Source organism: Aromatoleum aromaticum EbN1 (assembly GCF_000025965.1).
Lineage (GTDB): Bacteria > Pseudomonadota > Gammaproteobacteria > Burkholderiales > Rhodocyclaceae > Aromatoleum > Aromatoleum aromaticum.
On the sequence record NC_006513.1, the window covers coordinates 1,305,624 to 1,362,111 of the forward strand.

52 protein-coding genes (2 of these 52 only partly in view) are annotated in these 56,488 nt (G+C 66.3%); 16 read left to right on the forward strand and 36 right to left on the reverse strand.

Annotated features, from left to right (window positions below):
* The 5 genes from qhpC to EBN1_RS06220 form a co-directional block, all read right to left on the reverse strand.
* Positions 1-220, reverse strand: the 5' portion of a protein-coding gene (qhpC, locus tag EBN1_RS06200) for a quinohemoprotein amine dehydrogenase subunit gamma (RefSeq protein ID WP_011237074.1). 101 nt of this gene lie to the left of the window's left edge; the window shows 220 of its 321 coding nt (coding positions 1-220); it begins with the start codon at positions 218-220; the stop codon falls past the left edge of the window.
* Entirely contained in the window at positions 217-1,659 is a 1,443-nt protein-coding gene (peaB, locus tag EBN1_RS06205) for a quinohemoprotein amine dehydrogenase maturation protein (RefSeq protein WP_011237075.1), read from the reverse strand. The genes qhpC and peaB overlap by 4 nt, the downstream gene beginning before the upstream one ends.
* Before the next feature lie 25 nt (positions 1,660-1,684).
* Positions 1,685-3,301: a quinohemoprotein amine dehydrogenase subunit alpha gene (gene peaA / locus EBN1_RS06210; protein ID WP_011237076.1), complete on the reverse strand. Its 1,617-nt coding sequence runs from the start codon at positions 3,299-3,301 to the stop codon at positions 1,685-1,687.
* Positions 3,302-3,641: 340 nt separating this feature from the next.
* On the reverse strand, positions 3,642-3,836 hold the full coding sequence (locus EBN1_RS06215) for a DUF779 domain-containing protein (protein ID WP_157866588.1): 195 nt from the start codon (positions 3,834-3,836) through the stop codon (positions 3,642-3,644).
* 73 nt (positions 3,837-3,909) lie between these two features.
* Positions 3,910-4,938 carry a helix-turn-helix domain-containing protein gene (locus EBN1_RS06220; protein ID WP_011237078.1) on the reverse strand — a complete coding sequence of 343 codons (1,029 nt, stop codon included), beginning with the start codon at positions 4,936-4,938 and terminating at the stop codon, positions 3,910-3,912.
* A gap of 364 nt (positions 4,939-5,302) precedes the next feature.
* On the opposite strand from EBN1_RS06220, the gene EBN1_RS06225 reads away from it, so the two are divergent.
* The 3 genes from EBN1_RS06225 to adh all read left to right on the forward strand — a co-directional run bounded on the left by EBN1_RS06225 (position 5,303) and on the right by adh (position 8,825).
* The gene (locus EBN1_RS06225) at positions 5,303-6,199 is read left to right on the forward strand and encodes a hypothetical protein (RefSeq protein WP_011237079.1); all 897 of its coding nucleotides are present in this window, start codon (positions 5,303-5,305) and stop codon (positions 6,197-6,199) included.
* On the forward strand, positions 6,196-7,209 hold the full coding sequence (locus tag EBN1_RS06230; RefSeq protein ID WP_011237080.1) for a U32 family peptidase: 1,014 nt from the start codon (positions 6,196-6,198) through the stop codon (positions 7,207-7,209). Before EBN1_RS06225 ends, EBN1_RS06230 begins: the two co-directional genes overlap by 4 nt.
* A 95-nt stretch (positions 7,210-7,304) precedes the next feature.
* Positions 7,305-8,825 carry an aldehyde dehydrogenase gene (gene adh, locus EBN1_RS06235; protein ID WP_011237081.1) on the forward strand — a complete coding sequence of 507 codons (1,521 nt, stop codon included), beginning with the start codon at positions 7,305-7,307 and terminating at the stop codon, positions 8,823-8,825.
* A 217-nt stretch (positions 8,826-9,042) separates the two neighbouring features.
* On the opposite strand, the gene glmS is transcribed toward adh, so the two are convergent.
* Entirely contained in the window at positions 9,043-10,869 is a 1,827-nt protein-coding gene (glmS, locus tag EBN1_RS06240) for a glutamine--fructose-6-phosphate transaminase (isomerizing) (RefSeq protein ID WP_011237082.1), read from the reverse strand.
* A gap of 2 nt (positions 10,870-10,871) precedes the next feature.
* Positions 10,872-12,239: a bifunctional UDP-N-acetylglucosamine diphosphorylase/glucosamine-1-phosphate N-acetyltransferase GlmU gene (gene glmU, locus EBN1_RS06245; RefSeq protein WP_011237083.1), complete on the reverse strand. Its 1,368-nt coding sequence runs from the start codon at positions 12,237-12,239 to the stop codon at positions 10,872-10,874.
* A gap of 195 nt (positions 12,240-12,434) precedes the next feature.
* Here glmU and EBN1_RS06250 point away from each other — a divergent pair, with 195 nt between their 5' ends.
* A complete protein-coding gene (locus EBN1_RS06250; RefSeq protein WP_011237084.1) occupies positions 12,435-13,847 on the forward strand; it encodes a bifunctional enoyl-CoA hydratase/phosphate acetyltransferase in 1,413 nt (470 codons plus the stop codon).
* Positions 13,844-15,028: an acetate/propionate family kinase gene (locus EBN1_RS06255; RefSeq protein ID WP_011237085.1), complete on the forward strand. Its 1,185-nt coding sequence runs from the start codon at positions 13,844-13,846 to the stop codon at positions 15,026-15,028. The genes EBN1_RS06250 and EBN1_RS06255 overlap by 4 nt, the downstream gene beginning before the upstream one ends.
* A 223-nt stretch (positions 15,029-15,251) precedes the next feature.
* Here the strand turns inward: EBN1_RS06255 and EBN1_RS06260 are convergent, their stop codons facing one another.
* From EBN1_RS06260 to EBN1_RS06305, 10 genes are all read right to left on the reverse strand, one after another.
* Positions 15,252-16,715 (reverse strand): glutamate synthase subunit beta, encoded by a 1,464-nt coding sequence (locus EBN1_RS06260; RefSeq protein WP_011237086.1) that lies wholly within the window; start codon positions 16,713-16,715, stop codon positions 15,252-15,254.
* 3 nt (positions 16,716-16,718) lie between these two features.
* Complete coding sequence (gene gltB, locus EBN1_RS06265) at positions 16,719-21,404, reverse strand: glutamate synthase large subunit (protein WP_011237087.1); 4,686 nt, start codon at positions 21,402-21,404, stop codon at positions 16,719-16,721.
* Positions 21,405-21,654: 250 nt separating this feature from the next.
* A complete protein-coding gene (locus tag EBN1_RS06270) occupies positions 21,655-22,779 on the reverse strand; it encodes a deoxyguanosinetriphosphate triphosphohydrolase (protein ID WP_011237088.1) in 1,125 nt (374 codons plus the stop codon).
* Complete coding sequence (aroB, locus tag EBN1_RS06275; RefSeq protein ID WP_011237089.1) at positions 22,776-23,858, reverse strand: 3-dehydroquinate synthase; 1,083 nt, start codon at positions 23,856-23,858, stop codon at positions 22,776-22,778. The genes EBN1_RS06270 and aroB overlap by 4 nt, the downstream gene beginning before the upstream one ends.
* Positions 23,846-24,352, reverse strand: a complete 507-nt coding sequence (locus EBN1_RS06280) for a shikimate kinase (protein WP_041645908.1) — start codon at positions 24,350-24,352, stop codon at positions 23,846-23,848. The genes aroB and EBN1_RS06280 overlap by 13 nt, the downstream gene beginning before the upstream one ends.
* Before the next feature lie 80 nt (positions 24,353-24,432).
* Positions 24,433-26,598, reverse strand: a complete 2,166-nt coding sequence (locus EBN1_RS06285; RefSeq protein WP_011237091.1) for a type IV pilus secretin PilQ — start codon at positions 26,596-26,598, stop codon at positions 24,433-24,435.
* On the reverse strand, positions 26,595-27,110 hold the full coding sequence (locus EBN1_RS06290; protein ID WP_011237092.1) for a pilus assembly protein PilP: 516 nt from the start codon (positions 27,108-27,110) through the stop codon (positions 26,595-26,597). Before EBN1_RS06290 ends, EBN1_RS06285 begins: the two co-directional genes overlap by 4 nt.
* Positions 27,111-27,117: 7 nt before the next feature.
* The gene (locus EBN1_RS06295) at positions 27,118-27,789 is read right to left on the reverse strand and encodes a type IV pilus inner membrane component PilO (protein WP_011237093.1); all 672 of its coding nucleotides are present in this window, start codon (positions 27,787-27,789) and stop codon (positions 27,118-27,120) included.
* A complete protein-coding gene (locus EBN1_RS06300; protein ID WP_011237094.1) occupies positions 27,786-28,358 on the reverse strand; it encodes a PilN domain-containing protein in 573 nt (190 codons plus the stop codon). Before EBN1_RS06300 ends, EBN1_RS06295 begins: the two co-directional genes overlap by 4 nt.
* Complete coding sequence (locus tag EBN1_RS06305) at positions 28,355-29,431, reverse strand: pilus assembly protein PilM (protein WP_011237095.1); 1,077 nt, start codon at positions 29,429-29,431, stop codon at positions 28,355-28,357. The genes EBN1_RS06300 and EBN1_RS06305 overlap by 4 nt, the downstream gene beginning before the upstream one ends.
* Positions 29,432-29,611: 180 nt before the next feature.
* On the opposite strand from EBN1_RS06305, the gene EBN1_RS06310 reads away from it, so the two are divergent.
* Positions 29,612-31,984 (forward strand): penicillin-binding protein 1A, encoded by a 2,373-nt coding sequence (locus EBN1_RS06310; RefSeq protein WP_011237096.1) that lies wholly within the window; start codon positions 29,612-29,614, stop codon positions 31,982-31,984.
* Between the two features lie 22 nt (positions 31,985-32,006).
* Here EBN1_RS06310 and cyaY read toward each other — a convergent pair whose 3' ends face one another.
* The gene (gene cyaY / locus EBN1_RS06315; protein ID WP_041645912.1) at positions 32,007-32,330 is read right to left on the reverse strand and encodes an iron donor protein CyaY; all 324 of its coding nucleotides are present in this window, start codon (positions 32,328-32,330) and stop codon (positions 32,007-32,009) included.
* Between the two features lie 46 nt (positions 32,331-32,376).
* Between cyaY and lptM the strand changes: the two genes are divergently transcribed.
* Positions 32,377-32,553, forward strand: coding sequence for an LPS translocon maturation chaperone LptM (gene lptM / locus EBN1_RS06320; protein WP_157866589.1), 177 nt, complete (start codon positions 32,377-32,379; stop codon positions 32,551-32,553).
* Positions 32,550-33,812, forward strand: a complete 1,263-nt coding sequence (lysA, locus tag EBN1_RS06325; protein ID WP_011237098.1) for a diaminopimelate decarboxylase — start codon at positions 32,550-32,552, stop codon at positions 33,810-33,812. The genes lptM and lysA overlap by 4 nt, the downstream gene beginning before the upstream one ends.
* Here the strand turns inward: lysA and EBN1_RS06330 are convergent.
* From EBN1_RS06330 to rfbB, 5 genes are read right to left on the reverse strand one after another with little or no spacing between them, the layout of a single operon-like run.
* Entirely contained in the window at positions 33,804-34,142 is a 339-nt protein-coding gene (locus tag EBN1_RS06330) for a hypothetical protein (protein ID WP_011237099.1), read from the reverse strand. The two genes, lysA and EBN1_RS06330, sit on opposite strands and share 9 nt — an antisense overlap.
* Before the next feature lie 51 nt (positions 34,143-34,193).
* On the reverse strand, positions 34,194-35,090 hold the full coding sequence (gene rfbD, locus EBN1_RS06335; protein ID WP_011237100.1) for a dTDP-4-dehydrorhamnose reductase: 897 nt from the start codon (positions 35,088-35,090) through the stop codon (positions 34,194-34,196).
* Positions 35,087-35,632, reverse strand: a complete 546-nt coding sequence (rfbC, locus tag EBN1_RS06340; protein ID WP_011237101.1) for a dTDP-4-dehydrorhamnose 3,5-epimerase — start codon at positions 35,630-35,632, stop codon at positions 35,087-35,089. Before rfbC ends, rfbD begins: the two co-directional genes overlap by 4 nt.
* A complete protein-coding gene (gene rfbA / locus EBN1_RS06345) occupies positions 35,632-36,516 on the reverse strand; it encodes a glucose-1-phosphate thymidylyltransferase RfbA (RefSeq protein ID WP_011237102.1) in 885 nt (294 codons plus the stop codon). The genes rfbC and rfbA overlap by 1 nt, the downstream gene beginning before the upstream one ends.
* 15 nt (positions 36,517-36,531) lie before the next feature.
* Complete coding sequence (gene rfbB, locus EBN1_RS06350) at positions 36,532-37,590, reverse strand: dTDP-glucose 4,6-dehydratase (protein ID WP_011237103.1); 1,059 nt, start codon at positions 37,588-37,590, stop codon at positions 36,532-36,534.
* A 143-nt stretch (positions 37,591-37,733) separates the two neighbouring features.
* On the opposite strand from rfbB, the gene dacB reads away from it, so the two are divergent.
* Complete coding sequence (dacB, locus tag EBN1_RS06355; RefSeq protein ID WP_011237104.1) at positions 37,734-39,182, forward strand: D-alanyl-D-alanine carboxypeptidase/D-alanyl-D-alanine endopeptidase; 1,449 nt, start codon at positions 37,734-37,736, stop codon at positions 39,180-39,182.
* Between the two features lie 31 nt (positions 39,183-39,213).
* Here the strand turns inward: dacB and EBN1_RS06360 are convergent, their stop codons facing one another.
* The 10 genes from EBN1_RS06360 to EBN1_RS06405 form a co-directional block, all read right to left on the reverse strand.
* Positions 39,214-39,636 (reverse strand): DUF4870 family protein, encoded by a 423-nt coding sequence (locus EBN1_RS06360; protein WP_011237105.1) that lies wholly within the window; start codon positions 39,634-39,636, stop codon positions 39,214-39,216.
* An 83-nt stretch (positions 39,637-39,719) separates the two neighbouring features.
* A complete protein-coding gene (ubiD, locus tag EBN1_RS06365; RefSeq protein WP_011237106.1) occupies positions 39,720-41,210 on the reverse strand; it encodes a 4-hydroxy-3-polyprenylbenzoate decarboxylase in 1,491 nt (496 codons plus the stop codon).
* 61 nt (positions 41,211-41,271) lie between these two features.
* Positions 41,272-41,502 (reverse strand): ribbon-helix-helix protein, CopG family, encoded by a 231-nt coding sequence (locus EBN1_RS06370; RefSeq protein WP_011237107.1) that lies wholly within the window; start codon positions 41,500-41,502, stop codon positions 41,272-41,274.
* Positions 41,503-41,786: 284 nt separating this feature from the next.
* The gene (locus tag EBN1_RS06375; protein WP_011237109.1) at positions 41,787-44,042 is read right to left on the reverse strand and encodes an Ig-like domain-containing protein; all 2,256 of its coding nucleotides are present in this window, start codon (positions 44,040-44,042) and stop codon (positions 41,787-41,789) included.
* Positions 44,043-44,195: 153 nt separating this feature from the next.
* Positions 44,196-45,011 (reverse strand): orotidine-5'-phosphate decarboxylase, encoded by an 816-nt coding sequence (gene pyrF, locus EBN1_RS06380; RefSeq protein ID WP_011237110.1) that lies wholly within the window; start codon positions 45,009-45,011, stop codon positions 44,196-44,198.
* 139 nt (positions 45,012-45,150) lie between these two features.
* The gene (locus tag EBN1_RS06385) at positions 45,151-45,402 is read right to left on the reverse strand and encodes a hypothetical protein (RefSeq protein WP_011237111.1); all 252 of its coding nucleotides are present in this window, start codon (positions 45,400-45,402) and stop codon (positions 45,151-45,153) included.
* A 72-nt stretch (positions 45,403-45,474) separates the two neighbouring features.
* Positions 45,475-46,359 (reverse strand): 4-hydroxybenzoate octaprenyltransferase, encoded by an 885-nt coding sequence (gene ubiA, locus EBN1_RS06390; RefSeq protein WP_041647002.1) that lies wholly within the window; start codon positions 46,357-46,359, stop codon positions 45,475-45,477.
* Positions 46,359-46,916, reverse strand: coding sequence for a chorismate--pyruvate lyase family protein (locus EBN1_RS06395; protein WP_011237113.1), 558 nt, complete (start codon positions 46,914-46,916; stop codon positions 46,359-46,361). Before EBN1_RS06395 ends, ubiA begins: the two co-directional genes overlap by 1 nt.
* Before the next feature lie 115 nt (positions 46,917-47,031).
* Positions 47,032-49,068, reverse strand: a complete 2,037-nt coding sequence (gene recG, locus EBN1_RS06400) for an ATP-dependent DNA helicase RecG (RefSeq protein ID WP_241762854.1) — start codon at positions 49,066-49,068, stop codon at positions 47,032-47,034.
* A gap of 44 nt (positions 49,069-49,112) precedes the next feature.
* Entirely contained in the window at positions 49,113-49,493 is a 381-nt protein-coding gene (locus EBN1_RS06405) for a RidA family protein (protein ID WP_011237115.1), read from the reverse strand.
* 312 nt (positions 49,494-49,805) lie between these two features.
* Between EBN1_RS06405 and EBN1_RS06410 the strand changes: the two genes are divergently transcribed.
* Positions 49,806-50,582: a YdcF family protein gene (locus EBN1_RS06410; protein WP_011237116.1), complete on the forward strand. Its 777-nt coding sequence runs from the start codon at positions 49,806-49,808 to the stop codon at positions 50,580-50,582.
* Positions 50,583-50,716: 134 nt separating this feature from the next.
* On the opposite strand, the gene wrbA is transcribed toward EBN1_RS06410, so the two are convergent.
* Positions 50,717-51,340, reverse strand: a complete 624-nt coding sequence (gene wrbA, locus EBN1_RS06415; RefSeq protein WP_011237117.1) for an NAD(P)H:quinone oxidoreductase — start codon at positions 51,338-51,340, stop codon at positions 50,717-50,719.
* Between the two features lie 273 nt (positions 51,341-51,613).
* Here wrbA and EBN1_RS06420 point away from each other — a divergent pair, with 273 nt between their 5' ends.
* The 6 genes from EBN1_RS06420 to EBN1_RS06445 all read left to right on the forward strand — a co-directional run bounded on the left by EBN1_RS06420 (position 51,614) and on the right by EBN1_RS06445 (position 54,962).
* Positions 51,614-52,543: a pirin family protein gene (locus EBN1_RS06420; RefSeq protein ID WP_011237118.1), complete on the forward strand. Its 930-nt coding sequence runs from the start codon at positions 51,614-51,616 to the stop codon at positions 52,541-52,543.
* A 41-nt stretch (positions 52,544-52,584) separates the two neighbouring features.
* Positions 52,585-53,028: a cupin domain-containing protein gene (locus tag EBN1_RS06425; protein WP_011237119.1), complete on the forward strand. Its 444-nt coding sequence runs from the start codon at positions 52,585-52,587 to the stop codon at positions 53,026-53,028.
* Between the two features lie 32 nt (positions 53,029-53,060).
* Positions 53,061-53,873: a DUF1835 domain-containing protein gene (locus tag EBN1_RS06430; protein ID WP_041645916.1), complete on the forward strand. Its 813-nt coding sequence runs from the start codon at positions 53,061-53,063 to the stop codon at positions 53,871-53,873.
* A gap of 205 nt (positions 53,874-54,078) precedes the next feature.
* Entirely contained in the window at positions 54,079-54,207 is a 129-nt protein-coding gene (locus tag EBN1_RS06435) for a hypothetical protein (protein WP_277813122.1), read from the forward strand.
* A gap of 138 nt (positions 54,208-54,345) precedes the next feature.
* Positions 54,346-54,621, forward strand: coding sequence for a type II toxin-antitoxin system Phd/YefM family antitoxin (locus tag EBN1_RS06440; protein WP_011237122.1), 276 nt, complete (start codon positions 54,346-54,348; stop codon positions 54,619-54,621).
* On the forward strand, positions 54,621-54,962 hold the full coding sequence (locus EBN1_RS06445) for a type II toxin-antitoxin system RelE/ParE family toxin (RefSeq protein ID WP_041645918.1): 342 nt from the start codon (positions 54,621-54,623) through the stop codon (positions 54,960-54,962). Before EBN1_RS06440 ends, EBN1_RS06445 begins: the two co-directional genes overlap by 1 nt.
* A 41-nt stretch (positions 54,963-55,003) precedes the next feature.
* Here the strand turns inward: EBN1_RS06445 and EBN1_RS06450 are convergent, their stop codons facing one another.
* Both EBN1_RS06450 and EBN1_RS06455 read right to left on the reverse strand, forming a co-directional pair.
* Positions 55,004-55,804 carry an enoyl-CoA hydratase/isomerase family protein gene (locus tag EBN1_RS06450; RefSeq protein ID WP_011237124.1) on the reverse strand — a complete coding sequence of 267 codons (801 nt, stop codon included), beginning with the start codon at positions 55,802-55,804 and terminating at the stop codon, positions 55,004-55,006.
* 85 nt (positions 55,805-55,889) lie between these two features.
* Positions 55,890-56,488, reverse strand: the final stretch of a protein-coding gene (locus EBN1_RS06455) for an acetyl-CoA C-acyltransferase (RefSeq protein WP_011237125.1). Its footprint extends 601 nt past the window's final position; the window shows 599 of its 1,200 coding nt (coding positions 602-1,200); its start codon lies beyond the right edge, outside the window; the stop codon is at positions 55,890-55,892.

Here is a 56,488-nt window from a genome sequence, read left to right on the forward strand (position 1 = left end):
CGGGCCACCAACACGGATCTGAACATCCATACAGATCGGCCTCCATCGGCTGACAAAGGCCGGCAACACCGAGGAAGGGATCCAGTTCCCAGCCGGGGTCGAACGTCGTTGCACATCCGGCGACGGCGGCGGACATTGCAACGACTTTTTCGACGGCCTCTTCACTCGGGGCGGTTTCGATCTGGTGGGCCTTGCGGTTGAGCGGCTTGATGCGGTTCATAGTTCAGAGCTCCGGTTGGCGACGTGGCGATGAAGGAATGCAGGGTTCTTTTCCAGGATTTCGAGATACGCTTCGATCCCGAAATCGACCCATTCCCTCAGCAGTTCGCAGTAGTGATAGACGGGCGAATGCGGGTCACTGAAATTGGCGTAGGACTCGTGGTAGCAGCCGCCCGAACAGAGGTTGCGGATGCGGCAGGTCGAACATCCGCGCTCGGAACGATCCAGCGCATGCTCGAGGAATGCGCCGAGCTCCGCCTTTGCGATGCCGGAGGCGACGTTGCCGAAAGTCGGCAATTCGGAGCCGGTGAAGCGGTGGCACAGGTTCAGTTCCCCTTTGTGATCGACAGCGAGCAGTCCCACGCCCGCCCCGCACGGCAACGCCTTGCGGCGTCCCTCGTAGAGGTCGCTGAGCAGCTGGTGCATGTTCGAAAAACCGATGTTCTCGCCGGCGATGGCGGCCTCGACGTACGTCCGTCCCAGCGCCTTCATCGACTCGAACACCCCGCGCAGTTCGTCCCCCACGAGGTTGAACGTGGTGACCGGATTGCTCGTGACCGGCGCAAAACCGACTTCAGCGAATCCGATTTCGTCCTTCAGGTGGTGATGAATCAGCGCGACATCGGAGTAGCCTGCTGTCAGCGTGACCCGCGCACCCACCGGACGCGACGTGTAACGCGACAGCAGCATCCGGGTCTTGGCCGCGACGACCTCGTAGGTGCCCTTTCCGCCGATCGTCTTGCGTCGCTTGTCATGGATTGCCTGCGGACCGTCCATGCTGATCGAGATGCCGAAGCGGTGCTCGTTGAAGTAGTCGACGATCTCCTCGGTGAGCAGCGTGGCGTTCGTCGTCAGGGAGAGATCGAGCCCTTTGCCCTCCTCCCGGCAACGCTGCTCGGCGTATGCGGTGACGGCACGGATGACCGGCATGTTCGTCAGCGGCTCCCCGCCGAAGAACACGACATTCACGCGGTCACGCTTCGCTCCCTCGCGCAACAGCAGCTCGACGCCCTGCTTCGCGGTTTCCAGGCTCAGCTTGTCGCCCTTCGACGGCGTGGTCAGGTCCTCCTTGTAGCAATACGTGCAGCTCAGATTGCAGCCGGTATTCACGTTCAGCACGATCGTGCTGAGCGGGAACTCGGTGACACTGATGCCCGGTCCGTGGTCAGGCACCGCGGGATCACTCCGCAACACACCAAGCGACTTGAGATCCTCGACGGCGTCGGCGACCAGCTCGGGCGACTCCCGCTCGAGGAAGCGCTGCTGCAGCTCCTCGAAACTCACCGTCGAGCGCGGCCGTACGAAGTCCAGGACTTCACGCGTCACCTCGTCGAGATCGAAAATTCCCGTGCTCGGCACGTGCAGCAGGACGCGACGCCCCTTCACCGCAAGGTCGTGGAACGAATGCGTATCCACGTAAAGCAAGTTGGCTTCAGACATGGCTTTCTCCTTCGATGCCTCGGTTTCAACGGATCGGAGGATCGTTGAAGCGCTGCACGGTCACGATCAACGGGGCCGATGCCTTCACCGTGCGGTTGCCGTCCTTGACGGCGGCAATGACCTTGAGCTCGCCGGCGTTGTTGGTCTTGTACTTGCGCTCGGGATTGGGGCCGGCGGCGTTGGGAACGAAAAGCCCGTTCTCCTCGATCCGTCCCGCGTACTTCGTGTCCTGCATCTGCGCGGCAACCTCGTGAAGGTTGTCGACCGACCAGGTCGCCGGAACCACACCCAGTTGAACATCGTCGGCGTTGCCCGACTTGCCATCAGGACCTGCGGCAAAAGCAATCGCCTCCAGTTGTACCGGCACCTTTGGAATCGGTCCGCCGCCACCGCCAACACGCGCCATCGGGTGTTCGGGCGTGATCTTCACGTAGTCGATCTGCTGGTAGATCTTCAGCGCATCGCCCGTCCCGGCCGAGCCGACCTTGACTGCACGCGATCCGCTCGCAGCGTCCTTCGCCACCTCCACTTCGACGACGACCCGGTCGGCTGACCGTTCGAGCACTTTCGCGACCTTCACGCCGTTGCCGAGATCGACCTCGCCATCGAGCCCGACACCATTGATTGCGATGCGGGCACGGCTACCGGCGCGCAGCATCTGCGGTTGCACCGACAGCACCGAAGGCTTCGCCCCCTTGTCGGCCCGCACCGCCCGCATCGTTCCACCGATCGAATCGTTGTTCGCCTCGAACCACCGGCCACTGAGCTCGTTTCCGCCCGCCCCCAAGCTCATGACGTGATTGACTTCGCGATCGCCCTGCTTGACGGAGGCGCGCCATTCGTGGCCCGTATAGACGATCGCCGTACCCTTGGCCGTGTCGGAAGTGCCGTTCTCGTAGCGCATTACCATGTCCACGGAGTAGCGGTCGTCACCGGTTCGGGCGATCGTCGCTGTCCCCTCGTAGGCACCCATGCCTGGGCGGTGGCCGACCAGGCGCCACGTCCCGCTCGCGTCGGCAGGCTTCTGCGCTTTCCATTGCGTCCAACTGGCCGAGTCAAAGCCGTATTGCTCCGCCAGCGCCTTCACCGTGTCCCCGGTGGCGATGTCGAACCAGTTGCGGTCGCGTCCGCCAGCCTGGATCTCGATCGCGGGGAACTGACCGACGTGGAAGTGCACGAGCTTGCGCCAATCGTCTTCCGTGCGTCGCTGTACTGCGATGCGGCCGTAGGAATGGCAACGGGCACAGGTGTCGCCGACCAGCTTGTTTTCGGGATGTTCGACGACGCTCGGCGTGCGGTCGACGATGTATCGGTGCGCGGCCGTCTCGTCCGGCGCGAGGCCGTACGTATTCGCGAGATACTTGACGATCGCGCCGCGCTCGTCGTCGGTGAGTTTCACGCCGTGCGCATAGGACATCCGCGCTACCGTCATGTCCCACCCCTCCGGGGTGCGCCGGCTGTCGCTGATCCGATCCCACTTGCCTTCGCCGCTCGCGGTGTGACACGCGGCGCACTTGCTATTGACGAGCGCCTCGCCCGATGCCGTCGCTAGTGCGGCGCCTGAAACGAGCGGCGCCACAACCCCGACGAGCGCGAGCAATGCGCGACGGGGCGACTTCTTGATGGCTGCATTTCTTCCCATTGGGTACCTCCTCCGAGAGTTGCTGTGGGTGCGGCCCCCTGCAGCAAGACGCATTCGGCTCGCACGACGGGACGTTTCTGGTGGATCCGTCGTCAGGCAACTTTAGGAGCGCGAGCGGTACTGGAGTTATCGCGAATCGGCCACAATCGGCCCTGGAACTATCAAGAATCGGCCACTCGTGAGACGGACCGGGCATATCCGCTTTCCCAGGACAATGGGGAGCGGCGCAGCGGTCGCCTCACGTATGCAGACGCCGATTCATGCGAATGGAAAATGGATCACGAGGCGAGCAGCGCCAGTTCTTCGTCGATGAACAGGCGGCGCGAATGCGTCAGGAAGGTCAGCCTCTCGGCCCCTCGAGCGACAACCTGCCATCGTGGCGTTCGACGACGTCGATGACGAGAGGCGTGCGCTGCCGGGACTCGTATTGCGCCCGGCCCATGCAGAAACGGCTTCCGGCGATGTCCCGGGTGAGGATGCCCGAGGAGCCGGCGGGGACTTCGGCGCGGGTAGCAGCCGGGCTCGCTGCGGTCACACCCAGCCGCGGCCGAACTGGTGGAACATCATCGGCCGTGCTTTGCAACAGGCACCGCGCCCGTCGTCAATCGTCAGTGATGTGAGTGGGACTCTGCACGCGTTGCCGAAGAGACTTTCCGCATCGTTGTCGAAGGAGTCTCGCCGAACAGCGATTTGTAGTACGACGAAAACATCCCCATGTGCCAGAAGCCCCATTTGCAGGCAATGCTGCTGACGGAATCGGTGGGGCCGGCGCGGAGCAGTTCCTTGCGGACACCGTGAAGTCTGACGTATCGGAGAAAGGTCGCGACGTTGATGCCGAGGACGTTCACGAAGGCATGGTGCAATCCGCGCCGACTCATCTTCAGGTAGGAGCTCAACTCTGCAACGGTCGGCGGGTTCTCCCTGTTGACAACGATATAGCTTCGGGCACGCTCGACGATTGCGCGCTGGACGGCGTGAGTAGTGCGTGGTGATTCGTTCAGCGGGGACTTGGCCTGCAGGGCGTTCCGCGAAGCACTCATCACGGTTTCAGCGACGCTCTTTGCCGACGCCTGATGCTCGAAAATCTCCGGCGTCGCGGCTACCGAAGCGAGCACTGTACCGAGCGTCACCCGATAGGACTGGGCAACGTCGGCCGGCAGGCCCGCGGCGTTTGACGGTGCGATCAGGCGCGATACGTCGACACCCGCCGTGTCGCGCACGAAGGCGTCGAACGCAGTGCAGTCGATCACGGTGACGAGGATGGTCGACTCGCGCGGCGTCCGGAAGTGAAGTTCTTCGTTCGGCCGCAAGGTGATCAACGAGTCACGCTCGAGATGCCGACCCTGCCAGTATCCGTTTTCGGTCACGCTGACTGGCACCCCGACGGTGTAACTGTTGCAGCGAGGGTTCGCCTTCTCATCGACGCACTGGTAGATCGTTTCCTTGAAGACCTGGATCGGTCCGACCGAGATTTCGACTATTTCTCCCGAAAACGCTCCTTTGGAGAGTTGAAGGTAATCCTGTGACCAGTCGCGAAGGCTTGCCGCATGCTGGCAAGGATCGTCGGTGGAGATGATGGAAATCCGTTCGTTTCGCCTGCGCGGCGTGTCCCGGTCCTGAGTCAGGCCAGAGCTCATTGTAGTTTTGTCTCCTGTTGTGCTGCCGCATGAAGGCGGCCTCCACATGGCTCCGATCGGGACAAGCTGAGGGGGCTCGACCGGATGCCCGGAAAGGGGGTGGTTACACCACCAGCTGTCTATAGCTTAGGAAGTACGCCGGGGTGGAACAAGAGTTTGCAGCGGAGCGACGAGCGGTTGGGCCGATTCTTGATAGCCCTACGACGAACGTGGCCGTTTCACGATACCTCCTGTTTTTGCCGGCACTTAGCATTCTCCCCACAGCTTCGCTCGGCGTCCCGCGGCACAGCCGCCGGGCCACCTGAATCGCCGATCGAACGATGCGCTGATCGGGGCGGCGTCGATAGGCAAAACTGGAGGAGTCATGTGCGTGCAAGGAAGACACATCGCAGAGCCGGAGTGCGCGCCTGCCGTCGGGCAACCCGAGAGGGCCGTCACGTTTGCCAGCCCCGCGTCGTTAGTCGGTGGAAAAGGCCCTGACCTCTGGCTGAAGACGCTGGGGGATCGGAAGCTCGCCGATTGGCTTGCCGCTTATACGCCGACTCACGTTTATCTCGGCAGCGAATTCTGCGAACACCTGATTCCGACCCCTGTCGCCCTGCGCAAAGGGGTGGCGATTGCACGCGACCTCGGGTGCATGGTTTCACTGCTTGCGCCGATTGCGGCCCCGAAGGATCTTCGGACCCTTGGCAATCTCCTGCCGTCGCTTCCCGATGAGTCGGAAGTGATTGTGAGCGACTGGGGGACCGCTTACTTCGTCAGGGAACGTTTTCCCGGCCTGCGCCTGATTGCCGGCCGGGTCCTTTGTCGCATGCAGAGGGATCCTCGGATTCCCGCAGCGCATTCCGCCCTGGCAGCTTCCTTCGATCCCAGGCCCTTGGGGGCGATGCTTGCGCGCCTCGGCTTCGTGCGCATGGAGCTCGATGTGCCGCTCACCGACCCGCACGCTGCGTTTTCGTCGCTGCCGCTGCCGGCCAGTGTCCATGTGCCTTTCAGCTGTGTGGCGAAAGGGCGGATGTGCCGAATCGGCTCGACTGCGATGAGAGGGGCGGAACGATTTGCCGTGGGGAGCCGGTGCCGGAAGGAATGTCTGCGGGTGAGCGCGAAGCTTGAGCGGCCGGGCGCAGGCGACCAGCGCGAGGTCTATCAGCTGGGCAATTCGATCATCAGCAGGATATCGGACGCGATGCTTGCGGCAGTCATGAATGCGGTCGAGTCCGGAGCCGTTTCGCGACTCGTCATTCCGGGGGATGCACCATGAGAATCGTGGCGCCGATATCGAGAGTCGAAGAGGTGGCGCTCCTCGCGCGCGAAGGGGCGCACGAGCTCTACTGCGGATTCGTGCCGGAGGAGTGGGTGGGACAATTCCAGGTGCCGGATGCGAACCGTCGCCCCTCTGGAAATCTCCGCACTCCGGCCGAACTCGCTGCGGCGATAGGCTTGGCCCATGAGAATGGCTGCTCCCTTTCCCTCGTGCTCAACGCCCAGGTTTATACGGACGACCAGTTGGACGCAGCCATCGAGATCGCCTGGCTCTTTGTCGGGCTCGGAGGCGACGCCCTGATCATATCGGACCTCGGATTGATCGGCGTGCTCTCGCAATATCTGCCGCTGGGGAAGATTCACGTCAGTTCGGTCGCGACCTGCCGCAACGGCAGCGCGGCACAGCTCTGCAGGGAGCTTGGCGCCTCCCGACTGATCCTGCCGCGCGATGTCACGATCAGCGAGGCCTGCGAGATCGCCGCAGAGGTGCCCGATCTGGAGATCGAGGCATTCATCCTCAATGACGCCTGCGTGTTCGAGGAGGGGGCATGCAGCACCGTTCATCTTCCCCAAACCTTGGGCGGCCCGATTTGTCTCGATCGCTACGTGAGCGAATACCGGCCGCGGGGCATACGGGAGCTGTCGGCACCGCTGCTCGAGAGCCTTCAGGAGAATGATCGCGAATACCGGCAGTGGCTTTGGTATCGGTTCTCGTGCGGATTCAGGACGAACGAGCAGGGCATGCCATTCGGTCCGTGCGGCCTATGTGCGCTGTCAGGCTTCCTCAAGGGCGGGATTGCGGCCGTGAAGATTGCCGGCAGGGAAGCGCCGACCGCCCGAAAGATCGCCAGCGTCCGGATGGTGAAGGCCGTCCTGGACCGTGTCGAGGCTGGAGAGGACGGGGAGAAATTGATGGGCTTTGCACAGGAACTGCGCCCGTCGGTGGAGCACTGCAGAAAAGGGTACATGTGCTATTACCCCGAGGTGCTCCGAGAGCGGGGTTCCTGAGCTGCCCACAAGAATCAGGTCGGCATCGCTTGCGGGATGACCGGTCGCTCAACTGGACGATTCGTCCAATCACCGCTGCAACAGGAGACAAAGCAATGCTATACGAATTGCCCGGCCAGCCCGCGGCGAAAGTCCGGTTCAAGAGTCGCTACGACAACTTCATCGGTGGCAAATGGGTCGCGCCGGTACGCGGCGAGTACTTCGACAACGTCACGCCGATCACCGGCAAACCGTTCTGCCAGGTTGCCCGCTCAACCGAGGAAGACATCACGCTCGCGCTCGACGCCGCCCACGCCGCCGCCGACAGATGGGGCCGCACGTCCGCCGCCGACCGCGCGAACCTCCTGCTGAAGATCGCCGACCGCCTCGAAGGCAACCTCGAGCTGCTCGCTTACGCCGAGACCGTCGATAATGGCAAGGCGATCCGCGAGACGCTGAACGCCGACATCCCGCTGACAATCGACCATTTCCGCTACTTCGCCGGCTGCCTGCGCGCCCAGGAAGGCAGCATCAGCGAGATCGACGAGCACACCGTCGCGTACCATTTCCACGAACCGCTCGGCGTCGTCGGCCAGATCATTCCGTGGAATTTTCCGATCCTGATGGCCGCCTGGAAGCTCGCGCCGGCGATCGGCGCCGGCAACTGCGTCGTGCTCAAGCCCGCCGAATCGACCCCGGTCAGCATCCTGGTGCTGGTCGAGCTGATCGCGGACCTCTTGCCGCCGGGCGTGCTCAATGTCGTCAATGGCTTCGGTCGCGAAGCCGGCATGCCGTTGGCGACCAGCAAGCGCATCGCCAAGATCGCTTTCACCGGTTCGACCGCGACCGGCCGCGTGATCGCCCAGGCCGCCGCGACGAACCTCATCCCGGCGACACTGGAACTCGGCGGCAAGTCGCCCAACATCTTCTTCTCGGACATCGCCGCGGCCGACGACGCGTTCTTCGACAAGGCCGTCGAAGGCATGGTGCTGTTCGCGTTCAACCAGGGCGAAGTGTGCACGTGCCCGTCGCGCGCATTGATCCAGGAGTCGATCTACGACCGGTTCATGGAACGCGTGCTCGCGCGCGTGCGGGCGATCAGGCAGGGCAGCCCGCTCGACACCGACTGCATGATGGGCGCGCAGGCGTCGGCCGAGCAGATGAACAAGATCCTGTCGTACATGGACGTGGGCCGCGAGGAAGGCGCGCAGCTCCTGATCGGCGGCGAGCGGGCGCACTTGGGCGGCGAGCTGGCCGAAGGCTTCTACGTCCAGCCGACGCTGTTCCGCGGCCACAACAAGATGCGCATCTTCCAGGAAGAGATCTTCGGGCCGGTGCTCGCTGTGACGACGTTCAAGGACGAAGCCGAAGCGCTCGAAATCGCGAATGACACGCCTTACGGCCTCGGTGCCGGCGTCTGGTCGCGCGACGGTAGCGTCGCCTACCGCATGGGCCGCGCGATCAAGGCCGGGCGGGTGTGGACGAACTGCTACCACGCCTACCCGGCGCACGCGACTTTCGGCGGCTACAAGGAATCGGGCATCGGTCGCGAAACCCACAAGATGATGCTCGACCACTACCAGCAGACCAAGAACCTGCTCGTCAGCTACAGCCCCAACGCGCTCGGGTTCTTCTGATCACAGAAGCCGAGGTCGGACTCGGTTGCTTCCGGCGTAACGCCGACCGGGTGCGCGGTCCCGGGTCCGGCGTCGCTCCGGTATCTTCTCTCGCTCTCATCCGCTCACCGCGGAAGAGTTTCACGGACGGCCTTGGCCGTCCGTTTTTTCACCGCGTGGCTGCTGCCGGTGCGGCCAAGGTAGGTCACTCAAGGTCCGGGAAGATGTCCTCCCGGGGTCACTCCACCGTCACCGACTTCGCCAGGTTCCTCGGTTTATCGACGTCCGTGCCCTTGACGAGCGCCGCGTGGTACGACAGCAGCTGCAGCGACACGACGTGCAGCACCGGCGACAGCATACCGTAGTGCTCGGGCATCGGCAGGATGTGCACGCCCTCGGATTCGGCTATCTCGCTGCCGGCGTCGGCGAAGACGTAGAGTTCGCCGCCGCGCGCGCGGACTTCCTGCAGGTTCGACTTGAGCTTTTCGAGCAGCTCGTCGGCCGGAGCGATCGCGATCACCGGCATGTCGCGGTCGACTAGCGCGAGCGGTCCGTGCTTGAGCTCGCCGGCGGCGTAGGCTTCGGCATGGATGTACGAGATTTCCTTGAGCTTCAGCGCGCCTTCCATCGCGATCGGCCAGTGGCGGCCGCGGCCGAGGAACAGCGCGTGGTGCTTCGCGGCGAAGCGTTGCGCCCAGGCTTCGATCTGCGGCTCGAGTTCGAGCACTTTCTGCACCGCGACCGGCAGGTGGCGCAGCGCAATGAGGTAGCGCCCCTCCTCGGCTTCGGGCAGGCGGCCGGCGAGCTTCGCGAGCGCAAGCGTCAACAGCGCGAGCGCGGCGAGCTGCGTCGTGAAGGCTTTCGTCGACGCGACGCCGATCTCGGGGCCGGCACGTGTGATGAAGCGCAACGCCGCTTCGCGCACGATCGCGGATTCGGGTACGTTGCAGATCGCGAGCGTGCGCGTCATGCCGAGACTCTTCGCGTGCTTCAGCGCGGCGAGCGTGTCGGCCGTTTCGCCCGACTGCGAGATCACGACGACGAGCGTGTCGGGGTCGGGGACCGAATCGCGGTAACGGTATTCGCTCGCGATCTCGACCGTGCACGGCACTTTCGCGACCGATTCCAGCCAATAGCGCGCGACGAGGCCGGCGTGGTAGCTCGTGCCGCACGCGAGCACCAGCACGCGGCGCACGCCGCCGAACACGTCCGCGGCCTGACTGCCGAACAACTGCGGGCTGATCGAGCCGCCACCGGCGATGAGCTCGAGCGTGCTCGCGAGCGCCTGCGGCTGTTCGAAAATTTCCTTCTGCATGTAGTGGCGGTACTGGCCGAGCTCGACCGCGTCGGCCGACAGGCTCGACACATGCACATCGCGCTCGACCGGCGTACCGTCGGGCCGGACGATGCGGTAGGCATCGACGCGCAGCTCGGCGAGGTCGCCGTCTTCGAGGTAAATCACGTTGCGCGTGACCTGCAGCAGCGCCGCAGTGTCGGAGGCGGCATACATGCCGTCCTCGCCGACGCCCAGCAGCAACGGCGAGCCGCGTCGCGCGACGATCACGCGCTCGGGCTCGGCTTCGGCGATCACGCCGATCGCGTAGGCGCCGACCAGCTCGTTCGTCGCCAGACGCACCGCTTCGAAGAGGTCCGCGCCCGATTCGAGCTTGGCGTGGACCAGATGCGCGATCGCTTCGGTGTCGGTCTCGGACTCGAAACGGTAGCCGCGCATCTCGAGCGCCTCCTTGATCGCCTCGAAGTTCTCGATGATGCCGTTATGCACGACCGCGAGCCCGCCGGAGATATGCGGATGCGCGTTGCGCTCCGACGGCCCGCCGTGCGTCGCCCAGCGCGTATGCGCGATGCCGAGGCTGGCGCGCAGCTCCTTCGCTTCGGCGAGCGCCGCGAGCTCGGCGACGCGCCCGGTCGAGCGCAGCCGCTTCAATCCGCCGGCGAGCACCGCCAGGCCGGCCGAGTCGTAGCCGCGGTACTCGAGCTTGCGCAGGCCTTCGAGGAGGACCGGGACGACGTTGCCGGTCGCGATCGCAGTGACGATGCCGCACATGATTATTCTCCCGCCTTTTTCTTGACTGGCCGCTTCCAGCCCGGAATGCTGATCTGTCTTGCGCGCGACACCGTGAGCTGGTCTTCGGGGGCGTCTTTCGTCAGGGTCGTGCCGGCCCCCAGTGTCGCGCCGCGCCCGACCCGGACTGGTGCGACGAGCTGGGTGTCGGAGCCGATGAAGACGTCGTCGCCGATCGTCGTGCGGTACTTGTTCGCGCCATCGTAGTTGCAGGTGATCGTGCCCGCACCGACATTCACGCGCCGGCCGATGTCGGCGTCGCCGATGTAGGCGAGATGGTTCGCCTTCGAGTCGTCGGCGATCGCGCTGTTCTTCACTTCGACGAAGTTGCCCAGATGCACGCCGTCGCCGAGCGTCGTGCCCGGGCGCGTGCGGGCATACGGCCCGATGACGCAGTCGCGGCCCGTCGTCGTGTCCTCGACATGCGAGAACGGCGCGAGACGCGTGCCGGCACCGATGCGGGCGTTGCGGATCACGCAGTTCGCGCCGATACGCACGTCGTCGGCGATCTCGACGCGGCCTTCGAACACGCAGTTGACGTCGATCTCGACGTCTCGGCCGCACAGGAGCTCGCCGCGCACGTCGATGCGCGACGGGTCGAACAGCGTGACGCCGTCTTCCATCAGCCGCGTCGCGATGTTGCGCTGGTGGAGGCGTTCGAGTTCGGCGAGCTGCGCCTTGCTGTTGACGCCGAGCGTCTCCCATATCGCGTCGGGCTGCACCGTCGTGACTTCGACGCCTTCGGCGACCGCCATGCCGATGATGTCGGTGAGGTAGTACTCGCGCTGCGCGTTGTCGTTGCCAAGGCGCGCGAGCCAGTCGCGCAGACGCGCGACCGGGGCGACGAGGATGCCGGTGTTGACTTCGCGCACGCGGCGCTCGTCGGCGCTCGCGTCCTTTTCCTCGACGATGCGCACGACGCGGCCGGCGCCATCGCGCAGGATGCGGCCGTAGCCGGACGGATCCGCGAGCTCGACCGTCAACAGCGCAAGGCGCTCGCCGCCCGCAGCGGCTTCGAGCCGGCGCAGCGTCGGCACGCCGATCAGCGGCACGTCGCCATACAGCACCAGCGCCATGTCGCCGTCGGTCAGATGCGGCAACGCCTGCAGCACTGCGTGGCCGGTGCCGAGCTGCGGCTGCTGCAATGCCCACTGCACGGCAGCATGCTGCAGCCGCGCCCGCACCGCTTCGCCGCCGTGCCCATGGACGACACAGATGCGTCGCGCCTCCAGCGCCTGCGCTGCCGCAATCACGTGCTCCAGCATCGGCCGGCCGGCAATCGGCTGCAGCACCTTGGGCAATGCCGATCGCATCCGTTTGCCCTGCCCTGCGGCGAGAATCACGACTTCCATGAACACTCCGGTAACCATCGAAAACCGCGCGGATTCTATCATGCGGCCCCCATCCGGCCCGGTTACCATCTGCATCGTCGAAGCCGACTGCGGCATTTTTGCGCACCGCACAAAAAATAATCGCGAATGCCGCATGCCGCCTGAACGCGCCCGTTAGAATTCCGCTTTTGCACCGCCCGAAAGGCAGGACCGATCATGATGCAAATCGCCACCCAGTTCATCCAGAACCGCGTCTTCGACGAAATCCAGGTAGGCGATCGCGCGGAGCTGGTGCGCACGTTGCGCCCGGATGACATCCATCTGTTCGCGATCATGTCGGGCGACGTCAATCCGACCCACGTCGATACCGAATACGCGCGCTCCAGCCAGTTCCGCGAAGTCGTCGGCCACAGCATGTGGGGCAGCACGCTGATCTCGACCGTGCTCGGCACCGAGTTCCCCGGACCGGGCACCGTCTATGTTTCGCAAGGGCTGAATTTCTGGCGCCCGATCACGATCGGCGACACCTTGACGATCACCGTGACATGTCGCGAGAAATTCGAGCATAACCACCACATCGTCTTCGACTGCCTCGCGCTGAACCAGGAAGGGCTGAAAGTCATCGATGGCATCGCCGAAGTCCAGGCGCCGACCGAAAAAGTCAAGCGCCCGCGGATCACGCTGCCGGAAGTGACGATTTCCGACCGCGAACTGCGCTACGGACACCTGTTGTCGATCACCGCCGGCATGGCGCCGATCCCGATCGCAGTGGCCCATCCGTGCGACCCGGAATCGCTGCGCGGACCGCTGCAAGCGGCCGCCGCAGGGCTCGTGGTGCCTGTGCTGGTGGGCCCCGAGGCAAAGATCCACGCCGTCGCGGAACAGGAAGGGCTGGACCTGAAAGGCTTTCGCATCGTCAATGTCCCGCACAGCCACGCCGCCGCCGAAACGGCCGTCGCCCTCGCGCGCGACGGCGTCGTAGAGGCACTGATGAAAGGCTCGCTGCATACCGACGAGCTGATGAGCGCAGTCCTGTCGAAAGTCGGCGGCCTGCGCACCGCGCGCCGCGTCAGCCACGTCTTCATGGCCGACGTGCCGACCTACCCGCGCCCGCTCCTGATCACCGATGCGGCAATCAACATCGAGCCGACTCTCGAAGACAAGGCCGATATCATCCAGAACGCAATCGACCTCGCGCAGGTGCTCGGGCTCGTGGAGCCGAAAGTCGCGATCCTCTCGGCGGTCGAGACCGTGACCTCGAAACTGCGCTCGACGATCGACGCCGCGGCGCTGTGCAAGATGGCCGACCGTGGCCAGATCCGCGGCGGCCTGCTCGACGGGCCGCTCGCGTTCGACAACGCGATATCGCTCATCGCCGCCAAGACCAAGGGCATCAACTCGCTGGTCGCCGGCAGCGCCGACATCCTCGTCGTGCCCGACCTCGAATCCGGCAACATGGTCGCGAAGCAGCTCGAATACCTCGCGGACGCGCTGATGGCCGGCGTGGTGCTCGGCGCGCGCGTACCGATCGTGCTGACGAGCCGCGCCGACACCGCCAAGACGCGCACCGCGTCGTGCGCGATCGTGCAACTGATGGCGCACAAGAAGCGCGAGGCGAGGCTCGTATGAAAGCGATCCTGATCATCAACGCGGGCTCGAGCAGCGTCAAGTTCGCGCTGTACGCGACCCAACCCGAACTGGCCGCGAAACCGGCGCTGTGGGGGCAGATCGAGGGGATCGGCGCAACGCCGATGCTGTCCGCACAGGACGCCGCCGGCCTTCGCTACCGCGAGCCGGTGCATACTGCGGGCGGGCAGGCCGAGCAACATCGCGACGCCCTCAATCACCTGTTTGCCTGGCTCGCCGCGAACAACCCGGCGCTCGACATCGTCGCAGCCGGGCATCGCATCGTGCATGGCGGCGAACTCCACAGCGCGCCGGTGCGGCTGGACGAGCTCGTGCTGCGCGAGCTCGACGGCTTCGTGCCGCTCGCGCCGCTGCACCAGCCGCACAACCTGCGCGCGGTGCGCGCCGTGGCCGTGATGCTGCCCGGCATCCCGCAGGTCGGCTGCTTCGACACCGCCTTCCATCGCTCGCAGCCGCCGCTCGCGCAGGCGTTCGCGCTGCCGCGCGCGATCACCGCCCGCGGCGTCAAGCGCTACGGTTTCCACGGCCTGTCGTACGACTATGTCGCCCGGCAGCTGCCCGAAGTCCTCGGCGCGCGGGCGAGCGGCGCAGTGCTGATCGCACATCTGGGCAACGGCGCGTCGATGTGCGCGCTGCGCGACGGCAAGAGCGTCGCCTCGACGATGGGCTTCACCACCGTCGACGGCCTGATGATGGGCACGCGCACCGGCAGCCTCGACCCCGGCGTGCTGCTGTACCTGATGGAACAGCAGGACATGGACGCGAAGGCGCTGACGAACCTGCTGTACAAGGAATCCGGGCTGCTCGGCGTGTCCGGCATCAGCCAGGACATGCGCACGCTGCTGGCGTCCCCGGCGCGCGAAGCGAAAGAAGCGGTCGACCTGTTCTGCTACCGCATCGCGCGCGAGATCGGCTCGCTCGCAGCGGCGGCAGGCGGGCTCGACGCGCTGGTATTCACCGGCGGCATCGGCGAACACGCCGCGCCGGTGCGCGCGCAGGTCGCCGAACTGTCGGCCTGGCTCGGCGTGAAAATCGACGCGCAGGCGAACGCCGCCCACGCCACCCGCATCGACGCCGCGGACAGCCGCGTCGCAGTCGCGGTGGTGCCGACGAACGAGGAACGGATGATCGCGCGCTACACCGCCGAGGTGCTGAAGCTGTAAGCGGCGCCGGCCGCCAGCGGCCTCCAGCCACCCAAACGACAGGGGCGACCCGCACATCGCCCCTTTCATCACCGCCCGCGGGCGGTCCGCGTCGTTCAGCGTGGAAGGACGCTCTGACCCATGAGGAACTGGTCGACTTCGCGGGCGCATTGACGGCCTTCGCGCCCTGCGGGCCGGTCGGCCCGCATTCGTCCACTCCCCGCCCGTGGGCGGTCCGCGTCGTTCAGCGTGGAAGGACGCTCTGACCCATGAGGAACTGGTCGACTTCGCGGGCGCATTGACGGCCTTCGCGGATCGCCCACACGACCAGCGACTGCCCGCGGCGCACGTCGCCCGCCGCGAACACTTTCGGCGACGTCGTCGCGTAGCAGCCTTCGCCGTCGGTCGTCGCCTTCGCGTTGCCGCGGCCGTCCCGGTCGACGCCGAACGCCTCGAGCAGGCTGCCGACCGGGTTCGTGAAGCCCATCGCGAACAACACCAGATCGGCCCTGACGTCGAATTCCGAGCCCGGCACTTCCGCCATCCGGCCGTCCTTCCATTCGAGGCGGACCGCTTTCAAGCCTTCGACCTTGCCGTTCGTGCCGTAGAAAGCTTTCGTCGCAACCGCGAAGTCGCGCTCGCAGCCTTCCTCGTGCGACGACGAGGTGCGGAACTTGATCGGCCAGTACGGCCACGTCAGCGCCTTGTTTTCCTGCTCCGGCGGCATCGGCATGAGTTCGAACTGCGTCACGCTCGCCGCGCCGTGGCGGTTCGACGTGCCGACGCAGTCGGAGCCGGTGTCGCCGCCGCCGATGACGACGACGTTCTTGCCCTCGGCCGAGATCGGGTTCGGCGCGCCGCCGGCGACCGCCTTGTTCTGCGGGATCAGGAATTCCAGCGCGAAATGCACGCCGTCGAGCTCGCGCCCGGGGACCGGCAGGTCGCGCGGCACTTCCGAGCCGGCGGCGAGAATCACCGCGTCGAATTCGTTCTTCAGCGCCTCGGCACTGACGACTTCCTTCGCGTCACTGGCGATGCCGGCGGGCAGGTCCGCCGAGCCTACGACGATTCCGGTGCGGAAAGTCACGCCTTCAGCCTGCATCTGCTCGATGCGGCGGTCGATCAGCGACTTCTCCATCTTGAAGTCGGGGATGCCGTAGCGCAGCAGGCCGCCGATGCGGTCGCTCTTCTCGAACACCGTCACGTCGTGCCCGGCGCGCGCGAGCTGCTGCGCGGCGGCGAGGCCGGCCGGACCCGAGCCGACGACCGCGATCTTCCGGCCGGTCTTCGACTTCGGCGGGCGCGGCTGCACCCAGCCCTCTTCCCACGCCTTGTCGATGATCGCGTGCTCGATCGATTTGATGCCGACCGGGTCGGCGTTGATGTTCAGCGTGCAGGCGGCTTCGCACGGCGCCGGGCAGATGCGCCCGGTGAATTCCGGGAAGTTGTTCGTCGAGTGCAGCACCTCGATCGCCTGACGCCACTGGTTGCGATAAACGAGATCGTTCCAGTCCGGAATGATGTTGTTCACCGGGCAGCCGGTGTTGCAGAACGGGATGCCGCAATCCATGCAGCGCGCGCCCTGCACCGCCGCCTGTTCGTCGCTCAGGCGCAGGACGAACTCTTTGTACTTCTTCACCCGCTCCGCAACCGGCTCGTAGGCCTCGGAAAGACGCTGGTACTCCAGAAATCCGGTGGGCTTCCCCATTTTTTATGCGGCCTCCAGTTGCTTCTGCTTCTGCGCGGCCATCTCGGCCAGCGCCCGACGATATTCATGCGGCATCACCTTGACGAACTTGCAGCGCCAGGCGGTCCAGTTTTCGATGATCTCGCGCGCATGCGCGCTGCCCGTGTAGCGCACGTGACGCTCGATCAGGCCTTTCAGGATCAACTCGTCGCCCATCTCGAGATGGTCGATGTCGACGCGGCCGTGCGACTCGAGGTCGTCGCCGGATTCGGAGCCCTTGCGCGCTTCGATTTCTTCCGGCACCGGCTCCAGCGCCACCTGCGCCATGTTGCAGCGCTGCTCGAAAGTGCCATCGGCATCGAGCACATACGCGACGCCGCCCGACATGCCGGCAGCGAAGTTGCGCCCGGTGGGCCCGAGCACGACGACCGTGCCGCCAGTCATGTATTCACAGCCGTGGTCGCCGACGCCTTCCACGACTGCGGTCGCGCCCGAGTTGCGCACTGCGAAGCGTTCGCCGCCGACGCCGGAGAAATACGCTTCGCCTTCGATCGCGCCGTACAGCACCGTGTTGCCGATGATGATGTTCTCGGTCGACGCGCCGCGGAACGACGACTGCGGGCGCACGATGACGCGCCCGCCCGACAGCCCCTTGCCGACGTAGTCGTTGCCTTCGCCGACGAGTTCGAGCGTCACGCCGCGCGCAAGGAAAGCGGCGAAGCTCTGGCCTGCCGTGCCGGTCAGCGTGACATGCACGGTGTCGTCCGGCAGGCCGGCGTGGCCGTATTTCGCCGCGACGCGGCCCGACAGCATCGCGCCGACAGTGCGGTTGATGTTGCGCACGGGAAGTTCGATCCGCACCGTCTCGCCGCGCTCGAGCGCCGGGCGCGCGAGCTCGACGAGGTGGTTGTCGAGCGCCTTCTCCAGGCCGTGGTCCTGCGTCTCGACCTGGCGGCGCGACACGCTCGCCGGCACGTCCGGGCGATGGAAAATGCGGCTGTAGTCGAGGCCGCGCGCTTTCCAGTGCTCGATGCCTTTCTTCATGTCGAGCAGGTCGACGCGACCGATCAGCTCGTCGAACCTGCGGATCCCGAGTTCGGCCATCAGCTCGCGCACTTCCTCGGCGACGAAGAAGAAGTAATTGACGACGTGTTCGGGCTGGCCGGTGAAGCGCTTGCGCAGTTCCGGATCCTGCGTCGCGACGCCGACCGGACAGGTGTTCAGGTGGCACTTCCTCATCATGATGCAGCCGCCGACGACGAGCGGCGCGGTCGCGAAGCCGAACTCGTCGGCGCCGAGCAAGGCACCGACGACGACATCGCGGCCGGTCTTCATCTGGCCGTCGACCTGAACGCGGATGCGGCTCCGGAGGCGGTTCAGCACCAGCGTCTGCTGCGTCTCGGCCAGACCGAGTTCCCACGGCGAGCCGGCGTGCTTGATCGAACTCCACGGCGAGGCGCCCGTGCCGCCGTCGTGGCCGGCGATCACGACGTGGTCGGCTTTCGCCTTCGCGACGCCGGCGGCGACAGTGCCGACGCCGATTTCGGACACGAGCTTCACGGAAATCGACGCCGCCGGATTCGCGTTCTTCAGGTCGTGGATCAGCTGCGCCAGATCCTCGATCGAGTAGATGTCATGGTGGGGCGGCGGCGAGATCAGGCCGACGCCCGGCACCGAATGGCGCAGGAAGCCGATGTACTCGCTGACCTTGTGGCCCGGCAGCTGGCCGCCTTCGCCTGGCTTCGCGCCCTGGGCCATCTTGATCTGGATCTGGTCGGCGTTGACGAGGTACTCCGCCGTGACGCCGAAGCGGCCCGACGCGACCTGCTTGATCGCCGAACGCAGGCTGTCGCCGGCCTTCAGTTCGAGGTCGCGCGCAATCCGGCCATCGCCGATGATCTGCGACATCCGCATCGCCTGCGTGACCGGCTTGAAGCGCATCGGGTCCTCGCCGCCTTCGCCGGTGTTCGACTTGCCGCCGATGCGGTTCATCGCCACTGCCAGCGTCGTGTGCGCCTCGGTCGAGATCGAGCCGAGCGACATCGCGCCGGTGGCGAAGCGCTTGACGATCTCCTTCGCCGGCTCGACTTCGTCGAGCGGGACCGGGGCCGCCGCGGGCTTGATCTCGAACAGGCCGCGCAGCGTCATGTGGCGTCGCGTCTGGTCGTTGATCAGCTGCGCGTATTCCTTGTAGGTGTCAGTCTTGCCGGAACGCGTCGCGTGCTGCAGCTTCGCGATCGCGTCGGGCGTCCACATGTGCTCGTCGCCGCGCACGCGGTAGGCGTAATCGCCGCCGGCGTCGAGCATGTCGACGAGCACCGGGTCATCGCCGAAAGCCCGCTTGTGCAAACGCAGCGCCTCTTCCATGACTTCGAACACGCCGATGCCTTCGACCTGGCTCGTCGTGCCGGTGAAGTACTTGTCGCACAGCGCCTGCTGCAGGCCGACCGCCTCGAAGATCTGCGCGCCGGTGTAGGACATGTAGGTCGAGATGCCCATTTTCGACATCACTTTCATCAGGCCCTTGCCGATCGCCTTGACGAAATGCTTGATCGCCTTGTCCGCCGCCTCGGCCGGATTTGGCGACTGGGCAGCAAGCTGCTGCAGCGTCTCCATCGCGAGATACGGATGCACCGCTTCGGCACCGTAACCGGCAAGCACGGCGAAATGATGGACTTCGCGCGCAGTGCCGGTCTCGACGACGAGGCCGGCGCGCGTGCGCAGGCCTTTCGTCACCAGGTGCTGGTGGATCGCGGACGTCGCGAGCAGTGCGGGAATCGCCGCGGTCTGCGCGTCGATCTTGCGGTCGGACACGATCAGGATGTTGAAGCCCTGCAGCACCGCGTCTTCAGCTTCGGCGCACAGCGTCGCGAGCCGCGCCTCGACGCCTTCCTTGCCCCACTCGGCCGGGTAACACACGTCGAGCTCGGTCGAGCGGAAGCGGCTGTCGGCGTACGCGGCGATGTTGCGGATCTTCGCCATGTCGGCGAAGTCGAGCACCGGCTGCGTGACTTCGAGGCGGTACGGCGGGTTGATCTCGTTGATCTCGAGAAGATTCGGCCGCGGTCCGATGAAGGACACGAGCGACATCACGAGCTGCTCGCGGATCGGATCGATTGGCGGGTTCGTGACCTGGGCGAAAAGCTGGCGGAAGTAGCTGTAGAGCGTCTTTTCCTTCGCCGACAGCACTGCGAGCGGCGAATCGTTGCCCATCGAGCCCGTCGCCTCTTCGCCGGTCTTGCCCATCGGATCGAGGATGAACTTGATGTCTTCCTGCGTGTAGCCGAACGCCTGCTGGCGGTCGAGCACCGATGCGGCGCACTGCGGCGCACCGGCGTCGGCAGGCGCCTGCAGCTCGTCGAACTTGATGTTGATGCGGCGAATCCATTCGCGGTAGGGCTTCGCCGTCGCCAGCGACTCCTTGAGCTCGCGGTCGTCGATGATGCGCCCCTGCTCGAGGTCGATCATGAACATCTTGCCCGGCTGCAGACGCCATTTCTTGACGATCTTGCTGTCCGGGATCGGCAGCACGCCGGATTCGGATGCCATGACGACGAAGTCGTCGTCGGTAACGAGATAGCGCGCCGGACGCAGGCCGTTGCGGTCGAGCGTCGCGCCGATCTGGCGGCCGTCAGTGAAAGCGACTGCGGCCGGGCCGTCCCACGGCTCCATCATCGCTGCGTGGTATTCGTAGAACGCGCGACGGCGCTCGTCCATCAGCGTATGCGACTCCCACGCTTCGGGGATCATCATCATCATCGCGTGCGCGAGCGAGTAGCCACCCATCACGAGCAGCTCGAGCGCGTTGTCGAACGACGCCGAGTCGGACTGGCCCGGGTAGATCAGCGGCCAGATCTTCTCGAGATCGGCGCCGAGCAGCGGCGACGAGACGCCTTTCTCGCGCGCGCGCATCCAGTTGTAGTTGCCGCGCAGCGTGTTGATTTCGCCGTTGTGCGCGATGTAGCGGAACGGGTGTGCGAGGTTCCACTTCGGGAACGTGTTCGTCGAGAAGCGCTGGTGCACCAGCGCCAGCGCGGAGACGGCGCGCGGATCGGTGAGGTCGTCGTAGTATTCGCCGACCTGGGTCGCGAGCAGCAGCCCCTTGTAGTTGATCGTCCGCGCCGACATCGAGACGACGTAGAACTCCTTGCCGTGCTTGAGGTGCAGCGCATTGACCGCGTTCGCGGCGCGGCGGCGGATGACATAGAGCTTGCGTTCGAGGGCATCCGTAACGGTGACGTCGGGCCCGCGGCCGATGAAGACCTGTCGCATCACCGGTTCCTTGGCCTTCACGGTTGGCGACATCGGCATGTCGGGGTTGACCGGCACGTCGCGCCAGCCGAGCACGACCTGGCCTTCGGCGCGTACCGCGCGGCGGATCTCTTCCTCGCACGCCAGGCGCGAAGCCTGCTCTTTCGGCAGGAACACCATGCCGATGCCGTACTCGCCGGCAGGAGGCAGCGTCACGCCCTGCTTCGCCATGTCCTCGCGGTACAGCGCGTCGGGAATCTGGATGAGGATGCCCGCGCCGTCGCCCTGCAGTTCGTCGGCGCCCACCGCGCCGCGGTGATCGAGATTCTTGAGGATCTCGAGCCCTTGCGTGATGATTTCGTGGCTCTTGCTGCCCTTGATGTGGGCAATGAAACCCACGCCGCAGGCGTCATGTTCATTGGCCGGGTCGTACAGACCCTGCTTTTGGGGGAGATCCATCTCGTTGTTCCTCGACACGACACGTTTGCCGGACAAAACCGGCGTTCATCGGGCGACGGACGGCGCCGCATGCAAAAAACGCACCAAAACTGTGCAGACGTCAAAAAAAGCCGGGTGCACTCGCACACCGGCTTTGTTCAGCCCGTGCGCACGCACACGGCCGCTACGTACCATCCAGCGGGCTAAAGAATATACCTGCCTGAAACTCGTGATTCAAGAGTTTTTTGCGCTGCGGTAAGACTATGATGATTCAATGAATTTCGCCTACGGCGAAGAGCCGGCGATGCTCCTTCATTGCATAGCGATCCGTCATGCCGGCGATGTAGTCGGCGATCGCGCGCGGCTGGTCGGCCCGGGCGCGGAGCTGGTACTGCGGCGGCAGCAGCCGGACGTCGCTCATGAATGCGTCGAACAGGTCGCGCACGATGCGCCGCGCCTTGTCGGTCATCCGCAGCACCTGGTAGTGCAGATAGAGCTGGTCGCGGAGAAAAGCCTTCAGCTCCCGAAGCTGCGGCAACAGCGCGTCGGAGTACGCGACGAGGGGCGGCGCCCGGTACACGTCGGCGAGAGTGACGATGCCGGCGGCAGCGATGTTCGAGCGGGTCTTGTCGATCAGGTCGAGCGCCATCGCGTTGATCATGCGGCGGATCGTCTCGTGGACCAGCTTGCGCCCGGCGAGCCCCGGCCACTGCGCTTCGACTTCCCGCCGGCGGGTCGCGAAGATCGCGACCGCGTCGAGGTCGGCGAGCGAGATCAGGCCCGAACGCAGGCCGTCATCGACGTCGTGGTTGTTGTACGCGATTTCGTCGGCGAGGTTCGCGAGCTGCGCTTCGAGCGAAGGCTGGGTGCCTTCGAGGAAGCGCCGCCCGAGCTCGCCGAGCTGCGCGGCATTGGCCCGTGAACAGTGCTTGAGGATGCCTTCGCGCGTTTCGTGGGTGAGGTTGAGCCCGTCGAATGCCGCATAGTGCTCCTCGAGCACGTCGACGGTGCGCAGCGACTGGAGATTGTGCTCAAACCCGCCGTATGCCTTCATGCACGCGTTGAGCGCGTCCTGTCCGGCGTGACCGAAAGGGGTGTGCCCGAGATCGTGCGCGAGAGCGATGGCTTCGGCGAGATCCTCGTTGAGCGCCAGCACGCGGGCGATCGTGCGCGTGATCTGCGCGACTTCGATGCTGTGCGTGAGCCGCGTGCGAAAGAGGTCGCCTTCGTGATTGACGAACACCTGCGTCTTGTATTCCAGCCGGCGAAAAGCCGTGCAGTGAACGATGCGGTCGCGGTCGCGCTGGAACTCGCTGCGTATGCCCGGCGACGGCTCGGCGTGGACGCGTCCGCGCGAATTGCTTTCGCTGACCGCATAGGACGCGAGTGCGATCACCCGCAACGCGCCTCGATCGACGCGCCGATCACGTCCGGCGCCGCGCCTGCATGAAGCACCGCCTTGCCGATCGAGCGCAGCAGGACCAGGCGCAGGCGTCCCTCCTCGACTTTCTTGTCGTTCGCCATCAGCTCGAGATAGGTCGCGACCGGCAACGGCGGCCCGAGCACCGGCAGCCCGGCGCGCACGTGCAGCGCTTCGATGCGCGCAACGTCGGCAGCGCTCAGCCAGCCCAGCCTGCGCGACAGCTCCGCAGCCATCATCGTGCCGGCGGCGACGGCTTCGCCGTGCAGCCAGTTGCCGTACCCCATGCCGGTCTCGATCGCATGCCCGAACGTGTGGCCGAGATTGAGCAGCGCGCGCTCGCCCTGTTCGGTCTCGTCCGCCGCGACGACTTCGGCCTTGTTCGCGCACGAACGCTCGATCGCGAACGCGAGCGCTTCGGGTTCGCGCGCGAGCACGCGCTCGATGTGCGCTTCGAGCCAGTCGAACAGTGCCGGGTCGCGGATCAGCCCATACTTGATCACTTCGGCGAGGCCGGCTTTCAGCTCGCGGTCCGGCAGCGTGTCGAGTGTTGCGGTGTCCGCGAGCACGACGCGGGGCTGATAGAACGCCCCGATCATGTTCTTGCCGAGCGGGTGGTTGATCGCGGTCTTGCCGCCGACCGACGAATCGACCTGCGACAGCAGCGTTGTCGGAACCTGGATGAACGGCATGCCGCGCTGGTAGGTCGCCGCCGCGAATCCGGCCATGTCGCCGACCACGCCCCCGCCCAGCGCGATCAGCGTCGTCGAGCGTTCGCAGCGCGTCGCCAGCAGCATGTCGAAGACGAGATTGAGGGTCTGCCAGTTCTTGTGCGACTCGCCATCGGGAAGGGTAACGACGTCCACCCTGACGCCGTCCGCCTCGAGCGCGCGCTGCAGCCGCGCCAGGTAAAGCGGACCGACGACGTCGTTCGTGACGATCGCGACCCGCGCAGTCCTGAGGAAAGGCCGGATCAGGCCGGCGTTGTCGAGCACGCCCGGTCCGATATGGATCGGGTAGGCACGGTCCCCGAGGGCGACGTTCAGTGTTCGCATGTTTTCTTGTGGAAATTCTGGATCGCTTTCTCGACCTGCCTGACCATTCCGCCCGGGTTGCCGCGCCCGCCATCGACGATGATGTCGGCGACTTCACGATACAGCGGATCCCGTTCGCGATACAGGCTCTCGATGCGCTCGCGCGGGTTCGACACCTGCAGCAGCGGCCGGTTGCGGTCGTTGCGCGTGCGTTCCCACAGCACTTGCGTCGGCACGTTCAGGTATACGACGATGCCGCGCGCCGCCAGAACGGCACGGTTCGCCGGATCGAGCACGACTCCGCCGCCGGTCGCCAGGACCAGTCCCGTCTCATGGGTGAGTTCGTCGAGGAGCTGGCTCTCGCGACGCCGGAAGCCCGCTTCTCCCTCGATTTCGAAGATGGTCGGGACCTTCACGCCGGTGCGAGCCTCGATTTCGTGGTCGCAGTCCACAAAGCGCATCTGATGCCGCTTCGCATACTCGCGTCCTACTGTGGTCTTTCCGGCACCCATCATGCCCACGAGAACGACTAACACCAAACCAGCATCCGGTACGTTGCGGGATCGGGCCCGCGCCCAGTGACGAGCACGCGAGCCTAACGCAGCGTCAATGAGTCCGCAACTATCCGCGGCGTGATGAAAATCAGCAGCTCGGAGCGTTTTGAATTCTTGATCGTATTGCGGAACAGTGCGCCGACAAGCGGGACTTCGCCGAGAAGAGGAATCCGGGTAACCGAATCGGTTTCCTCTTCTTCATAGATACCGCCGATGACGACAGTGCCACCGTTCTCGACGAGCACTTCGGTTTGAATGTTCTTCGTCACAACTGTCGGAGTGCCCTCTACACTACGCGCGAAGTCAGGACGGTCCTTGTTCACGAGCACGAATAGCTGCACCCGCCCTTCGGGCGTGATCTGCGGTTTGACCTTCAGCGAAAGCACTGCCTTCTCGAACTTTATGCTCGCAGCACCCGAACTCGTCTTCTCCGGATACGGAATCTTTGTGCCTTGTTCGATCACTGCTTCAACCTGATTTGCAGTCAGCACCCGCGGGCTGGAAACGATTCGTCCGCGCCCGTCCGACTCAAGAGCTGACAACTCCAAGTTCAGGAAGCGGGTTGCGGTGTTGTTCCACAACACTGCCGACAGCACGCCCGATCCACCTGGCGCGGGGAGGTTCACGTTCAGCCCGCCGGGCACTGTTGCGACCTGTGCGTCGGTCGCCGCGACCGTTTGCCCAGCATTGAACCCTGTATTTTCCAATCCTCCGCCGACCGTCGCGCGCCTGATCGGCCGGCCGTTCGCGTCAAAGCCGACGGTCCTGCCGCCGACACCGCCGACGCCGAGGCGCACGCCGAGGTCGCGCGCAAAGTCCTTGTTTGCCTCGACGATCCGCGCCTCGATCATGACCTGGCGCGGCAGCAGGTCGATTTCTCCGACGAGCCGCCGGATGGCATCGAGGCGCGACACGACGTCGGTGACGAACAGCTTGTTGCTGCGCTCGTCCATCACGACGCTGCCGCGCTTGGACAGCATCGTCTGGTCCTTGCTCTTCAGGAAATCGAAAATCTCTTTCGCCTTGTGGTAATTGATCTGGAAGCTCTCGGTCTGGACCGGCTCGAGGTCGCCGATCTGGGCCTGCGCTTCGAGCTGCAGCTTCTCGCGCATCGCGAGCTCTTCGCTGGGCGCGATCCAGATCACGTTGCCCGTCTTGCGCATGTCCAGGCCTTTCGCCTGCAGGATGATGTCGAGCGCCTGGTCCCACGGCACGTCCTTCAGGCGCAGCGTGAGGTTGCCCTGGACGGAGTCGCTGGTGATGATGTTGAAGTTCGTGAAGTCCGCGATGACCTGCAGCACCGACCGGACGTCGATGTTCTGGAAATTCAGCGACAGCTTCTCGCCGCTGTACTGGCCGCGGCTGCCCTGGACCAGCTTGTTCGGGTCCTCGACGACACGCCGCACTTCGAGGACGAACTGGTTGTCGCTCTGGTACGCGTTGTGCTCCCACAAGCCGGTCGGCGCGACCAGCAGCCTGACGTTGTCGCCCTGGGGCTGGGCGGTCATCGACGTGACCGGAGTGGCGAAGTCGGTGACGTCCGAACGCCGCCGCAGATGTTCGGGCAAGGACGTCCCGAGGAACTCGACGACGAGGTTTTCGCCTTGCCGGCGGATGTCGATGCCCGTCTCCGGACTCGACAGCTGCACGGCGATGCGCGCTTCGCCGTCCTTGCCGCGACGGAACGTAATGTCCCTGATGCTCCGCGTTTCAGCTGCGGCATCCTGCGCTTTCGGCGCCGCGAAGTTCGCCAGCGCCTGCGACACCGGCGTCGAGGCCACCGCATCGGGCGCGATCGGCGACAGCGTGATGATGACGTTGCGCCCTTCGACGCGCGCCTCGTACGGCGTCGCACGGGTCAGGTTGAGGACGAGCCGCGTGCGGCCGCCCGCCTGGACGATGTTCGCGCTGCGCAGGTCCCCCTGGCCGATGTCCTGCTGCGTGCGCCCGAGTCCGTTCGCCGTGCCGCGAAAGTCGAACGCGATGCGCGGCGGAGTCGCGACGCTGAAACTCGGCGGCGGGCTCGCCGGCGGTTCCTTGAGAGTAAGCCGGACATAGACGCTGCCGCCCTGCCGGGAAACCTCCATGTCCTCGATCCGGTTCGACATCTCGGCCACCGCTGTCGGTGCCTGGGCAAACGCCATCGGGACGGCCCCCACCAGCGCCAGCACTGCGTAAAACAGCGCCATCATGCTCTTGCGTTTCATCGTTTCGCCTCCTGGCGCTCCTGCAACAGCAACTTGCTGGTGCGTTCCACCCAGTCGCCATCCAAGTCTTCAACGAGTTCTTTCAGGGTGAGGTCAGCATCGGAAATGCCGCTCACCACACCGAAGTTCTGCCCCACGTAGTTGCCGACCCTGACCTGGTAGAGACTCTTGTCGACCCGCACCAGCGCGTGCACCCGCTCGCCCTGCCGCATCACGCCGACGAGCTCGAGCGACTCGAGCGGAAATGCCTCGAGCGGTTCGCGCCGGCGGTTCAGGTCCGGTCCGCTGCCGGGCCCGCTTTTCGTTTCGGGCTCGAGCCGTTCCAGGGCAAACGGTGGTGTCCTGTCGGCCACGGTATATTCGACGACGGGAAAGGGCCTGACTTCGGGAAGCGGCTTGACCGAGCCGCGCATCCCTTTTTCCTGCTCCGTCATCCAGCTCCGGATGTCTTCCTGGTCGCTCGAACAGGCCGCGAGCATCGCCGCGCAGGCGAGAATCAGAAGGCGCTTCATAGGCTTCTCACTTGCGTCCCTTGGCGCTCTCGGCAGCCTTGGCCTGCTGCCGCTGCCGGGCGAGCTCCTCCTCGTCCAGGTAGCGGTAGGTCGTCGCCCGGGCGTCGAGCTTGAGCGTTCCGTCCTTCTGCCCCTCGATCGCGATATTGTTCAGCGTGACGATGCGGGGCATGCCCGCCACGTCCTCGGCGAACGTCCCCAGGTCGTGATAGGCGCCGACGATGCGGACTTCGATCGGCATCTCGGCGTAGAAGTCCTTGACCACTTCGGCACCGGGCTTGAACAGCTCGAACTGCAGCCCGCGCCCGAGTCCGGCCTGGTTGATGTCGGAGAGCAGCGAGTCCATTTCCGCGCGGTTCGGCAGCTGCTTGAGGAGCGCGCCGAACTGGCGATCGGTTTCCTCGAGCTGAAGCTTGTAGGCGTCGAGATTGACGGCCAGCTTCTTCTTCGAGACCCAGCTCTGCCGCAGCTCGGCCTCCTCGGCTTCGCGCGTCTCGAGCAGCGCGGCCTGGTCGCGCCAGTCGAACCACCAGGCTGCCGCAACCGTCGCGACCAGCAGCGCGATGAAGACCGCGACGCGCGGCGCGAGCGGCCACGCACCGGGATCGTTCGGGTCGAGCCCGCGGAAGTCCTGGGACAGGCGTTCGAAGTCGATTTGCCGCAGCCTGTCGAGTTTCACGGCTTCGCCCTCTTGTCTTCTTCGGTCGACGGGCTTTCGATGCCGATGTTGAGCGCGAACTCGCTGACGCGCCGATTGTTCAGCGTGGCCGATTTCACTTCGACCAGCCCCGGCTGCTCGAGAAACGGCGACCCGTCGAGATTGCGCATCAGGTGCGAGACACGCGAGTTCGACTGTGCATACCCGAACAGCGCGATCTTCGGCCCGTTCTGCTTGATCGATTTCAGATACACGCCCTCCGGCATGTGCACGGCGAGTTCGTTCAGGAGGTGCACGGATTGCGCGCGCGTGCCCTGCAGCGACTCGATTACCTGCTTGCGCGCGACGAGCGCGTCGATCTGCTCGCGCAGGCGCTTGATCTCGGCGATTTCAGCATCGAGTTTCTTGATTTCCGCGCTGAAGAAAGCGTTCCTTTGCTCCTGGCGCTCGACGCGATCGACCATCACGACATGCACCAGCAGGCCGATTGCCAGGCCCGCGCTGACCATCAGGGCGGAGAAGACGTAGAACTGCTGGCGCCGCTCGCGGCGCTTCGACTCGCGGTGCGGCAGCAGATTGATTCGAATCATGGATCGAATCTCCGAAGCGCCAGTCCGCATGCGACCATCAGCGACGGGGCATCGGCAAGCAGGTTCCTGGCCCTCACGCGCGGCGACAGCGACATGGCGGCGAAGGGATTGGCGACGGTGGTGTCGACCTGGGTTCTGCCGCTCACGACTTCCGGCAGTCCCGCAATGACGGCACAGCCGCCCGCGAGCACGATCTGGTCGATCTGGTTGTACTGGGTCGATGTGAAGAAGAATTGCAGCGCGCGCGAGACTTCGAGCGCGAGGCTGTCCATGAACGGGCGCAGCAGGTTGCGCTCGTAATCTTCCGGCAGCCCGCCGGCGCGCTTCGCGGCTTCGGCGTCCTCCGGGCTCATGCCGTACTGCCTGGCGATCTCCTGCGTGAGCTGGTTGCCGCCGAATGCCTGCTCGCGGAAATAGATCTGCTGGCTGTTGCGCAGCACCGTGACGTTCATGACGTTGGCGCCGATGTCGACGACCGCGACGATCAGGTTCGCCGCGCCTCCGGGCAGCTGTCGGGCGACGAACTCGAAAGCCGCTTCGGCGGCAAAGGATTCGACGTCCACAACCACCGCCTTGAGGCCCGACGCCTCGACGACCGCGACGCGGTCCTCGACTTTTTCCTTGCGCGACGCGGCGATCAGCACCTCGACTTCGTCGGCGTTGGCCGGCGACGGGCCGACCGTCTGGAAGTCGAGATTGACTTCGTCGAGCGCGAAAGGGATGTACTGGTTCGCCTCGGACTCGACGTGGATCTCCATTTCCTGGTCCCGCAGCCCGGCCGGCAGGATCATTTTCTTCGTGATCACCGCGGACGCCGGCAGCGCGACCGCGACCTGCCTGACGCCGGAACCCATGCGGCGCAACGCGCGGCGGATCGACTCGCTGACGCCATCGATGCTGTTGATGTTGCCGTCGACGACCGCGTCGCGGGGCAGCGATTCGATCGCGTAGCGCTCGATCCGGTAGCCTTCCTTCTCGCCTCCCGACAGCTCGACCATTTTCACGGATGAAGATGAGATATCGAGCCCAGCCAACTGGCGCACCTTAGGACGAAACAGGGATAGGTCGATCACAAGGAAAAGCCTTGAATTTCTTTAGGTTACGCACGGTCGCCGAACAGATTCCGGGATGCTAGCAACAAGGGGGGAAGGTGTAAAGAAGTGTAACCCGGAAGAGGGTGCAAGGGCGGCCGGAACCGGCTGCCAGGCGTGCGATCGTATAATCGCTTCCCCACACCCTAATCTGGACTTTCGATGCGTTGGGTTTTCTACCCCGTTGCTGCGCTGATCGTTTTGGTCGTTCTCGGCGTCGCAACCCTGGGGGCGATGTCTGCACTGGCCTGGCCGAACCTTCCGTCGCTGCGCGCGCTGACCGATTACCGCCCCAAGATCCCGCTCAGAGTGTACACGGCGGACGGCCACATTCTCGGTGAATTCGGCGAGGAACGGCGCGCAGTCGTGCGCATCGACGCCGTCCCGATGCAACTCAAGCAGGCAATCCTCGCGGCCGAGGACGAGCGCTTCTACGAGCATCCGGGGATTGACGTGATCGGCATCGCTCGGGCAGCGCTGGCGAACGTGGTATCGGGCGGGCGCGGCCAGGGTGCTTCGACGATCACGATGCAGGTCGCGCGCAACTTTTTCCTTTCGCGTGAAAAGACCTACAACCGCAAGCTGTACGAGATCCTGCTCGCGCTGAAGATCGAGCGCAGCCTGACCAAGGACCAGATTCTCGAGCTCTACATCAACCAGATCTACCTCGGACAGCGAGCCTACGGCTTCTCGACCGCGTCCAGGACGTACTTCGGCAAGTCGCTGCAGGAGCTCACGCTTCCCGAGTCGGCGATGCTCGCCGGGCTGCCGAAAGCGCCTTCCGCGTATAACCCGATCGCCAACCTGCGTCGCGCCACCCTGCGCCAGCAGTATGTGCTGCGCCGCATGGTCGAAGCCGGCCACATCGACAACGAGACCTATGAAAAGGCCCGCGACACTCCGCTGCAGATCACGACTGCGCGCTCGACGACGAACCCGATGCGCGGCGATTACGTGGCCGAGATGGCCCGGCAGATCGCCGTCGAGCAGTTCGGCGACGAGGCCTACCACGCCGGCATCCGCATCATCACGACGGTGATGCACGAGGATCAGCTCGCGGCGCAGCGCGCGGTGCGCCAGGGCGTGCTCGATTACGATCGCCGTCGCGGCTACCGCGGCCCTGAAGGCTTCGTCGATCTCACCGGGATCGCAGCCGACGACGAGGAGCGCCTCGACGAGTTGCTGTCGGAGTTCGAGGAGTACGACGACCTGCTCCCGGCGCTGGTTCTCGAAGCTTCGCCGAAGCGCGTCCGCGTCTATCACCACGGCGAAACGATCACGATCAGCGGCAACGGACTGCGTTTCGCGGCGCCGATGCTCAACCAGCGCGCGCCCCAGAGCAGGCGGATTCGCGCGGGCGCCGTCGTTCGCATCCGCGACAACGGCGAGAAAGGCTGGGAAATCCTGCAGGTGCCCGAAGTCCAGGCGGCGCTGGTGTCGCTCGACGCGAACACCGGTGCGGTCCGGGCGCTGATCGGTGGCTTCGACTTCGACCACAGCAAGTTCAACCACGTGACCCAGGCGCTGCGCCAGCCGGGCTCGAGCTTCAAGCCGTTCATCTATTCGGCGGCGCTCGAACGGGGGTTTTCGCCGAGCAGTGTCGAAGACGACGCGCCGCTCTTCTTCCCCGCCGGCGTCACCGGCAGCAAGGCCTGGGAACCGCGGAACTACGATGGCAAATACAACGGGCCGATGACGCTGCGCGACGGCCTGGTGCGCTCGAAGAACATGATATCGATCCGCCTGCTGCAGTCGATCACGCCGCACTATGCGCAGGACTACATCACGCGCTTCGGCTTCGACGCGCAGCGCCATCCGCCATACCTGACCATGGCTCTCGGCGCAGGCAGCGTGACGCCCTGGGAAATGGCAGGAGCCTATGCGGTGTTCGCCAATGGCGGTTACCGCATCGATCCGTACATCGTGAAGGAGATCATCGACGGCGACGGCCGCGTAGTGGCAAAAGTCGATCCTCCGGTCGCCGGCGAAAGCGCCCCGCGCGTCATCGATCCGCGCAATGCGTGGCTGATGAATTCGATGCTGCAGGACGTGATCCGGCGCGGCACCGGCACCCGCGCCCTGGCGCTCAAGCGCGGCGATCTCGCCGGCAAGACCGGCACCACGAACGATTACGTCGATGCGTGGTTCACCGGCTACAACCCCGACCTCGTCGCCGTAAGCTGGATGGGCTACGACCAGCCGCGCAATCTCGGCCGAGGCGAAACCGGCGGTTCCGCCGCCCTGCCGATATGGGTGAACTACATGCGGACGGCGCTCAAGGGAGTCCCGGAAAAGGCTCTCGCGCGGCCCGACGGACTGCTCGCGATCCAGCTGCAAGGCAGCGGCCGCGAAGAGTACATCTACCGCGAGAACCTGCCGTCCCAGCCGCTGGAGGTTCCGACGCTGCCCGTCGGGCTCTTCCCGCCGACCGAAGCGCCCGACGAGGCAGTGCCAGTGCCGCTCGCCTCGCCGGTCGAACCCATCTACGCTCCCGCGCCGGTCGTCGAACGCACGCCGACGCCGGTGAAGCGCTGAGCGGCCCGGGCCCTGTTCAGCCTCAGCCAGCCGAAAGGCTGACGGCGACTCCGGACTGCTGTCGCACCAGTTCGGACAGCATCGCGTACAGTTCCGCCCCGTCGCGCGTCGCCAGCCAGCGACCACTGTCGGGGCGGAAGTGGAAGCCTCCCGACTTCGCCGCGACCCAGATCTCGCGCGCCGCCGTATGGCGGTTGATGATCATCTTCGTGCCGTTCTCGAATTCGATCTCTAGCACACCGCCAGGCTTCGGTTCGATGTCGATGTCGGCGCCACAGCTTTCGAGGGCGGCTTCGATGCGCGCGAGTTCTGCATCGGCAAGAGCGTTGAATGCGGCTTCTTCCATGATCTCTCCTTCTGTTAGGATTCCCGTTTTTCCGATCGGCGACACCATGCGAGCGACTCTCATTGCGGCCGTGCTGGGCAGCACGCTGTTCCTGTCCGGGTGCGGCATCAAGGGGCCGCTGTACCTGCCCGGGATTCCGGTCGCACCGCCGCGTGCGGCACCCGCGATCGACGCCGATCATAGCAAAGCCAACGCCTCCCTCGCCCCGGCCGACTCGAAATGAATTCCGACTTTCCCATTCCCACGCTGCGCCCCGGCTCCGCCGGGCTGCAGATCGAAGACGTTCCGCTCGCGGCGATCGCCGAACGCTTCGGCACACCGACTTACGTTTATTCGCGCGCGGCGCTCGAGCAGGCTTTCGACGCGTACCGTGACGCGCTCGCCGGACGTCGTGCGCTGGTGTGCTACGCCGTCAAGGCGAACTCCAACCTCGGCGTGCTCGCAGTGTTCGCTAAACTCGGGGCCGGGTTCGACATCGTTTCGGGCGGCGAGTTGTCGCGCGTGCTGGCGGCGGGCGGCGATCCGGGCAAAGTGGTGTTTTCCGGCGTCGGCAAGAGCGCCGGTGAAATGCGCCAGGCGCTCGCGGCCGGCATCCGCTGCTTCAACGTCGAATCCGAGGCCGAGCTGGAGCGGCTCGACATGCTCGCGGGCGAGCTCGGAACGCGGGCGCCGATCGCGCTGCGCGTGAACCCGGACGTCGACCCGAAGACCCACCCTTACATTTCCACCGGGCTGAAGAACAACAAGTTCGGTGTCGCGTTCGACACCGCGCTCGCGTTGTACCGGCGCGCCGCGGGAATGGCGAATGTCCGGATCAGCGGCATCGCCTGCCACATCGGGTCGCAGCTGCTCGATTCCGGGCCGATCGCCGAAGCGGCCGAAAAAGTGCTGGGACTCGTCGATGAGCTCGCAGCGGAAGGGATCCACCTCGACCACATCGATCTCGGCGGAGGCCTCGGCATTCGTTACCGCGACGAGGCGCCCCCGTCGGTCGCAGCCTATCTCGCGCCGCTGCTGCGCCTGCTCGACGGCCGCAGCGAGGAGCTCTGCTTCGAACCGGGCCGCTCGCTGATCGGCAACGCCGGGCTGCTGCTGACTCGCATCGAATACCTGAAGCCGGGCGCGGAGCGCAATTTCGCGATCGTCGACGCGGCGATGAACGACCTCGCGCGCCCGGCCCTGTACGACGCCTATCACGAAGCGGTCGCGGTGGCTCCGCGCGACGTGCCGGAACGCAATTACGAGATCGTCGGGCCGATCTGCGAGAGCGGGGATTTCCTCGCGCACGACCGCCCGCTGGCCGTCGCGGCCGGCGACCTGGTCGCGCTGCTGTCGGCCGGCGCGTACGGCATGGCGATGAGCTCGAACTACAACACGCGCCCGCGCGCCGCCGAAGTCATCGTCGACGGCTCCCGCATGCATCTCGTGCGACAGCGCGAAACAGTGGAGTCGCTCTACGCGCTGGAGTCGCCGCTACCCTGAAAGAGGGCCGCGCCCGGACTCTTCGATCAGCGCCCGGCCGAACGCTTTCCAGGCTGGCCCGCCATGCGTGTGCAGGCCCGTTTCGGCACTCTCCGCCATCGTGCGCAGCATCAGCACGCCGAACGCGAACAGCTCGCCCCGCGCCTTGAGCTGCGGGTCCGGATCGCGCAACAGCGCGTTGGTGTGCTCGGCGCCGCCTTCCAGCGCCTCGCGCGCGAGCCGGCGCATCGCTGCCGCGTCCGCCCAGTCGAGCCCGAGCAGGATGCCGCGCTTCAGGATCTCGCGCTCGAGCTCGATCGCATCGCGCTCGAAGTGCTCGAAGCCGCTCATCGCGCCGCTCTCCCGGAGACGCTTCCGTCCCCGCACTCGCTTCCCCGTCGGTCACCGCCCCGCGAGTTCATCGAGGCAGCGCGCGAGCGCCTCGTCCCATCGCGGCATGACGATGCCGAACCGCGCCTGCAGCTTGCCCGCAGCGAGGCGCGAGTTGGCGGGTCGCGCGGCCGGCGTCGGATAGGCGGATGACGGAATCGGCGCCACGGCGGCGACTTTCAGGCCGATGCCGGGCAGCTGCGCTCGCGCGCCGGCGAAAATCGCCTCGGCAAAACCGTGCCAGCTGGTCTCTCCGCGGGACGCGAGATTGAACACGCCCGACGAGAAGCTGCGCTGCTGCCGCTCCGCCTGCGCCCGGGCGAGCGCAAGCGCCGTTGCATCGGCAATGTTGCGCGCCCAGGTCGGAGCGCCGATCTGATCGGCGACGACGTGCAGGCTGTCGCGCTCGGCGCCCAGGCGCAGCATCGTGCGCACGAAATTGCCCCCGCGCGCCGCGAACACCCAGGTCGTGCGGAAAATCAGGTGGTCACAGCCGCTTTCGCCGATCGCCAGTTCGCCGGCGAGCTTGCTGCGGCCATAGGCGTTGATCGGCGCAACCGGGTCGTCCTCGTCGTACGGCGCGGATTTCGTGCCGTCGAACACGTAGTCGGTCGAGTAATGCACCAGCAGCGCGCCCCTGCGCTTCGCGACGCGCGCGAGTTCGCCCGGCGCGACGCCGTTGATCAGCGTCGCCGCAGCTTCGTCGCTCTCGGCGCGGTCGACTGCGGTGTAGGCTGCGGCGTTGATGATGACGTCCGGCTCGAGTTCGTCCACCAGCGCTGCGAGCGCAGCCGGCCGCGACAGGTCGCAGCGGCTGCGGTCGAGCGCGATTACGTCGCCGAGCGGCATCAGGCTGCGCGCGAGCTCCCACCCGACCTGGCCGTTCGCGCCGGTCACCAGCAGCTTCACTCGAACACCTCGCACGCCGCGAGCAGCTTGCCTTCGCGGTCCTTTCCGGACAGCAGCGGCGCGACGCCGAGCGGCCACTCGATGCCGACTGCCGGGTCGTTCCACGCGAGGCAGCGTTCGTGCTCCGGCGCGTAATAGTCGGTCGTCTTGTAGAGGAAATCGGCCGATTCCGACAGCACGACGAAGCCGTGCGCGAAACCGGGCGGAATCCACAGCTGGCGGTGGTTGTCCTCGGACAGCTCGACGCCTGCCCAGCGTCCGAAGCTCGGCGACGCCCGCCGCAGGTCCACGGCGACGTCGAACACCGCGCCGCGCACGACCCGCACGAGCTTGCCCTGCGGCTGGCGGATCTGGTAGTGCAGGCCGCGCAGCACGCCGCGCGCCGAGCGCGAGTGGTTGTCCTGCACGAAAGTCTCGTCGAGGCCGGTCGCATCGCGGAAAGCCCGCGCGTTGAAACTCTCGAAGAAAAAGCCGCGTGCATCGCCGAACACTTTCGGCTCGATCAGCAGCACGTCGGGAATCGAAGTGGGCGTTGCCTTCATCAGAACACCCGCTCGTCGAGGAGTCGCTGCAGATACTGGCCGTAGCCGTTCTTCGCCAGCGGCCGGGCGAGCGCCTGCAGCTGGTCGGCATCGATCCAGCCCGCGCGCCACGCGATTTCCTCCGGACACGCGATTTTCAGCCCCTGGCGCTTCTCGATCGTCTGGATAAACAGGCTCGCGTCGAGCAGGCTCTCGTGCGTGCCGGTGTCGAGCCACGCATGGCCCCGCCCCATGACTTCGACGTCGAGCGCGCCGGCCTCGAGATACTCGCGATTGACGTCGGTGATCTCGAGCTCGCCGCGCGGGCTGGGCCGCAGCGAACGGGCGATGTCGACGACGCGCTCATCGTAGAAGTACAGGCCCGTCACCGCGTAACGGCTCTTCGGCCGCACCGGTTTCTCCTCCAGGCTCATTGCCCGGCCGTCGGCATCGAATTCGACGACGCCGTAGCGCTCCGGATCGTGCACCGGATACGCGAACACCGTCGCCCCGCGCTCGCGCTGGCCCGCTTGCCGCAGCGAGTCGGAAAACTCATGGCCGTAGAACAGGTTGTCGCCGAGCACCAGCGCCGAGCGGCCGCCGGCGAGGAACTCCTCGCCGATCAGAAAGGCCTGCGCGAGCCCGTCCGGGCTCGGCTGCACCGCGTACCGCAGGCTCAGCCCCCAGCGCTTGCCGTCGCCGAGCAGCTGCTCGAAACGCGGCGTGTCCTGCGGCGTCGAGATGACCAGGATGTCGCGGATGCCGGCCAGCATCAGTGTGCTGAGCGGGTAATAGATCATCGGTTTGTCATAGACCGGCAGCAGCTGCTTGGATACCGCGAGGGTGGCCGGGTGCAACCGGGTGCCGGAGCCGCCGGCGAGGATGATGCCTTTGCGTGCGCTCATCGCGTCAAATCCTTCCTATCGTTGGCCATAGTTGCGGTCGACCCACTCGCGGTACGCGCCGCTCTGCACGTGCGCGACCCAGTCCTGGTGTTCGAGGTACCACGCGATCGTCTTGCGGATGCCCGATTCGAACGTCTCGACGGGCCGCCAGCCGAGTTCGTGCTCGATCTTGCGCGCGTCGATCGCGTAGCGCCGGTCGTGTCCGGGCCGATCCGCGACATAGGTGATCAGACGCGCATGCGGGCCGGCGGCGTCGGGGCGCAGCTCGTCGAGCAGCGTGCACACCGTATGCACGATGTCGAGGTTCGGTTTTTCGTTCCAGCCGCCGACGTTGTAAGTCTCGCCTGCGCGCCCGCGCGCGAGCACTTCGCGGATCGCCGCGCAATGGTCGCCGACGTACAGCCAGTCGCGCACGTTCTGCCCGTCGCCATAGACGGGCAACGGCTTGCCGGCGAGCGCATTGGCGATCATCAGCGGGATCAGCTTCTCGGGGAACTGGTATGGACCGTAGTTGTTCGAGCAGTTCGTCGTCACGACCGGCAGGCCGTAGGTGTGATGCCAGGCGCGCACGAGGTGGTCGGAAGCCGCCTTGCTCGCGGAATACGGGCTGTTCGGCTCGAAGCCTTTCGTCTCGGTGAAGGCCGGGTCGGCGGGGCCGAGCGAGCCGTACACTTCGTCGGTCGACACATGCAGGAAGCGGAACATCGCTTTCGCGTCGCCGTCGAGCCCGGACCAGTACGCGCGCGCCGCCTCGAGCAGGGTGAACGTGCCTTCGACATTGGTGCGGACGAATGCCGCCGGCCCGTGGATCGAGCGGTCGACGTGGCTCTCGGCAGCGAAATGCACGATCGCGCGCGGGTGATGTTCGGCCAGCAGGCGGTCGAGCAGCGCGCGGTCGCAGATGTCGCCGTGGACGAACACGTGGCGCGCGTCGCCCGCCAGCGAAGCGAGGTTCTCGCGGTTGCCGGCGTAGGTCAGCGCATCGAGATTGACGACCGGTTCGTCGGTCTGGCCCAGCCAGTCGAGCACGAAGTTGGCACCGATGAAGCCGGCGCCGCCGGTTACCAGGATCATGGAACTCCCCTATGGACGGAATCGTCGTCCGCGCGGCCAGCGTAGAATGTCGGGCCCGCGAACGATCAGGAGGCCGAATTGTATCCTGCCGACAAGCGGCACGCGCCGCGCCGGCCGTCAAAGCACCGCAATCCGGCGTTCCAATGATGACAAAAGCATTGCTCCGCGTGCTCGGCGCGCTGTTCCTCGGCGGCTGGCTCGCCACCGCCCACCCTTCCCACCCTTCCCACCCTTCCGCGCTGCCGGAGCCGGTCGCGCAGGCCCTCGCTGCCGCGCACATTCCGCAATCGGCCGTCGCGCTGTGGGTGCAGGCCGTCGACAGCGGCGAGCCGCAACTGCGAGTGAACGCCGAGCGGCCGATGAATCCGGCGTCCGTGATGAAGCTCGTCACCGCGTTCGCCGCGCTCGAGCGCTTCGGCCCGGCGCACGTGTGGACGACTCGCGTCGCGGCGACCGGGACCATCCGCGCCGGCGTGCTCGAAGGCGACCTTTACCTGATCGGCGGCGCGGACCCGGTGCTGAGCGTCGAGCGGCTGTGGACGCTGCTGCGAAAGATCCGCGCGCTCGGCATCGAGACGATCCGCGGCGATCTGGTGCTCGACGGCTCGGCGCTGCGGCTGCCGCAGCACGACCCGGCGGCGTTCGATGATCGCGCGCTCCGCCCCTACAACAGTGGCGCCCACGGTCTGCTGGTGAATTTCAACACGCTGCAGCTGACGCTGCTGCCGGCGGGCAGGCCGGGCGAGCGGGTTACGGTCGCAGCCAGTCCGCCGCTGAAAGGACTCGAACTCGACAACCGCATCGTCATCGCAGCGGGCGAGTGCGGCGTGTGGCACCGCGACCTCGACGCGGCGCTCGAAGCCGCGCCGGGCGGTCCACGGCTGGTGCTGCTCGGTAGCCTGCCGGCGAGTTGCGGCCAGCGCGACTGGGCGACAGCGCCACTGCCGCCGGAACGCTTCGGCGTCGCCGCCGTCGCCGCGCTGTGGGCGGAACTCGGCGGCAAGGTCGAAGGCATCGCGCGGCCGGGCACGGCGCCCGTCGAGGCCGCATTGCTGCTGACCGGTAGCTCCCCGCCGCTCGCGGACGTCGTGCGCGAGATGAACAAATGGTCGAGCAACGTGATCGCGCGCGAGCTGCTCGCGACCCTCGGCGCGACCGACGCGGCGTCCCCCGACATGGTCGCCGGTGGCGCCGCGCTCACGCGGGCGCTACTCGACGCGGCGGGCATCAGCACGGCCGGGCTGCTCGTCGAGAACGGCTCCGGCCTGTCGCGCAGCGAAAGCGTCAGCGCCCGCACCCTCGGTGAAATGCTGCTCGCCGCATGGCGACGGCCGTACATGCCGGAATTCGTCGCCGCGCTGCCGGTCGCCGGCCTCGACGGCACTGCGCGCGGCCGGCTCCACGACAGCCCGGCGCGCGGCCACGCGCATATCAAGACCGGCTCGATCAACGGCGTGCGCGCGATGGCCGGCTACGTGCTGGATCGCAACGGCCGCCGCCATGTCGTCGCGATGCTCGTCAACGATGCGGCGGCAGGCAGCAGCCAGGCGGCGCAGGACGCGCTGCTCGAATGGGTGTGGGACGCGCGCTGAGCCTCGCCTCCCCTGCCGCCGCCTCGTGCTGTCACCCCGGCGGCATCGGCATCATGCCGCGGTGCAGGAGGCTCCACCAGCCGCGCCCGACGCGGTAGACGACCCACAGCCCGGCGAGGGCGACGAGCGCCAGCGCGAGCGGGATGCCGATGATCGTGAACGCCAGCAGCAGGCCCGCGACGATCCACAGCGCCGCGAACCAGAACGTACGGATCTGCCAGCGGAAATGGCTTTCCAGCCAGGTGCCGCGGACTGCGCCGCGCTTGAGATAGTTCAGCACCACGGCCGCAATCGACGGCACGCTGGCGACGAAGCTGCCGATGATCGTCGCGCTGCCGACGACTCCGGTGACGACCGCGAACGCGTGCAGCGCGTAGATCAGGTGCGTCAGCGTGACGAGGTTGCCGAGATCGACAGTGCGGACGGGGCCGCCGTCAGGTGAATACTGGCTCATGCGGAATTCCTTTGCTGTTGAAGCGCATCGAAGATGCGACTGCCGGCGGCGCGCTCCGTTCGCGCAGCCCGCCGATTTGTCCGCTACAGGCCGAGCTCGTCCCACATCGCATCGACACGCGCCTTCACCACGTCGTCCATGACGATCGGTCGACCCCATTCGCGCGTCGTCTCGCCGGGCCACTTGTTCGTCGCGTCCAGCCCCATCTTGCTGCCGAGGCTCGCAACCGGGCTCGCGAAGTCGAGGTAGTCGATCGGCGTGTTGTCGACGAGCACCGTGTCGCGCGTCGCGTCGACCCGCGTCGTCAGCGCCCAGATCACTTCCTTCCAGTCCCGGATCGCGACGTCGTCATCGACGACGATGATGAACTTCGTATACATGAACTGGCGCAGGAAGCTCCAGATGCCGAACATCACGCGTTTCGCATGGCCCGGGTACTGCTTCCGGATGCTGACCACTGCGAGCCGGTACGAACAGCCTTCGGGCGGCAGGTAGAAATCGACGATCTCCGGATACTGCCGCTGCAACAACGGGACGAACACTTCGTTCAGCGCAAGGCCGAGCATCGCCGGCTCGTCGGGCGGCTTGCCGGTGTAGGTCGAGTGGTAGATCGGGTCCCGGCGCATCGTGATGCGGTCGATCGTAAACACCGGGAACTCGGAGACCTCGTTGTAATAGCCGGTGTGGTCGCCGTACGGCCCTTCCGCTGCGGTGTCGCCCGGATGGATCACGCCTTCGAGCACGATCTCGGCCGACGCCGGCACCTGCAGGTCGGAGCCCATGCACTTGACCAGTTCGGTTTTCGCGCCGCGCAGCAATCCGGCGAACTGGTATTCCGACAGCGAATCCGGCACTGGCGTCACCGCGCCGAGGATCGTTGCCGGATCGCAGCCGAGCACGACCGCGACCGGAAACGCTTCGCCCGAAGAGGCCTGTTGATGATCGCGAAAATCCAGCGCGCCACCGCGATGCGCGAGCCAGCGCATGATCACCCGATCACGGCTGAGCACCTGCTGCCGGTAGATGCCGAGGTTCTGCCGCTTCTTGCCCGGCCCGCGCGTCACGACGAGGCCCCACGTGATCAGCGGCGCGACGTCGCCCGGCCAGCAATGCTGGATCGGCAACCGCGCCAGATCGACGTCCGCGCCCTCCCACACCACTTCCTGGCACGGCGCCGAACGCACCTCCTTCGGCGCCATGTTCAGCACCTGGCGGAACACCGGCAGCTTCTCCCACGCGTCCCTGAACCCTTTCGGCGGCTCGGGCTCCTTGAGGAACGCGAGCAGGCTGCCGACTTCGCGCAGCGGCGTCTGCCAATCGCCGTCCGCGAGCTCCTCGCCCATGCCGAGCGCGACGCGCTGCGGCGTGCCGAACAGATTCGCGAGCACCGGCATCGCCTGCGCCACCCCGCGCGTCACCGGCTGCTCGAACAGCAGCGCCGGCCCTCCGGCACGCAAGACGCGGTCGGCGATCTCGGTCATCTCGAGATGCGTGTCGACGGGTGCGCTGATGCGCTTCAGTTCACCGCGCTCTTCGAGCTGGACGATGAAGTCGCGGAGGTCTTGGTATTTCATCCGGTTTTTTTACTCGCCAGTGCGCGTTTCGAGCACGAAATGCCTTCGCGATTCCATCGTTTCAGTGCCTACCGTTGTCGGCGTGGTCGTCGAGTCGATCAAGAATGGCGAGCGCCTGGCGGACATCGCCCTGTACGGCGAGCGCACGAAAGCGGTTTTCCGTGTCCCACGCGGCAAGCGCCTGCGCACTCATTTCCTCGACGAGCTTGTTCACGCTCAGTCCTCGGCTGCGCGCCAGCGACTTCAGCCGCTCGGCCGTGTCATCGGGCAGCCGGATCGTCAATGTACTCATCGCAATACCTCCAAACATTCGGCCGGCGTCATTACCCGCAACCCGCCCCACTTCAATTCACCTCGCCCGACATCCCGGATGTTGTGCGTCACGACCGCCGTGGCACCGCTCGCTGGAGCCAGCTCGATGAGGTGATTATCTGCCTTGTCAGACACATTGGGGTGCGAGCCGTAATACCGTCACCCAACGCCTTAAACGAAAAACCCCGCCTTCCTGCGAAGAGCGGGGTTTCGGAATTGGCTCGTTAGCGCACGCGACAATAACGGCGCCAGCCCTGCCCGCCGTTAGGGCACATCACCGACCCTGAATTCAAACGAGCCGCCCGCGAACGCGTTGCCTGCGAGATCCTTCAGCGACGAAGTGATCACGACCCGGTAATATTTTTTGGCTTCAAGACTATTGGGACTGGTTGCATTTGGGTCCTTCGCGGCAAATGTAAATCGCCGGTCCGAATCCGCCACTAGGCTCGTTACCGACGGCAGAACTTGGGTATTCTTGCCGTCGAAGTCGTCGATCTCATAGACTGCGAACGCCGCCGGGATCACCGTGTTCGCATCCATCGCCTCATTGAAAAGCACCGAGATGGTCGCGTTCGGGCTGACATCGCTGGCACCCTCGGCCGGAATGCTCGTCGTCAGCAGCGGCGGCGTATCGTCGACCGTCCCCCCGGTCCCGAACGGCACGACGATCTGAGCGAGTTGATTCCCGGCAAGATCGCGGATCGAGTTCGTCAGCACAATCTCGTATTGCGTGTTCGGCGCATACGGACCCGAGCAAAAGCCAAACTGACGAAGCAAAAAGGTCCTATCGTCAATCTTTATCGTATCGGCCATGGAGTGACCCGTCCCACCCTGCTGCCGCACGAACATCGACACGTTAGTCACCGTCACCGGGTCAATCACCTCGGAGAAGCGCACGACGACGTCCGAGCAGCGATCGACGCTCGTCGCGTTGGCCGCCGGAATCGAGAACAACAGCGTCGGCGCGGTCGTGTCGACGCCGGGGCCGGAGCCGGACGCGCCGTCGATTTCCAATTGCAGGTTCGATCGGACGGTCACGCCTGCGAGATCCGTCACCGTGACGACGATCGGGAAGCCCCCCCCCGCAGTCGGCACACCGCTGATGATGCCGGTCCGCGTATCAATCGACAGACCTGCCGGCAGGCTCGTTGAAGACCACGCGTACGGCGCGCCGCCGCCCTGCGCCGTGACCGCAGCCGCATAGAACACGTTTGCGACCCCCTTCGGCAGACTAGTCGTTTCGATTGTCAGCGGGCCGCCCGATGACACTACCGACAGAGAGAACTCGCTCATCTTGGACTGTGCGATCGTCGCCGAGTCGGTAACGCGAAGCGCGAAACGGAACGTGCCGCTGACAGCCGGGGTTCCGCTCAACACGCCGTCCGACGATAACCGCAAACCCGCCGGAAGGCTGCTACCCGCAACGAGAGACCACGTATAGGGCGGCACGCCTCCGCTAGCAGTCAGCAGCGTCGTATAGGCGCGGGACTCGAAAGCACCCGGCAGATCCGTCGCCGTCGCGATCGCCAGCGGATCGGTACCCACCGACGCCACGACAGAAACACTGAACATGTTCACGACGCGTTCCGTAATGCCGTTGTCGACGTTGTTGTCGAAGCGGTCCGTCACCACCTCGACCAACACGGCTCCCGTTGCGCCACCGCTGACCAACGTGAATTGCGCCTGGCCGTTCGTGGAACTCGACAACACCCACTTGCCGCTCGCGCCGCCCGCACGCAACAGCGCCGAGTTGTCGGCCAACCCCGCTGTGTCGACGATGGCAACATAGAGATTATGCGTACCGGACGCCGGGTCTGGCACGTGCTGACCAGCTTCGTCGAGGACTTCGGCCTGCACGACGAGTTGTGTCGTGCCGCCGGAGTTCTGCGGCTGCAGGAAATTCGCGCCGGTCCGGTTGATGCGGATCTGCGACGCCTTGCCGGTCGCCTGGCCAACCGCGACCTGGAACTGCTCGCGGATATAGGAGATCGGCGTGCCGGCAAAGCGGGCGCCAATTTCGATCTTGTCGTCGTTACAGGTGACAGTCGCAGTGTCCGGGTTCGGCACGGCGACTTCGATCGTTACGGTTCCGGCCTTGTCGGTCGAAGTCAGCAGCACGTTCCAGTTTCCCGACGACGAGCTGGTGAAAAACGTCGTGCTGCCGCTCGTGGCGCCAGCGAGCAGCGGCGGGACGAGGAAACCGGAGGCCGCGCCGCCGATGATGTTGAACTCGGCAGACCAGCAGTTGCCGCCTTCGGGGCCGCCGCCGGCCACGTAGTTGCTGCGCAGATTGATCGTCGATGTGTAGGGGCTGCCGATCGCCGCGGCATCGCCTGCGATGTTCAGCGGGAGTGAAGTACGGTCTGCCGAAAACGTCAGCTTCAGCGTCTCTGCCGGGTTGGGTACGAGAGGTGAATTGCCGCCGCCGTCGCTACCGCCTCCTCCACCTCCGCCGCCGCATGCCACCAGCAGCGACGTCGTGACGCCGAGCGCCAGACCCCTGAATATCCCTTTTGCCATTGAATGCACTGAACCCCCTTCGAGAAATTGCCCGCAGCCGACCTGTAACAAATCGTGAATCGGCCGGAATTGGACCGCATATTACCCACATTTGCAACCGCGATGGCGGCTGCATCATGGCATGCGCGGGCGATGCAGAACCGGGGGCGGGATTCAGCGGTGGCGGTTGATGGCGTCGCGCGTGTCGAGGGCGGCGCGGCGGGCGGCGGCGGCGAAGTCGTGGTCCGCCCCGGCGTACAGGATCGCGCGCGACGAGTTGATCATCAGCCCGGTGCGGTCCGCGCTGCGGCCGGCCTCGACGGTCGCGGCAATGTCGCCACCTTGCGCGCCGATGCCGGGCACGAGCAGCGGCAGGTCGCCGACGAGCTCGCGCACGCGCGCGATCTCGTTCGGGAAAGTCGCGCCGACGACCAGGCTGCAATTGCCGCTTTGGTTCCACTCGTCGGCAACGAGACGGGCGACGCGCTCGAAGAGGCGCTCGCCGCCGCCGACGTCGAGGAACTGCAGGTCGCTGCCGCCGGGGTTCGACGTGCGGCACAGCAGGATCACGCCTTTGTCGGTGTATTCCAGATAGGGCTCGACCGAGTCGCGGCCCATGTATGGATTGACGGTGATCGCGTCGGCGCCGAAGCGCTCGAACGCCTCGACTGCGTACTGGCCGGCGGAGCTGCCGATGTCGCCGCGCTTCGCGTCGAGGATCACCGGCGTGCCGGGATGGCGCGCGTGGATGTGCGCGATCAGCGCTTCGAGCTGGTCCTCGGCGCGCTGCGCGGCGAAGTACGCGATCTGCGGCTTGAAGCAGCACACGAGATCAGCGGTCGCGTCGACGATCTCGCTGCAGAAGCGGAATATGGCGTCCGGCTGGCCGTGCAGATGCGCGGGGAAACGCGTCGGATCGGGGTCGAGGCCGACGCACAACAAGCTGTTGCGCGTGCGCCAGGCGGCCCGGAGGGCGGTCATGAAATGCATGGAAGCGTCCAGAATGGTCCGGGCCGAATGATAAGCCGGCCGGCGGCTACGGCGCACGGCCGGCTTATCGATGCGCTGCGCGGCGAAAGACGCCGGGTGCTGCGCAACACGGCCCCGTCTGGCGCCCGGTCCAACCCGATCAGGTTTCGATCTTCAGGATTTTCTTCGCTTTCTCGAGGGTGTCGAGCGCTTCCTGGTGCTTGCCGGCTTTGTGCAGCGTTTCGCCTTCGGCGCGCAGCTGCTTAACTTCGGTCATCTGTTCGGCAGTGAGCGCCGGCGGTTTCGCCAGTGCTTCGTCGATCTTTTTCATCTCGACGGGACAGTGGAATGCGAACGCGCCGCCGGACAGCGCCATCGCCAGCAGGCCCGCAATCAGGCTCTTCTTCATCATGGTCTCCTTGGGGATCCACGCGGTTTTCCGCGCCGTCATTCGACCGTGTGATCGCGGTCGGTTAACCCTAGATCAGGCCGCGGGAAACGCAACGTAGTCGATGACGAGCGCGACGAACAGCACCGCGCCGACCCAGTTGTTGTGCAGGAAAGCCCTGAAGCAGCGCGCCCGGTCGCGGTCGCGGATCAGCGTGTAATGGTAGATCGCGATCGCCGCGGCGATCGCGATCCCGCCAAAGAACCAAGGCCCGCGCCCTGTCGCGATGCCGACGGCGGCGATCAGGCCGAACGCGACCGCATAGCACAGCATCACTGCGGCGACGTCGAAACGGCCGAACGTGATTGCAGAAGTCTTGATGCCGATTTTCAGATCATCGGGACGGTCCACCATCGCGTATTCGGTGTCGTACGCGACCGCCCAGAAGATGTTCGCGAGCAGCAGCAGCCACGCGATCGCCGGCACTTCGCCCTGCACCGCGGCGAACCCCATCGGGATGCCGAAACCGAACGCGATACCGAGGTAGGCTTGCGGAATCGCGAGGAAACGCTTCGTGTAGGGGTAGCTCGCGGCGAGGAACAGCGCTGGCAGCGACAACCACCGCACCAGCGGATCGAGCGGCAGGATCAGCACGAACGACACCAGCGACAGCCCGGCTGCGAGCAGCAGCGCTTCGCGGACCGTCACCGCCCCGGTCGTCAGCGGCCGCGTCCGCGTGCGCTCGACGTGGCCGTCGAAGTCACGGTCGGCGTAGTCGTTGATGACGCAGCCGGCCGAACGCATCAGCACGGTGCCGAGGGCGAAGATCACGATCAGGTGCAGCGGCGGAAACCCGTCGGCGGCGAGCCACAACGCCCACAGCGTCGGCCACATCAGCAGCAGGATGCCGATCGGCTTGTCGAGACGCATCAGCCGCAGGTACAGCGGCAGCCGGCTGGACAGCGTGGCGGGGGCAATCATCATGTCGGCAACTCCAGAATCGTGGGCAGAAACACTTCGCTGACCAGCAGCGTGCGGCCGCGCAGGCCGAACAGCGACCGGCGCGCCCACAGCGCGAGCGGCAGGCGACGCGGCGCGGCGGCAGCCGAAGCGCGATGATAGCGCGCGTCCCGGCGGTCGAGACAGGCGCAGGCCAACGGCTTGCGGCCGATGCGCGGGTCGGCGAACAACGCGGCGCCGAGCGGACGGGAGCCGAGTCCCTGGAACAGGATCCATGCTCCACGCACGTCGTGCCGCGGCAGGATGCTGCGCGCGAACACCACCGGGACGCCGTCGGCGACGAGCAGCACTTCGCGCAGCCACGCGAGTTCGCCGCGGCGCAGCCCGAGCAGCGCGGCTTCGTCAGGGTGCGGGACGGCGAGGCGCTGCGCGAGCACGTTGACCGAAAACAGGCTGCAGCGACTGCGGATGCGCGCCGTCAGCGAACCCGGATCGGTGAGCCAGGGGCGCAGCCGCGCGGGCACCCGGGGGCGCGGCGGGCGTTTGAGCCAGGTTTCGGAGTGAGGTCGGATGCGCATGAAAAGAACGCCGGCATGACGCCGCAGAGCCACGCATGATATCGGGAACGCCAGGCCGGGCCAATCACGGGCCGTGGGACCCGGCGGCGGGGCAGGACGGGGGCGAGCTGGCGCCTCAGGCCCGCAGCAGCCCTTCGCGGCCGCCGAGCCAGCGTTCCATCACGCGCGCCGCTGTCTGCGGCGCTTCGTCGAGCAGCCGTTCGGCGAGCGTGCGTGCCGGTTCGAGCAGATCGACGTCGCGTTCGAGGTCGGCGTAGCGCAGCAGCGGCGTGCCGCTCTGGCGCGCGCCGACGAATTCGCCGGGGCCGCGGATATGCAGATCCTCGCGGGCGATCGCGAAGCCGTCGCTGTGTTCATAGATCACTTTCAGGCGCGCGCGGCCGTTTTCCGACAGCGGTTGCGTGAACAGCAGGATGCACACGGAGTCGGCAGTGCCTCGCCCGACGCGGCCGCGCAGCTGGTGCAGCTGCGCAAGGCCGAAGCGCTCGGCGTGCTCGATGACCATCAGGCTCGCGTTCGGCACATCGACGCCGACTTCGATGACGGTCGTCGCGACCAGCAGATGCAGCTCACCTGTGGCGAACGCGGCCATCGTCGCCGATTTTTCTTCGCCTTTGAGGCGTCCATGGACGAGGCCAATCCTCAGTTCCGGCAGCGCGGCGGTGAGAGTCTCGAACGTCTCGAGCGCGGTCTTCAGCTGCAGCGCCTCCGATTCCTCGATCAGCGGGCACACCCAGTACGCCTGGCAACCGGCCAGACACGCGTCGCGCACGCGCGCGACGACCTGGTCGCGGCGCCCGTCGGACACGAGCTTGGTGAGGATCGGAGTGCGCCCAGGCGGCAGCTCGTCAAGCACGGTGACGTCGAGATCGGCGTAGTAGCTCATCGCCAGCGTGCGCGGAATCGGCGTTGCCGACATCATCAGCATGTGCGGATGCTGCCCGTCGGCGCCCTTGTCGCGCAGCGCGAGGCGCTGACGCACGCCGAAGCGGTGCTGCTCGTCGACGATCGCCAAGCCCAGCCGCGGCAGCAGCACCGGGTCTTCGATCAGCGCGTGCGTGCCGACCGCGAGCAGCACTTCGCCGCTCGCGAGACGCGCGAGCTCGGCATCGCGTTCGCGCCTTTTGCGGCTGCCCGACAGCCACGCGATGTCGACGCCGAGCGGTTCGAGCCACGCACCGAGCTTTCTCCAGTGCTGTTCGGCGAGGATCTCGGTCGGCGCCATCAGCACCGCCTGGAAGCCGTTCTCGGCCGCCTGCAGCATCGCCAGCGCGGCGACGATCGTCTTGCCGCTGCCGACGTCGCCCTGCAGCAGGCGCTGCATCGGATGTGGCATGGCCAGATCGTGCGCGATCGCGGCGACCGCGCGGGCCTGCGCCCCGGTGAGACGGAACGGCAGTTGCGTGAGCAGCGCATCACACAGGCGCCCGGTGGCCGGCAGGGCCGGTGCGCGATGCGTGCGGCGGGCGTTGTATGCGCGCCGCAGCGACAGCTGCTGGACCAGCAGTTCCTCGAACTTGATGCGCCGCCAGGCCGGGTGAGCACGGTCTTCGAGCGCGGCTGCGTCCACGTCTGGTGGCGGATGGTGCAGCGTGTGCACCGCGTCGGCGAAATTCGGCAGCCTGAGCTCGGCGAGCACCGGCTCGGGCAGATATTCATCGAGCGGCACGGCGTACAGCGCGCGGGCGACGAGCTTGCGCAGCGCCGATTGCGCGAGCCCGGCAGTTGTCGGATAGATCGGCGTCAGCGCCTGCGGCAGCGGCTCGCCGTCATCGACGGCATGCACCCGCGGGTGCACCATCTCGTCGCCGAAAAAGCCGCCGCGCACTTCGCCGAAAAGCCGCACGCGGCGGCCGGCGGCGAGCTGCTTCTGCTGCGACGGGTAGAAATTCAGCCAGCGCGCGACGAGCATCCCGGACGCATCGCGAATGCGGGCGACGAGCTGGCGGCGCGGCCGCAGCATGATCTCGCTCGACACGACCTCACCTTCGATCTGCACTGCGGTGCCGCCTCGCGCCGCAGCGATCGGCGTCACCCGGGTCTCGTCCTCGTAGCGCAGCGGCAGGTGCAGCACCAGGTCCTGCGGTCGGCGCACATCGAGCCTCGCAAGCCGGCCGGCCAGTTGCGGACCGACACCGGCCCATCCGGCCAGCGCCGGTCGCGTTGCAGCATCAGGAGGCGACGGACTTTCGCGGATCAGCCAAGCACCAGTATCGCGTCGGCCTCGACGAGCGCGCCTTTCGGCAATTCCTTCACGCCGACTGCGGCCCGGGCCGGATACGGTTCGGCGAAATAGCGCGCCATCACTTCGTTCACGTTGGCGAAGTTCGCAAGATCGGTGAGGTAGATCGTCAGCCGCGTCGCGTCGGCGAGCGAACCGCCGGCCGCTTCGGCGACCGCCTTGAGGTTCTCGAACACGCGCACGGTCTGCGCTTCAAAGCCCTCGGCCATCTGCATCGTCGCCGGGTCGAGGCCAATCTGGCCGGAGCAGTAAATGGTGCTGCCGGTCCGGACGGCCTGCGAATAGGGGCCGATCGCGGCGGGGGCGTTAGGGGTCGAAACAATGCTGCGGCTCATGGGCGGAATCCTTGATGGGTGAGCGTCGGGCGACTCACAATGAAATGATTGTAAGCCAGGTCGACCCGAAGGCCATATCCTGAGCCGCTCGCGGTTTCACGGAAGCTTCTGCTCGTTTCCCGGCCAGCAGCGTGCCAGCCTGCCCCAGGGTTTCGCGGATACCCAGCGCGGACTACCTCGCTCCCCGTACAGAGGGCCACCGGCGCTCCGGCTTGACGCGGGCGAGCGGGCGAGCTGCGGGGGACATGACGCGGGGACTGTCGCGGATAATGCGGCCCTCATCCCCCTGCAACGACGCAACTGCCGATTCATATGACTTTCGACCCCGCGCTGATGCCACTCTTCTGGTTGAAGAAACTCGTTTCGGCCTTCATGCTGCCGCCGCTCGCCCCGCTGCTGCTCATCGGACTCGGCCTGCTGCTCATCCAGCGCTGGCGCCGCACCGGCCTGGCGCTCGCGTGGGCGGGGCTCGCCGCAGCGCTGCTGCTCGTCTGGCCCGCCACCGTCGGCTGGATGCTCGCCGGGCTGGAGACCGATCCGCCCCTGACGGCGACCTCCGCCCGCCCCGCCGAGGCGATCGTCATCGTCGGCGGCGGCAAGCGGCGCCATGCGCCCGAATACGGCGGCGAAACCGTGAACCGGCTGACGCTCGAACGGCTGCGCTACGGCGCGCGCCTCGCGCACGGACTGCGCCTGCCGGTGCTCGTCAGCGGCGGAGCGCCGACCGGCGAGCGCCCGGAAGGCGAGCTGATGAAGGCCGCGCTCGAAACGGACTTCGGCATTATCCCGCGCTGGGTCGAGGCGAGCTCGCTCGACACCGGGCAGAACGCGGAATTTTCCGCGCCGCTGCTCAAAGCGGCCGGCGTGCGCCGTGTGCTGCTCGTCACGCACGCCGCGCACATGCGGCGCGCCCGGGCCGAGTTCGAGGCTCGCGGCATCGAGGTGATCGCCGCGCCGACCGCCTGGCTCGGCAGGCACGACGCGAACGACCAGGTGCTGACCGCGCTGCCGAGCGCGACCTCGGCCTATGCCGGCTGGTACGCGGCGCACGAATGGCTGGGGCTGCTCGCGCTGCGCTTGTCGCGCTGAACGCCATGGCGAGAATTGTGGCGTTCACGCACCAACTTCCGCAAACCCGCTCCCGCGAAGGCGGCTGCGAACCGGGCCCGGAAGTCGCGAATCCGCACGGCGAGTCGACGATGTTCTGTCCGCGAGCGTTGTCGTCAGGCCGCCCTGCCCCGCACCAGTGCGCTCGCGATCTCGGCAACATGGCGGCCCTGGAATTTCGCCATCTCGATTTCGGTCTGGCTGGGCATGCGGCTGCCGTCGCCGCCGGCGATCGTCGCCGCCCCATACGGCGAGCCGCCGAGGATCTCGTCCATTCCCATCTGCCGCTTCTCGGTGTAAGGCAGGCCGACGAGGACCATGCCCTGGTGCAGCAGCGTGATGTGCGTCGACAGGATCGTGCTCTCCTGCCCGCCATGCTGCGTCGCGGTGCTGGTGAATACGCTGCCCACCTTGCCGACCAGGCTCCCCTTCATCCACAGCCCGCCCGTCTGGTCGAGGAAGTTGCGCATCTGCGCGCACATGTTGCCGAAGCGCGTCGGCGTGCCGAAGATGATCGCGTCGGCTTCGGGGAGCTGCTCGGTCTTCGCCACCGGCACGTGCGCGAACGCCTGCTGCGCCGTCTTCGCCCCGGATTTCTCGAGCACTTCGTCGGGCACCAGTTCGGGAACGCGGAACAGGCCGACTTCGGCCCCGGCAACGCTTCGCGCGCCTTCCGCGACCGCTTCCGCCATGCGGAAGATGTGACCGTACATGCTGTAGAAAATGATCTGAACTTTCATGTCGCAGCGCTCCGTCATGGGAAAGACAGGATGGCAGGGCACTCCTGCCGTTAGGCCAGCGTAGTCAACGGATCGGCCACGTTCAACTGCGGCAATGACGGGGCCAGCGTGCCACCAGGGTTTCAGGCTGCCGATCGCACGAACCACACGCGGCAGGCATGGGTCTTCTACAGGGACTGGCACGAACGCGCGGAACACGCGCCACCCAGCAGCGCCGGCCCCGCGCCCCTATGGCCGCATTGCCGCATCGTCATCTCATGTCGAGGAGGGCAGATGAACCCGAATGCATCGACATCCCCACACGACCCGCTGTCCGTCGAAACCGTCGTCGTGCCGCACGCAAGCGATCTGGGCGGCGGCTTCAAGGTGATGCGCGCGCTGCCGTCGGTGCGGCGGCGCATGGTCGGGCCGTTCGTCTTTCTCGACCAGATGGGGCCGGTGGAGCTTGCCGCGGGCAGCGGCCTCGACGTCCGGCCGCATCCACACATCGGCCTCGCGACGGTGACTTATCTCTTCGACGGCGAGATCCTGCACCGCGACAGCCTGGGCAATGTGCAGCCGATCCGGCCGGGCGAGCTGAACTGGATGACTGCGGGACGCGGCATCGTGCATTCCGAACGCACACCGCCCGAACTGCGCCCGTCCGGCTCGCGCCTCGCCGGGCTGCAGGCGTGGGTCGCGTTGCCGGAGCGCGACGAGGACAGCGAACCCGCGTTCGCGCACCACGGCGCGGCGGAACTGCCGGTCATCGACGCGCCGGGCCTGAGCGTCCGGCTGATCGCCGGCGAAGCTTTCGGCGCGCGCTCCCCGGTCGCGACGCATTCGCCGCTGTTCTACGCCGACGTCACGCTCGCCCCGCCGGCGCGCCTGCAGGTGCCGATCGAGCACGCCGAGCGCGCGGCGTACATCGTCGCGGGTTCCGTCATCATCGACGGCGTGACGCATTCGGCAGGCCAGCTGCTGGTCCTGCGGCGCGGCGCCGAAGTCGTCATCACGGCGTCGTCGGCGACGCGGCTGATGCTGCTCGGCGGCGAACCGCTCGACGGGCCGCGCCACGTGTGGTGGAACTTCGTGTCGAGTTCGCGCGAGCGCATCGAGCAGGCGAAGGCCGACTGGCGCGCCGGCCGCTTCGCGCCGGTGCCGGGCGAGAGCGAACTCATCCCGCTGCCGGACAATCGCCCGCCCCCGGTGCGCTATCCCTGATCCCGACCCCGAGCAGCCCGAATCGCGCAAGGAGCCCCGCAATGTCCAGCGAACCCGACCGCCCAGCCGGAGCCTCCGCCGCCCCCCGCCCCGCCGCGGAACTCGTCGCCGTCCGCCCCGACCGCGAGGTCCTCACCCACCAGCGCCTTCCGTACTTCCTCGGCATTTCCGCCGCGACCGCCGGCAGCAAGGGGCTGTCGATGCATATCGTCGTGATTCCGCCCGGAGGCGTCGCCCAGGCGCACAGCCACCAGGATTTCGAGACCGCGATCTACGTGCTCGAGGGGCGCGTCGAAACACGTTATGGGCCGGGCCTGCACCAGTCGGTCGTCAGTGAGGCCGGCGATTTCCTGTTCATCCCGCCCGACGTGCCGCATCAGGCGTTCAACCTCAGCAGCACCGAACCCGCCCGTGCGATTATCGCTCGCAACGACGCCGACGAGCAGGAGCGCGTGCTGCCGTACGATCCTGCGGCAGACGGCTGAGTGCGGGGCTGTCGCATTCCGGAAGACAGGCGATGACAGACGAGGCGACCCATCTGGTGCTCGGCGACGCTGCAGCGGGTGTGCTGCGCGACGCGATGACGGCAGGCATGCCGGCGGCGGCGCCGATCCTGCGCTTTCGAGACATCTACTGCATCGGCCCCCTTGGCGCGCTCGGTACCGCTGACGGCCCGGCAAGCCGCGCACGTTACTGGGCTCAGCTGCTGCCCGACGCGCCGCCTGGGGTCACCGAATTCGACGAGGAGGAGACGCGTTACGCGCACGCGGCCGACGCTGCGCGCCACGGCACGGTGTTCATCTGGACCGGCGCGCACAGCTCGTCGCAATTGTGGCTACAGCGTCTGTGCGCGACGTTTTCGCCGCAGGCCGCGGATGTCCGCCTTGTCGAGGCCGTCGACCCGGGCGCTGCTTCGGGCGGCCGGCGCGCGGTGACCCAGTTCGACCCGGGCGATCTTGGAGAACTGCTTGCGCGCATGCGCGCCCTCGATGGCGGGGAGATCGCGCGGCTCGCCGGCGAATGGCAGCGTAACCGCAGCGTCCCGTCCGGCGTGCGGCGCTGGACGGACGGTCGCATCACCCACCACGGCGACGACTTCTACGACGCTTTGCTGCTCACCCAGTGCGATGACGACTGGCAAGCGGCCGATCAGGTGATCGGCGCGGCGCAGTGGGAATGCGACGAGTTCCTCGGCGACGTGTTCTTCGCGTGGCGACTACGTTGCCTCGCGACAAGCGGACGCCTGTTGTGGCGCAGCCCGGACGGATCGCTCGCCGAGGCCGTGGTCAGGCTGCCGGGATCGGGCGGCTCACAGGGGACGCTGCATTGACGCGCGCCGGCGGGCACCTACGACTTCACACCCAGGCGGTCGAACGCGACGAGGCGTTATGGACGTCGGTCTACGGCCCGTGCTGCCGTTCGTCGTTCGGGCTTCGGTTCGTCAGGCTCCAAGGGTTGAGCCGCTATTCAGGAGTGCCAGGCGATCGGCACGTGGAGCGGCCGTCGCGGCCGGGGCGTACGTCACGGATTACTACTTGGTACCCAAGCGCTTTACGCCGGGCTATGAAAAACGGCTGTCCGGGCAATCTCTGGCGCTGATATACGGCGCCCTTGCGCTGGGCCTGGCGGCCGGAGCCCTGCTGGGAAAGAGCGGCCGCGAATGAAGCATTGCCGGTGGCAAATGACGGACACCAGGCCGGCGGCACCTCTATTACGGGGGACATGGGCGGCTTGCTTTGACGTTGCGACGAGACCGTAAAAAGACTAAATTAAGTCTTCTTATTCGGTATCGGGGCACGTCCATGCGCTACTCATCTCAAGTCAAACCCATCAGCTACCTCAAGGCCAACGCCGCCGAGGTGCTGGCGCAGCTTGCCGAGCAGCGGCAGCCCCTGGTCATCACGCAGAACGGGGAAGCCAAGGCCGTTCTGCAGGACGTCGCCTCGTTTGAGGAGACCCAGGAAACCCTGGCGCTGCTGAAGCTCCTGGCGCTCGGTAATCAGGACGTGGAAGCCGGTCGTGTCAAACCCGTGACCGAGGTCGTAGCTCGCCTGCGCGGCAAGCGTGCAACAGGCTGATGGCCGGCACGCCGACCAGGTACGAAGTGCTGCTCACCCAGGGGGCAGAGCAGGACCTGGAATCGATTCACGACTACATCACCGAGTTCGACTGCCTGGCGAACGCAAACTACGTGCTCGACCAGCTGCTGGAAGTCGTGGAAAGCCTCGCACAGTTCCCCGAGCGAGGCAGCTACCCGAAGGAGTTGGTGCCGCTGGGCATCAAGGAGTACCGGCAAACCGCGTTCAAGCCTTACCGGGTGATTTACCGCGTCACGGGCAGCCAAGTCGTCGTTTACCTGATCGTCGACGGCCGCCGGGACATGCAGTCGGTGCTGGCTCGCCGATTGCTCGGCACGTGAAGCTGCAGCAACCCGCGCCGCTCGACCCGCGGCCGAACCCGTCACATCCCGCGGAACGCGGGCTTGCGCTTTTCGAGGAAAGCGGTGATGCCTTCGACGAAGTCGTCGGTGGCGCTGCAGCGGCCGAACGCTTCGGCTTCGCTCTCCAGTTGCGATTCGATCTGGGCGTCGTACGAGCTCGCGACGAGGCGCTTGATTTCGCCATAGGCTTCGCGCGGGCCTGCCTGCAGCCGGGCGACGAGCTTGTCGGTCTCGCCGTCGAGTTCGGCGGGCGGCAGCACGCGGTTGACGAGGCCGAGGCGCAACGCTTCGGCCGCATCGAAACGCTCGGCGAGCAGCAGCAGTTCCAGCGCCTTGCGGCTGCCGACGACGCGCGGCAGGAAATACGTCAGGCCGCCGTCGGCCGCGAGGCCGATCGATGAATACGCGGTCGTGAATTTGGCGCTGTCGGCGCACAGCGCCAGATCGCAGCCGAGCATCAGCGACAGGCCGAAGCCGGCGCACGCGCCGCGAACTTTCGCGATGACGGGCTGGTGCAGCGACTGGAGGATCTCGACGGCCGGGTTGATGTGCTTCTCGATGATCGCGCGGAAAGCCACCATGCGCGCCTGCGGGGCGAGGTGGAACTGCGTCGCGAAGTCCTTCAGGTCGCCTCCTGCCATGAAATGATCACCCGCGCCGACGATGACGACGACGTCGACATCTTTGAGATCGCGCAACTCCCGCACGACACCCAGCAGGTCCTGCATCATCTCGATCGACAAGGCGTTGAGCTGCGCAGGGCGGTTGAGCGTGAGCGTGGCGACGCGGTTCGAGACGTCGAGCAGTACGGTATCGGCCATCGGGTTGAATCTCCAGGACAGGCGCTCGCGGGCCGGGGGTTTCTGGCCGCGGCACGCGACATATCGGGTAAAAGGGGCGGAAAGTCTACACCCGCTCGAACACTCCCGCTGCGCCCATGCCGGTGCCGACGCACATCGTCACCATCGCATAGCGCAGCTTCGGATCGCGCTGCATCGCGCTCATCACGGTCGCGGTGCGGATGGCGCCGGTCGCGCCGAGCGGGTGGCCGAGCGCGATCGCGCCGCCGAACGGGTTGACTCGCGCCGGGTCGAGCCCGAGCTCGCGGATCACTGCCAACGACTGCGCGGCGAACGCTTCGTTGAGTTCGATCCAGCCGACGTCGGCGAGACTCACGCCACCCGCGGCGAGCGCGCGCGGAATCGCTTCGACCGGGCCGATGCCCATGATCTGGGGCGGCACGCCGGCGACCGAATAGCTGACGAAACGGGCGATCGGCGTAGCACCGTAGCGTTTCAGCGCCGCGTCGCTCATCAGCAGCACTGCGCCCGCGCCGTCGGACATCTGCGAGCTGTTGCCGGCGGTGACCGAGCCGCGTGCGGCGAATACCGGTTTGAGCTTCGCCAGCGCGTCGAGCGATGCGTCCGGCCGCGGTCCTTCGTCGGTGTCGCAAACGCGCTCGACGACGCGCACCGCTCCCCCGTCGCCGGGCAGATGCGTGCGGA

Excerpts from the sequence above, each read along its gene's own strand:
- glmU (WP_011237083.1), bottom strand. The coding sequence starts at position 12,239 with ATGGAAGTCGTGATTCTCGCCGCAGGGCAGGGCAAACGGATGCGATCG.
- EBN1_RS06430 (WP_041645916.1), top strand. The coding sequence starts at position 53,061 with ATGACAGACGAGGCGACCCATCTGGTGCTCGGCGACGCTGCAGCGGGT.
- lptM (WP_157866589.1), top strand. The coding sequence starts at position 32,377 with ATGCGAGCGACTCTCATTGCGGCCGTGCTGGGCAGCACGCTGTTCCTG.
- EBN1_RS06330 (WP_011237099.1), bottom strand. The coding sequence starts at position 34,142 with ATGAGCGGCTTCGAGCACTTCGAGCGCGATGCGATCGAGCTCGAGCGC.
- EBN1_RS06395 (WP_011237113.1), bottom strand. The coding sequence starts at position 46,916 with ATGCGCATCCGACCTCACTCCGAAACCTGGCTCAAACGCCCGCCGCGC.
- EBN1_RS06440 (WP_011237122.1), top strand. The coding sequence starts at position 54,346 with ATGCGCTACTCATCTCAAGTCAAACCCATCAGCTACCTCAAGGCCAAC.
- adh (WP_011237081.1), top strand. The coding sequence starts at position 7,305 with ATGCTATACGAATTGCCCGGCCAGCCCGCGGCGAAAGTCCGGTTCAAG.
- EBN1_RS06225 (WP_011237079.1), top strand. The coding sequence starts at position 5,303 with ATGTGCGTGCAAGGAAGACACATCGCAGAGCCGGAGTGCGCGCCTGCC.
- EBN1_RS06410 (WP_011237116.1), top strand. The coding sequence starts at position 49,806 with ATGACTTTCGACCCCGCGCTGATGCCACTCTTCTGGTTGAAGAAACTC.
- EBN1_RS06445 (WP_041645918.1), top strand. The coding sequence starts at position 54,621 with ATGGCCGGCACGCCGACCAGGTACGAAGTGCTGCTCACCCAGGGGGCA.
- EBN1_RS06385 (WP_011237111.1), bottom strand. The coding sequence starts at position 45,402 with ATGATGAAGAAGAGCCTGATTGCGGGCCTGCTGGCGATGGCGCTGTCC.
- glmS (WP_011237082.1), bottom strand. The coding sequence starts at position 10,869 with ATGTGCGGCATCGTCACTGCGATCGCGACCGGCAACGTCGTCCCGGTC.
- dacB (WP_011237104.1), top strand. The coding sequence starts at position 37,734 with ATGATGACAAAAGCATTGCTCCGCGTGCTCGGCGCGCTGTTCCTCGGC.
- wrbA (WP_011237117.1), bottom strand. The coding sequence starts at position 51,340 with ATGAAAGTTCAGATCATTTTCTACAGCATGTACGGTCACATCTTCCGC.
- EBN1_RS06300 (WP_011237094.1), bottom strand. The coding sequence starts at position 28,358 with ATGATTCGAATCAATCTGCTGCCGCACCGCGAGTCGAAGCGCCGCGAG.
- EBN1_RS06280 (WP_041645908.1), bottom strand. The coding sequence starts at position 24,352 with ATGATGGGTGCCGGAAAGACCACAGTAGGACGCGAGTATGCGAAGCGG.
- peaB (WP_011237075.1), bottom strand. The coding sequence starts at position 1,659 with ATGTCTGAAGCCAACTTGCTTTACGTGGATACGCATTCGTTCCACGAC.
- EBN1_RS06420 (WP_011237118.1), top strand. The coding sequence starts at position 51,614 with ATGAACCCGAATGCATCGACATCCCCACACGACCCGCTGTCCGTCGAA.
- rfbC (WP_011237101.1), bottom strand. The coding sequence starts at position 35,632 with ATGAAGGCAACGCCCACTTCGATTCCCGACGTGCTGCTGATCGAGCCG.
- EBN1_RS06360 (WP_011237105.1), bottom strand. The coding sequence starts at position 39,636 with ATGAGCCAGTATTCACCTGACGGCGGCCCCGTCCGCACTGTCGATCTC.
- EBN1_RS06370 (WP_011237107.1), bottom strand. The coding sequence starts at position 41,502 with ATGAGTACATTGACGATCCGGCTGCCCGATGACACGGCCGAGCGGCTG.
- EBN1_RS06285 (WP_011237091.1), bottom strand. The coding sequence starts at position 26,598 with ATGAAACGCAAGAGCATGATGGCGCTGTTTTACGCAGTGCTGGCGCTG.
- EBN1_RS06250 (WP_011237084.1), top strand. The coding sequence starts at position 12,435 with ATGATGCAAATCGCCACCCAGTTCATCCAGAACCGCGTCTTCGACGAA.
- EBN1_RS06310 (WP_011237096.1), top strand. The coding sequence starts at position 29,612 with ATGCGTTGGGTTTTCTACCCCGTTGCTGCGCTGATCGTTTTGGTCGTT.
- pyrF (WP_011237110.1), bottom strand. The coding sequence starts at position 45,011 with ATGCATTTCATGACCGCCCTCCGGGCCGCCTGGCGCACGCGCAACAGC.
- ubiA (WP_041647002.1), bottom strand. The coding sequence starts at position 46,359 with ATGATTGCCCCCGCCACGCTGTCCAGCCGGCTGCCGCTGTACCTGCGG.
- gltB (WP_011237087.1), bottom strand. The coding sequence starts at position 21,404 with ATGGATCTCCCCCAAAAGCAGGGTCTGTACGACCCGGCCAATGAACAT.
- EBN1_RS06290 (WP_011237092.1), bottom strand. The coding sequence starts at position 27,110 with ATGAAGCGCCTTCTGATTCTCGCCTGCGCGGCGATGCTCGCGGCCTGT.
- EBN1_RS06450 (WP_011237124.1), bottom strand. The coding sequence starts at position 55,804 with ATGGCCGATACCGTACTGCTCGACGTCTCGAACCGCGTCGCCACGCTC.
- cyaY (WP_041645912.1), bottom strand. The coding sequence starts at position 32,330 with ATGGAAGAAGCCGCATTCAACGCTCTTGCCGATGCAGAACTCGCGCGC.
- rfbA (WP_011237102.1), bottom strand. The coding sequence starts at position 36,516 with ATGAGCGCACGCAAAGGCATCATCCTCGCCGGCGGCTCCGGCACCCGG.
- EBN1_RS06260 (WP_011237086.1), bottom strand. The coding sequence starts at position 16,715 with ATGGGGAAGCCCACCGGATTTCTGGAGTACCAGCGTCTTTCCGAGGCC.
- lysA (WP_011237098.1), top strand. The coding sequence starts at position 32,550 with ATGAATTCCGACTTTCCCATTCCCACGCTGCGCCCCGGCTCCGCCGGG.
- EBN1_RS06425 (WP_011237119.1), top strand. The coding sequence starts at position 52,585 with ATGTCCAGCGAACCCGACCGCCCAGCCGGAGCCTCCGCCGCCCCCCGC.
- rfbB (WP_011237103.1), bottom strand. The coding sequence starts at position 37,590 with ATGATCCTGGTAACCGGCGGCGCCGGCTTCATCGGTGCCAACTTCGTG.
- EBN1_RS06230 (WP_011237080.1), top strand. The coding sequence starts at position 6,196 with ATGAGAATCGTGGCGCCGATATCGAGAGTCGAAGAGGTGGCGCTCCTC.
- aroB (WP_011237089.1), bottom strand. The coding sequence starts at position 23,858 with ATGCGAACACTGAACGTCGCCCTCGGGGACCGTGCCTACCCGATCCAT.
- EBN1_RS06375 (WP_011237109.1), bottom strand. The coding sequence starts at position 44,042 with ATGGCAAAAGGGATATTCAGGGGTCTGGCGCTCGGCGTCACGACGTCG.
- EBN1_RS06220 (WP_011237078.1), bottom strand. The coding sequence starts at position 4,938 with ATGAGCTCTGGCCTGACTCAGGACCGGGACACGCCGCGCAGGCGAAAC.
- EBN1_RS06255 (WP_011237085.1), top strand. The coding sequence starts at position 13,844 with ATGAAAGCGATCCTGATCATCAACGCGGGCTCGAGCAGCGTCAAGTTC.
- ubiD (WP_011237106.1), bottom strand. The coding sequence starts at position 41,210 with ATGAAATACCAAGACCTCCGCGACTTCATCGTCCAGCTCGAAGAGCGC.
- EBN1_RS06405 (WP_011237115.1), bottom strand. The coding sequence starts at position 49,493 with ATGAGCCGCAGCATTGTTTCGACCCCTAACGCCCCCGCCGCGATCGGC.
- peaA (WP_011237076.1), bottom strand. The coding sequence starts at position 3,301 with ATGGGAAGAAATGCAGCCATCAAGAAGTCGCCCCGTCGCGCATTGCTC.